The sequence below is a fragment of the Methanoculleus sediminis genome (assembly GCF_001017125.1).
Classification (GTDB): Archaea; Halobacteriota; Methanomicrobia; order Methanomicrobiales; family Methanoculleaceae; genus Methanoculleus; species Methanoculleus sediminis.
Window position 1 is genome coordinate 25,801 of sequence record NZ_JXOJ01000002.1, and the last position, 57,211, is coordinate 83,011.

Annotated in this window: 53 protein-coding genes and 1 tRNA gene (1 of these 54 cut by a window edge); 24 read left to right on the forward strand and 30 right to left on the reverse strand. The window is 63.5% G+C overall.

The features are described from left to right. Positions 1-225 precede the first annotated feature (225 nt). The 6 genes from SZ63_RS02915 to SZ63_RS02940 form a co-directional block, all read right to left on the reverse strand. On the reverse strand, positions 226-1,638 hold the full coding sequence (locus SZ63_RS02915) for an MATE family efflux transporter (protein ID WP_048180936.1): 1,413 nt from the start codon (positions 1,636-1,638) through the stop codon (positions 226-228). 343 nt (positions 1,639-1,981) lie between these two features. Then, complete coding sequence (locus SZ63_RS02920) at positions 1,982-2,269, reverse strand: ATP cone domain-containing protein (RefSeq protein WP_241481229.1); 288 nt, start codon at positions 2,267-2,269, stop codon at positions 1,982-1,984. A 42-nt stretch (positions 2,270-2,311) separates the two neighbouring features. Then, the gene (locus tag SZ63_RS02925; RefSeq protein ID WP_048180938.1) at positions 2,312-3,001 is read right to left on the reverse strand and encodes a ribonuclease III domain-containing protein; all 690 of its coding nucleotides are present in this window, start codon (positions 2,999-3,001) and stop codon (positions 2,312-2,314) included. Positions 3,002-3,012: 11 nt separating this feature from the next. Then, complete coding sequence (locus SZ63_RS02930) at positions 3,013-4,110, reverse strand: geranylgeranyl reductase family protein (RefSeq protein WP_048180941.1); 1,098 nt, start codon at positions 4,108-4,110, stop codon at positions 3,013-3,015. A 43-nt stretch (positions 4,111-4,153) separates the two neighbouring features. Further along, positions 4,154-4,396 carry a DUF3006 domain-containing protein gene (locus tag SZ63_RS02935; protein ID WP_048180947.1) on the reverse strand — a complete coding sequence of 81 codons (243 nt, stop codon included), beginning with the start codon at positions 4,394-4,396 and terminating at the stop codon, positions 4,154-4,156. A 2-nt stretch (positions 4,397-4,398) separates the two neighbouring features. Next, positions 4,399-5,664 (reverse strand): MBL fold metallo-hydrolase, encoded by a 1,266-nt coding sequence (locus tag SZ63_RS02940; protein ID WP_048180950.1) that lies wholly within the window; start codon positions 5,662-5,664, stop codon positions 4,399-4,401. A 176-nt stretch (positions 5,665-5,840) separates the two neighbouring features. Here SZ63_RS02940 and SZ63_RS02945 point away from each other — a divergent pair, with 176 nt between their 5' ends. From SZ63_RS02945 to uvsE, 8 genes are all read left to right on the forward strand, one after another. Continuing rightward, a complete protein-coding gene (locus SZ63_RS02945; RefSeq protein ID WP_048183469.1) occupies positions 5,841-6,665 on the forward strand; it encodes a helix-turn-helix transcriptional regulator in 825 nt (274 codons plus the stop codon). A 271-nt stretch (positions 6,666-6,936) separates the two neighbouring features. Beyond that, positions 6,937-7,848 (forward strand): UbiA family prenyltransferase, encoded by a 912-nt coding sequence (locus tag SZ63_RS02950; RefSeq protein WP_082122629.1) that lies wholly within the window; start codon positions 6,937-6,939, stop codon positions 7,846-7,848. A 620-nt stretch (positions 7,849-8,468) separates the two neighbouring features. Beyond that, a complete protein-coding gene (locus tag SZ63_RS02960) occupies positions 8,469-9,365 on the forward strand; it encodes a hypothetical protein (RefSeq protein ID WP_048180959.1) in 897 nt (298 codons plus the stop codon). Positions 9,366-9,427: 62 nt separating this feature from the next. After that, positions 9,428-10,891 carry a thioredoxin-like domain-containing protein gene (locus SZ63_RS02965; protein ID WP_048180963.1) on the forward strand — a complete coding sequence of 488 codons (1,464 nt, stop codon included), beginning with the start codon at positions 9,428-9,430 and terminating at the stop codon, positions 10,889-10,891. A 97-nt stretch (positions 10,892-10,988) separates the two neighbouring features. Further along, complete coding sequence (locus tag SZ63_RS02970) at positions 10,989-11,594, forward strand: fasciclin domain-containing protein (RefSeq protein WP_048180966.1); 606 nt, start codon at positions 10,989-10,991, stop codon at positions 11,592-11,594. Positions 11,595-11,872: 278 nt separating this feature from the next. Beyond that, positions 11,873-15,652, forward strand: coding sequence for a bifunctional RecB family nuclease/DEAD/DEAH box helicase (locus SZ63_RS02975; RefSeq protein WP_048180968.1), 3,780 nt, complete (start codon positions 11,873-11,875; stop codon positions 15,650-15,652). Between the two features lie 462 nt (positions 15,653-16,114). Beyond that, positions 16,115-16,999: an HhH-GPD family protein gene (locus SZ63_RS02980; protein WP_082122630.1), complete on the forward strand. Its 885-nt coding sequence runs from the start codon at positions 16,115-16,117 to the stop codon at positions 16,997-16,999. Positions 17,000-17,033: 34 nt separating this feature from the next. Continuing rightward, the gene (gene uvsE / locus SZ63_RS02985; protein ID WP_048180970.1) at positions 17,034-17,939 is read left to right on the forward strand and encodes a UV DNA damage repair endonuclease UvsE; all 906 of its coding nucleotides are present in this window, start codon (positions 17,034-17,036) and stop codon (positions 17,937-17,939) included. Positions 17,940-17,944: 5 nt separating this feature from the next. Here the strand turns inward: uvsE and SZ63_RS02990 are convergent, their stop codons facing one another. The 8 genes from SZ63_RS02990 to SZ63_RS03025 form a co-directional block, all read right to left on the reverse strand. Next, complete coding sequence (locus SZ63_RS02990; RefSeq protein WP_048180972.1) at positions 17,945-18,370, reverse strand: fasciclin domain-containing protein; 426 nt, start codon at positions 18,368-18,370, stop codon at positions 17,945-17,947. A 53-nt stretch (positions 18,371-18,423) separates the two neighbouring features. Further along, complete coding sequence (locus SZ63_RS02995) at positions 18,424-18,855, reverse strand: fasciclin domain-containing protein (protein ID WP_048180976.1); 432 nt, start codon at positions 18,853-18,855, stop codon at positions 18,424-18,426. A gap of 140 nt (positions 18,856-18,995) precedes the next feature. Then, positions 18,996-19,424 carry a fasciclin domain-containing protein gene (locus SZ63_RS03000; protein WP_048180979.1) on the reverse strand — a complete coding sequence of 143 codons (429 nt, stop codon included), beginning with the start codon at positions 19,422-19,424 and terminating at the stop codon, positions 18,996-18,998. A gap of 162 nt (positions 19,425-19,586) precedes the next feature. Then, positions 19,587-20,033, reverse strand: a complete 447-nt coding sequence (locus tag SZ63_RS03005; protein ID WP_048180983.1) for a fasciclin domain-containing protein — start codon at positions 20,031-20,033, stop codon at positions 19,587-19,589. Between the two features lie 123 nt (positions 20,034-20,156). After that, positions 20,157-20,726, reverse strand: coding sequence for a DUF447 domain-containing protein (locus SZ63_RS03010; RefSeq protein ID WP_052959048.1), 570 nt, complete (start codon positions 20,724-20,726; stop codon positions 20,157-20,159). Then, positions 20,714-21,538 carry a triphosphoribosyl-dephospho-CoA synthase gene (locus SZ63_RS03015; protein ID WP_048180989.1) on the reverse strand — a complete coding sequence of 275 codons (825 nt, stop codon included), beginning with the start codon at positions 21,536-21,538 and terminating at the stop codon, positions 20,714-20,716. The genes SZ63_RS03010 and SZ63_RS03015 overlap by 13 nt, the downstream gene beginning before the upstream one ends. Beyond that, a complete protein-coding gene (locus SZ63_RS03020) occupies positions 21,507-22,646 on the reverse strand; it encodes a methanogenesis marker 9 domain-containing protein (RefSeq protein ID WP_048180992.1) in 1,140 nt (379 codons plus the stop codon). Before SZ63_RS03020 ends, SZ63_RS03015 begins: the two co-directional genes overlap by 32 nt. Further along, a complete protein-coding gene (locus SZ63_RS03025; protein WP_048180995.1) occupies positions 22,643-23,140 on the reverse strand; it encodes a PDDEXK family nuclease in 498 nt (165 codons plus the stop codon). The genes SZ63_RS03020 and SZ63_RS03025 overlap by 4 nt, the downstream gene beginning before the upstream one ends. Before the next feature lie 75 nt (positions 23,141-23,215). On the opposite strand from SZ63_RS03025, the gene cfbA reads away from it, so the two are divergent. The 6 genes from cfbA (at position 23,216) to SZ63_RS03055 (ending at position 28,657) form a co-directional block, all read left to right on the forward strand. After that, the gene (gene cfbA / locus SZ63_RS03030) at positions 23,216-23,623 is read left to right on the forward strand and encodes a sirohydrochlorin nickelochelatase (RefSeq protein WP_048180999.1); all 408 of its coding nucleotides are present in this window, start codon (positions 23,216-23,218) and stop codon (positions 23,621-23,623) included. Between the two features lie 5 nt (positions 23,624-23,628). Continuing rightward, positions 23,629-24,786, forward strand: a complete 1,158-nt coding sequence (cfbE, locus tag SZ63_RS03035) for a coenzyme F430 synthase (RefSeq protein WP_048181002.1) — start codon at positions 23,629-23,631, stop codon at positions 24,784-24,786. 2 nt (positions 24,787-24,788) lie between these two features. Next, positions 24,789-25,853, forward strand: coding sequence for a Ni-sirohydrochlorin a,c-diamide reductive cyclase catalytic subunit (gene cfbD, locus SZ63_RS03040; RefSeq protein ID WP_048183475.1), 1,065 nt, complete (start codon positions 24,789-24,791; stop codon positions 25,851-25,853). Next, the gene (gene cfbB / locus SZ63_RS03045) at positions 25,850-27,214 is read left to right on the forward strand and encodes a Ni-sirohydrochlorin a,c-diamide synthase (protein WP_048181015.1); all 1,365 of its coding nucleotides are present in this window, start codon (positions 25,850-25,852) and stop codon (positions 27,212-27,214) included. The genes cfbD and cfbB overlap by 4 nt, the downstream gene beginning before the upstream one ends. 403 nt (positions 27,215-27,617) lie before the next feature. Further along, positions 27,618-28,487 carry a branched-chain-amino-acid transaminase gene (ilvE, locus tag SZ63_RS03050; protein ID WP_048181018.1) on the forward strand — a complete coding sequence of 290 codons (870 nt, stop codon included), beginning with the start codon at positions 27,618-27,620 and terminating at the stop codon, positions 28,485-28,487. Between the two features lie 97 nt (positions 28,488-28,584). Beyond that, positions 28,585-28,657, forward strand: a tRNA-Glu gene (locus tag SZ63_RS03055). 687 nt (positions 28,658-29,344) lie between these two features. Here the strand turns inward: SZ63_RS03055 and SZ63_RS03065 are convergent. From SZ63_RS03065 to SZ63_RS03090, 6 genes are all read right to left on the reverse strand, one after another. Then, on the reverse strand, positions 29,345-30,244 hold the full coding sequence (locus SZ63_RS03065) for an HdeD family acid-resistance protein (RefSeq protein ID WP_048181027.1): 900 nt from the start codon (positions 30,242-30,244) through the stop codon (positions 29,345-29,347). Between the two features lie 97 nt (positions 30,245-30,341). Further along, on the reverse strand, positions 30,342-30,656 hold the full coding sequence (locus SZ63_RS03070) for a hypothetical protein (protein WP_048181032.1): 315 nt from the start codon (positions 30,654-30,656) through the stop codon (positions 30,342-30,344). A 112-nt stretch (positions 30,657-30,768) separates the two neighbouring features. Then, entirely contained in the window at positions 30,769-31,308 is a 540-nt protein-coding gene (locus tag SZ63_RS03075; RefSeq protein WP_048181038.1) for an LURP-one-related/scramblase family protein, read from the reverse strand. Between the two features lie 73 nt (positions 31,309-31,381). Beyond that, on the reverse strand, positions 31,382-31,801 hold the full coding sequence (locus SZ63_RS03080; protein ID WP_082122691.1) for a hypothetical protein: 420 nt from the start codon (positions 31,799-31,801) through the stop codon (positions 31,382-31,384). A gap of 215 nt (positions 31,802-32,016) precedes the next feature. After that, the gene (locus SZ63_RS03085) at positions 32,017-32,568 is read right to left on the reverse strand and encodes an HdeD family acid-resistance protein (protein WP_052959049.1); all 552 of its coding nucleotides are present in this window, start codon (positions 32,566-32,568) and stop codon (positions 32,017-32,019) included. Between the two features lie 176 nt (positions 32,569-32,744). Further along, entirely contained in the window at positions 32,745-35,510 is a 2,766-nt protein-coding gene (locus SZ63_RS03090) for an MGH1-like glycoside hydrolase domain-containing protein (RefSeq protein WP_048181050.1), read from the reverse strand. 275 nt (positions 35,511-35,785) lie between these two features. On the opposite strand from SZ63_RS03090, the gene SZ63_RS03095 reads away from it, so the two are divergent. Next, complete coding sequence (locus tag SZ63_RS03095) at positions 35,786-37,267, forward strand: MFS transporter (RefSeq protein WP_048181054.1); 1,482 nt, start codon at positions 35,786-35,788, stop codon at positions 37,265-37,267. 15 nt (positions 37,268-37,282) lie between these two features. Here SZ63_RS03095 and SZ63_RS03100 read toward each other — a convergent pair whose 3' ends face one another. Both SZ63_RS03100 and SZ63_RS03105 read right to left on the reverse strand, forming a co-directional pair. Next, positions 37,283-38,665 carry a sugar porter family MFS transporter gene (locus SZ63_RS03100; protein ID WP_048181057.1) on the reverse strand — a complete coding sequence of 461 codons (1,383 nt, stop codon included), beginning with the start codon at positions 38,663-38,665 and terminating at the stop codon, positions 37,283-37,285. A gap of 303 nt (positions 38,666-38,968) precedes the next feature. Beyond that, positions 38,969-39,400: a phosphate-starvation-inducible PsiE family protein gene (locus SZ63_RS03105; protein ID WP_048181060.1), complete on the reverse strand. Its 432-nt coding sequence runs from the start codon at positions 39,398-39,400 to the stop codon at positions 38,969-38,971. Between the two features lie 248 nt (positions 39,401-39,648). Between SZ63_RS03105 and SZ63_RS03110 the strand changes: the two genes are divergently transcribed. From SZ63_RS03110 to SZ63_RS03125, 4 genes are all read left to right on the forward strand, one after another. Then, positions 39,649-40,188, forward strand: coding sequence for a small multi-drug export protein (locus SZ63_RS03110; protein WP_156168345.1), 540 nt, complete (start codon positions 39,649-39,651; stop codon positions 40,186-40,188). Positions 40,189-40,341: 153 nt separating this feature from the next. Next, positions 40,342-40,791, forward strand: coding sequence for a DUF6325 family protein (locus SZ63_RS03115; RefSeq protein WP_048181065.1), 450 nt, complete (start codon positions 40,342-40,344; stop codon positions 40,789-40,791). Further along, entirely contained in the window at positions 40,788-41,069 is a 282-nt protein-coding gene (locus SZ63_RS03120) for an SHOCT domain-containing protein (protein WP_048181068.1), read from the forward strand. Before SZ63_RS03115 ends, SZ63_RS03120 begins: the two co-directional genes overlap by 4 nt. Before the next feature lie 250 nt (positions 41,070-41,319). Then, entirely contained in the window at positions 41,320-42,576 is a 1,257-nt protein-coding gene (locus tag SZ63_RS03125) for a hypothetical protein (protein WP_048181071.1), read from the forward strand. Positions 42,577-43,455: 879 nt separating this feature from the next. Here the strand turns inward: SZ63_RS03125 and SZ63_RS03130 are convergent. The 6 genes from SZ63_RS03130 to SZ63_RS03155 form a co-directional block, all read right to left on the reverse strand. Further along, positions 43,456-44,565, reverse strand: coding sequence for a LolA family protein (locus SZ63_RS03130; protein WP_048181074.1), 1,110 nt, complete (start codon positions 44,563-44,565; stop codon positions 43,456-43,458). Next, the gene (locus tag SZ63_RS03135; protein ID WP_048181077.1) at positions 44,562-45,104 is read right to left on the reverse strand and encodes a hypothetical protein; all 543 of its coding nucleotides are present in this window, start codon (positions 45,102-45,104) and stop codon (positions 44,562-44,564) included. Before SZ63_RS03135 ends, SZ63_RS03130 begins: the two co-directional genes overlap by 4 nt. Further along, entirely contained in the window at positions 45,101-46,723 is a 1,623-nt protein-coding gene (locus SZ63_RS12345; protein WP_052959050.1) for a PQQ-binding-like beta-propeller repeat protein, read from the reverse strand. Before SZ63_RS12345 ends, SZ63_RS03135 begins: the two co-directional genes overlap by 4 nt. Before the next feature lie 249 nt (positions 46,724-46,972). Continuing rightward, entirely contained in the window at positions 46,973-47,725 is a 753-nt protein-coding gene (locus SZ63_RS03145) for a carboxypeptidase regulatory-like domain-containing protein (protein WP_082122631.1), read from the reverse strand. A 37-nt stretch (positions 47,726-47,762) separates the two neighbouring features. Next, entirely contained in the window at positions 47,763-48,518 is a 756-nt protein-coding gene (locus tag SZ63_RS03150) for a hypothetical protein (protein ID WP_048181083.1), read from the reverse strand. Continuing rightward, the gene (locus tag SZ63_RS03155) at positions 48,515-50,098 is read right to left on the reverse strand and encodes a GumC domain-containing protein (protein WP_048181086.1); all 1,584 of its coding nucleotides are present in this window, start codon (positions 50,096-50,098) and stop codon (positions 48,515-48,517) included. The genes SZ63_RS03150 and SZ63_RS03155 overlap by 4 nt, the downstream gene beginning before the upstream one ends. Before the next feature lie 138 nt (positions 50,099-50,236). On the opposite strand from SZ63_RS03155, the gene SZ63_RS03160 reads away from it, so the two are divergent. The 3 genes from SZ63_RS03160 (at position 50,237) to SZ63_RS03170 (ending at position 52,513) form a co-directional block, all read left to right on the forward strand. Further along, complete coding sequence (locus SZ63_RS03160; protein WP_048181089.1) at positions 50,237-50,980, forward strand: winged helix-turn-helix transcriptional regulator; 744 nt, start codon at positions 50,237-50,239, stop codon at positions 50,978-50,980. A gap of 198 nt (positions 50,981-51,178) precedes the next feature. Further along, a complete protein-coding gene (locus SZ63_RS03165; protein ID WP_048181092.1) occupies positions 51,179-51,733 on the forward strand; it encodes a GNAT family N-acetyltransferase in 555 nt (184 codons plus the stop codon). 102 nt (positions 51,734-51,835) lie between these two features. Further along, positions 51,836-52,513: an Hsp20/alpha crystallin family protein gene (locus SZ63_RS03170; protein ID WP_048181095.1), complete on the forward strand. Its 678-nt coding sequence runs from the start codon at positions 51,836-51,838 to the stop codon at positions 52,511-52,513. Between the two features lie 5 nt (positions 52,514-52,518). On the opposite strand, the gene SZ63_RS03175 is transcribed toward SZ63_RS03170, so the two are convergent. Next, positions 52,519-53,241 (reverse strand): uracil-DNA glycosylase family protein, encoded by a 723-nt coding sequence (locus SZ63_RS03175; protein WP_048181098.1) that lies wholly within the window; start codon positions 53,239-53,241, stop codon positions 52,519-52,521. A 94-nt stretch (positions 53,242-53,335) separates the two neighbouring features. Between SZ63_RS03175 and SZ63_RS03180 the strand changes: the two genes are divergently transcribed. Continuing rightward, complete coding sequence (locus SZ63_RS03180; RefSeq protein ID WP_048181101.1) at positions 53,336-54,919, forward strand: DEAD/DEAH box helicase; 1,584 nt, start codon at positions 53,336-53,338, stop codon at positions 54,917-54,919. Positions 54,920-55,533: 614 nt separating this feature from the next. Here SZ63_RS03180 and SZ63_RS03190 read toward each other — a convergent pair. Next, positions 55,534-56,793 (reverse strand): glycosyltransferase, encoded by a 1,260-nt coding sequence (locus SZ63_RS03190; protein WP_048181107.1) that lies wholly within the window; start codon positions 56,791-56,793, stop codon positions 55,534-55,536. Between the two features lie 317 nt (positions 56,794-57,110). Between SZ63_RS03190 and SZ63_RS03195 the strand changes: the two genes are divergently transcribed. Next, on the forward strand, positions 57,111-57,211 hold the 5' end (the start) of the coding sequence (locus SZ63_RS03195) for an FkbM family methyltransferase (RefSeq protein WP_048181109.1). It continues 541 nt past the right edge of the window; the window shows 101 of its 642 coding nt (coding positions 1-101); the start codon lies at positions 57,111-57,113; its stop codon lies off the right edge, out of view.

Below are 57,211 nucleotides of genomic sequence, written 5' to 3' on the forward strand. Positions count from 1 at the left end.
AGCTCCGTTCCTACCGAACGTCGGGCTTCGCACCTGCGGTGCTCAAGCTCCGTTCCTACCGAACGTCGGGCTTCGCACCTGCGGTGCTCGAACTCCTTTCCCTTCGGGAAAGTCGTCCTTCGCGTCTTCGCGTCCTTCGCGTGAGACTGTATTACTATCAACAATCGATATCGCACGCGAAGCCGCGAAGATCGGTAGATGGGTTAGTATTGCACCATGGATCCCTCACGCCGCCGTCGCTCCGGCCTGCCTGATCAGGAGCCCTGCCGAGTACCGGCGCGCCCAGGCATACCCGAGCGCCGCGCCGATCGCGTTCCCTGCGGCAACCCCCCACCAGATGCCGGAGAGGCCGAGCCCGAGACCGGCTGCGAATATCCAGGCGAAGAGGATGGATAGGACGACGTTCTGCAGAACCGTGATCGTGAGAGATCGTGCGCCAAGCCCCGTCCCCTGGAAGAACGATGCCGAGAAGAGCCCGAACCCGACCATGGGGTAGACGAGACTCATGACCCGGAGGTAGGTCGTCAGCTCGGGAGCGATCCCGGCGGCGTCGCCGGCCGTGAAGACTGCGGCAATCCGGGGGGCGAAGATAAACGTGGCCGCGGCAAGCCCGAGACCGATCCCGAGACCGAGCCGTGCGGCGAACCGGAGTGCGGTCTCCATCCGTGCGTACGCCCGTGCCCCGTAGGTGGCGCCGGTGACCGCAACCACCGCCGAGGATATGGCAAGGATCGGCGTCAGGCCGATGCTCACGACCCGCCACCCGACCGAGTATACGGCGACGCCGTCGGTGCTCGCTATGAGGACGATGACGCCGTTCAAGATCAGGGCCATCAGGGCGAGCGCCAGTTGCTCGGCCGCGGCGGGGAGACCGACCTGCAGGACGTCCCGTGCGACTGCAGCGTCCGGGGAGAACTCCCGGAAACGGAGCGAGATGTAGGTGTCTCTCTTCACGAAGAGCCAGTAGACCATCGGGACGGCGGCGACTACCTCCGCGAGGATGGTCGCCCAGGCTGCGCCGGCGATCCCCATGTCGAGCCCGTAGATCAGGATCGGGTCGAGAACTATGTTCGCCACCGCTCCCGCCGCCATGGCGTACATCGTCCGCTTTGCATCTCCTTCGCCGTGCATGAGCGCGTAGGCGACCTCGCCGAAGAGGAGGGCGAACGTCCCGAGGAAGAGGATTCGCGCATACTCGGTGGCAGGACCGACGGCATCGCCCGCTCCCATAAGGACGAAGATGTCATGGGCAAAGAGGAAGAGCGGGATGGTGACGGCGACGGCGAGCACGGTCATCAGGAGGAGGGTGTGCATCGCAACGCTGCTCGCGCCGGCCCTGTCGCGGGCCCCGATCGTCCGCGCGAGCGCCGCTTCTCCGCCGGTCCCGAGCCCGCTCGCTAACCCGATGGTTATTATGAAGAGCGGGAATGCGAACCCGACGGCGGCAAGAGCGTCTGCACCGAGACCCGCGACCCAGAACGCGTCGACGACGTTGTAGAGGGTCATGAGGGTCATCGCGATCATCATCGGCAGGGAGAGCCGGAGGATCGCGGTCTTCGGATCGGCGAGGAGTATCTTTGTTCCTTCTGTTTGGTTACTACTTGAGGGTGTATCTTCTTCTGAGTCACTTGTCGGCATACATATCGCCTGCTGGCGTGCCCGCGCCGCGGGCTCCCGGAGAAAAGGGGAACCTCATATACTGCGGATTGGGCATCGTGCCAATCTCTGGATTCCGATTGCCGAATGCACCGGGAGAACGTGACAGAATAGAAAGCGGCCGATTAATAGCCGCCCCAATTCTCCGATTTCCTGGCGCCATAGAGCAATACAAGACAAATATGGGCGCGGATTAGTAGATATACCTTCGCACCCGGCGGATCGAAACGGGCTGTCGACCGTTCGTTTTCGGCGGCTACGCCCCCGGTCGAGGGGTATCCGGACAGCCGGGCTGACGAACACCGCGGGATCTCGATGGAAAAAATCAGCGGGCAGGCTGCCCCACGGCCGCCACGCCGCGTTTCTTGACGGCGCGGTCGTACATGAGCCAGTTCTCCTCCCACTCCGGGTTCCGGTCATGGAGCTGCTCAAGCACCCGGCGCCGGATCTCGCCGGAAGGCATTCCGTCGTAGGCGATCCGTTCGACGGCTTCGCCGATCGCCCTTGCCTCCTCCGGCGGCGCTCCCGATTTCAGCGCGCTCACGGTCACTTTCTCCCGCACGAACGGTTCTCTCCTGCCGTCGGCCTTGACAACATCGACCAGTTCAACCACCTCACGGGGGCGGGGGGAGTCCGGGGATCATAACCTTTCCGGTTACCGCCGCCACGGGGCAGGCGGCTTGAGAAGTTCCGTCGCGGATGCAACTCCTTTCAGCCCTTCCTTGAGGAAGAGAATCCCGAAGACCGATTCGACCAGCGTCCCCTTTGCATGGCCGATCTTCCGTGCGCTCCTCGGGGTGTCCGGGTCGAAATGAATCCGGTGCTCGTAGAGCCCCCAGCGATCGCAGAGCAGAGCAAGGTTCGAGTTCCGGTCGTACGCCTTCCGGTTCCGGGTCAGGACTCCCGCTTTCGCGATATCGGGATCCCAGATTGCCGGAAGAAGACCGATCTTCAAAGCGGCGTCACCGATCCACGCGAGCGCTCCCGCCACTTCGGAGAGCCCCGCGAGTTCCCGCAGATTCGCATCGGTGAGGGTGCACCAGCACTTGCTCCGGGCGTGCTCCGCTATCTCGTCGAAGAGGTTGCGGGTGCTCGGGCGGAACATGGCGATGACGAACTGCTCGCGATCCCCGAGCGAGTAGCCGAGGTCCGCCTCGACCTCCGGCTGCACCGTCCCCGAGATCACGGCCGTCTTCGTAAGAACGGTCTCGATGTCCCGGACCCAGCGCCGGAACTTCGCGGCGTCTCCCATAGAGAGCGCCGGGGCCTCCCGCACGAGGTCGTCCCTGAGCGTTGTGAGCCGTCCCTCGATCCCCGGCAGGTTCCACGTAAGCCAGCGGTGCATCCCACTGCCCGTTACTCCCGCGCGTCATGAGCCTTTCGGAGACCGCCGTGAATGATGACGTCTGCAATGCCGCGACCGCCGAGGAGCCGCATCGTCCGCTCGAGGAGGAAGTCCGAGCCGAGCACCCGGTCGGCCAACCTCTTTGTCCTTGCGGCGGCGAGAAGTTCCCGGCCTATCGCCGAACGCCACTCCCGCTCGTAGGCCGCGAGGGGCTCGCCGCGGAGCAGGTGGTCTGCCGCCGCAAGCCCGGCAAGCCGCCCGCAGATCATGGCGGTCGCGATGCCTCCCCCGTTGGACGCGACGACCTGGCCCGCGGCGTCACCTGCGGCGAGGACGTTTCCGCGGACCGTCTCCCTTATCGGGCCGGAGACGGGCACGAACCCGGCCTGGACGTCGCGGGCGGAAAAACCGTTGCTCGCGAGAAATGCTCTCAGGAGAACCGGAACCGGGGTGCCTCTCATCTGCACGCCGAGCCCGACGTTTGCGCACCCCCGTTTCGGGAAGACCCACGCGTAGCCTCCCGGGGCGATACGGTTCCCGAAGAAGAACCGGAGGCGGTCGCCGAACTCCCCGTCGACCCGGCAGGTTATGGCAGGGGCGAGGACGGCGCTCCGCTCCATCCCGGCCGAGCGGCAGACCGGGGAGAGCGGGCCGTCCGCGGCGACGACGACGCGAGCCTCGACCTCGCCCCGGCCGGTCGTCACCCGGCCGCCTTCCCGGCCGAGGAACTTCGTATCCGGCGAGAGCACGGCACCCGCACGGACGGCCGCATCCGCGAGGTGCCGGTCGAATGCGTCCCTATCGACGGTGTAGCCGGGGAGCTCGAACCCGTACTCCCGGCCGCCGGGAGAGACGGCGACGGCGCCCCGGATCTCCCGCCGGACCAGCCCGGGGTCGACGGGGAAGAGTTCGTCGAGGCCGGAGGCGTTCGGGAGCACGCTCGCGAGGATCTCCGGAGCCGCGTTGAACTCCCCGCAGCAGACGGGGACGCCGATCTCCTTGCGTTTATCGATCAGGAGGACGTCAAGCCCCGTCTCTGCCGCGTAGCGTGCGGCGGTGCTGCCTGCGGGCCCCGCACCGACGACGATCACGTCGCACCGGTTCTGCATCGGTGCTCTCGTAAGGAGGGATAGAGGATAAAAGAGTGTGAAGTTACTCTGCGCTTCGCTTCCGCAGCCGCTCGATCCTCTCGGCCACCCGCCGCCTCGCCTCCTCCGTCTCCGCGACGTCCCGGCGGATCGCGACTTGCAGGATATCGCCCTCCCGGGCACCGGACGGAAGGAGGGAACGGGGGAGCGTGAGCCGGACCGACTCGTCCTCGCGGAGGAGAAGGACGGCGAGCCCCTCCTCGACGCGGTCGAGGCTCATCCGGAAGACCGACTCATCTTCCGCCATGGTCACCGCTCCACGGTGCTGACGACGGTACCGTTCGCGTCGGCAAGCGTGGCGAGGTCGCCGTCGTTGTTCCAGACCGCACTCCCCCGGCCCCAGTAGAGGTCGGTCGCGGTATCGTTGCCCGCCCCGGAGTGGACGGTGACGTCGGCGCCCGGATCGAGCGTGAAGACCGGGAAGGTGTAGGTGTTGCGCGTCCCCTCGTCGGTGATCGTCCAGCCGGTGAGGTTGACCGCCGTCTCGTCCGCGTTCGCGACGGCGATCCACTCGTCCTGGAGATCGAGGTCGCTGATGTACACGCCGGAAGACGGGGCGGGCGTCGTCGTCGCCGTCGGGGTCGCCGTTGCGGCCGCGGTCGTTGCCCCGGCCGTCACGGTGGCGGGAGGTGCACCGCCGGCGGCAACGGTGAGCGCCGTGCCGTCGGTGGCGACGATGACGGTCCCGTCAAGGTCGGTCCGGTAGATGCGCGAGCCGGTCGCCTCGAGGCGTTCGACCGCCTCCTCGTGGGGGTGGCCGTAGTCGTTCCCCTCGCCGACCTCGATGACGCTGATCGCGGGGCTGACCGCGGAGAGGAATTCTGCCGAGGATGCGTACCGGCTCGCGTGGTGGCCGACCTTCAGGACGTCGGCGTCGAGGTCGAGCCCGGCCGCCGTCATGCTCTCCTCCGCCGGGTTACCGGCATCGCCCGTGAAGAGGTACGAGATCTCCCCATACGTCACCTTCAGGACGACGGAGTCCTCGTTCACGTCGCCGAGCGGCTCTGCGCCCGGGTTCAGGATCAGGACCTCAAGGTCGGGATCGAGGGCAACCGTCTGCCCGCGCTCCGCCGCGGCGTAGGGTATCCCCAGGTCTTCGACCAGGGCAAGCAGGTTCTCGTAGGTCGCGGTCGGGTGCGGCTGCGCGGCATCGACGAACCGGCCGACCGGGTAGGCGGAGATGACGTCGGCAAGGCCGCCGATGTGGTCGGAGTGCGCATGGGTCGCCACGACCACGTCGAGCGTCTCGACGTTCCTCTCATCGAGGTATGCAATGACGCGCTCCCCCATCCCGCGCTCGCCGGCATCGATGAGCATGGTCTTGTCGCGGAACTCGATCAGGATCGAATCGCCCTGCCCGACGTCGATGAAATGGACGACGAGATCACCGGAGAGATCGGATCCGATCTCCGGCTGCGGCCCGGAGGAAGCAGAACAGCCTGCCGTGACGAGGCAGGCGACGATGCATGCACAGAGTGCTGTGCAGATCAGGTATCGTGCAGGTATGGACGACATGCTTCTTCTACACAAGTAGAGGGTGCCAGGCTATAAGTGTGATGAGGTCGGGCATCGGCACCGTACCGGGCATGCGGCCGCCCGGCCGGCAGAAGGGAGCGAGTGGCGGGTGGCAGAAGCGCGCAGGAATGGAAAGGATGATATGCGTCGACCGTCACCCCTTATCAGTAAGGACGATGAAGGAAGTATCACCCCTCGAGATCTATAACGAGTACCACGACGACGTTCAGGCAATCTTCCGGTCGAGACTGCTGACGCAGGTGATGATCGCACTCGGCAGCGGGAGCAAACCGCTCTCGACCCTTCGCGACATCACAGGGAGTTCGTCGCAGGCGCTTATACCGAAGATCCGGTACCTCGAGGGACTGCATTACGTCGAATCGATACGGGGCGACTATGCCCTCACCCCCATGGGCAGACTCGTCGAACCGAAGATCGAGCGGGTGGTTATGCTCATGGGAGTGCTCCAGCGGCACAGGGACTTCTGGATTGAACACGATATCCAGGGCATACCCCCGGCATTCCTGGATGAACTTGAACACCTGTACAATATAGAGATAGTAAAGGATGTTGAGGAGAACATCTTCGCCGTATACACGGTCTTTCAATCCATACTCAGGAAAGCATCCTGGATCCACGGCGTATCATCGATTATGAGCCCGGTTCATGTAGATGCGATTAAAGAAGCGGCTATAGGCAGCACAGCAATCGAACTCGTCGTCTCCGAAGAAATCGCCCGGGGACTGGTCTCCGGGCCATACGACACGGTGCTGGAAACCCTGAAGAGATGCAAAAAATTCAGAATTTACGTCTCTCCTTCGCCTATCCGCCTCGGGATGACAGTAACGGACGGATATCTCTCGTTGGGCCTGTACAGGCGCGATACCGACAAATATGATACCACTACCGATCTCATCAGCACCGACGCTGCGGCGGTCTCCTGGGGCGAAAGACTCTTTCAGCACTATAAAGCAGACGCCAGACCGCTGAAACTGCCCTGACAACCTCTTTTTCCGGGACCCAATCGCCGCCCGGTTCCCGACAGGACGCCCGGCAAAACGCCGTTCCACGGCCCCGGGAATATACTGTCGTTCAGAGTCCGGAGCATCTTCTCTTCGCGTTCGTTGAGTGAAACGGAGAGGGGGGGGCGAATGCACCGCTCCGGCCTGCTCAGTTCTTTGCCGAAATAGCGTGTTTAAATACCGGGATGCATCGAAGTGATGAATCTTCGTCGGAGTAATAAATATTCACCCGTTCTCTGAAAACCACTCCATGTTCGGATTTGCAAATAACACCAACCTGATCCAGCCAACCCGACAGATCGTCGTCCAACTTTTCGTGTACAGTTCCCTGTATCTATCTATAGCAGGAGCAGCGATGGTGTATATCTCGTGCCTCCTGCACGGCCTCCCCTTCGACCCGGTTGCGGCGGCAATACTGATGCTCGTCGTATTCGCCGTCTACAACCTCAACCGCAAGACCGACGAGGACGAGGACGCCATAAATCACACGGAACGGTATGCTTTCACGAAGGAATACGAGGTCGTCCTCTTCCGTTCCGCAGTCGGCGCTTACGTCATTGCCCTCTGCCTCTCCGGGATTCAGGGCCTCGGCAGCCTCTTCGTCACGACCGTGCCCCTGGTCGCCGGGATCGTTTATAGTGTACCGCTTTTCCCGGCCAGGTTCGGGTTCCGGCGATTAAAAGAGGTGCCTTTAATGAAGAGCCTTGTAGTGGCGTTATCCTGGGCTTTCCCCCCGGCTCTCCTGCCGGTCTGTCATGCCGGCCTTCCTGCGAGTGCCGCCACCGGCATCGTCGGCATTTTCTTCTTTTTCCTTGTCTTCATCAACACTGTGGTCTTCGACATACGGGATGTGGAGGGGGACCTGGCATCGGGCGTCAAAACGCTCCCGACGATCATCGGCCCCAAAAGAACGCTCCTTCTTCTAACGGCGATCAACGTAACCGTCGGAGGCGTGCTGGTGCTTGCCGCCGGGCTCCTGCCGGGTTTCCATCCGGTACTGCTGCTGGCTGCGGGCATAGGCTACGTCCAGGGGTACCTTCTGTGCTTCCATCAACTTGTGAAGGAAAAACTCCTTTTTGAACTGCTTGCCGACGGACAGTTCATTCTGCTGGGAGTAACTCTTTACCTGCTCACCCTCGCAGTGCCGTGTCCCCCGATCTGATCCGGGATGCCCTCCCGGACCCGGGTGCCGTCTGTACCGGTCCGGCGCTCTCAATCCCCCGTTTTGAGTCCCGGGAGGCATAGGGTTGCAAAATGCCCACACATCGCACATGCGGGAGCCGTCCTCCGGGCCCCTGATGTTTCATCTACCAGATGAATATTCATCGACGCAATAAATGTCTGGCAGCCGGAGAGCATCTTAGGGTACGACATGAGATCTCCCTGCGGCAGCAATTCGCTGAAGAGTAATCCCGATGCTCAATACCCCGAGGCACAGGAGCGGGAGGTGCATACGCTGCACGATGCAGAAACGGGAGGCATCCTGCTGCAGAAGGAGAGGAAGCCGCAACGATGGGGATGCGCTTCATGCATGTATTACGACCCCGGATGCGCCTACTGCACCTACATCCACGCGCCCGTGGAGATACTGTTCGTCTGTCCGCAGGTTCTCGACAGGCGCGGGTAGCCCCGGGGACCTGTACAGTAAGGTTACGCCGTTCATCAGGCGGCATCTCGAGAGCCCTTCGCCGCCGCCGGGGCTCCGGCTCCCGGCGGAGGAAAAAGAGGAGGGGATCGAGATCCCCAACGTTTTTGTGATCCGCCGGGTATAGCCAGACCGTCATGCCGGGTGCGGACTACATCTACCCGAACGTCACCGAAGTAGCCCAGCGGGGCGGACTCCTCGAACGCTGGCACCTCGCAGAACCCCTCGGGTGCGCGTATATCGAGATCCCCGGCGATTTCATCAAGAACAAGACGGAGGTGGAGCGAACGGGGCAGGAGATAGGGTCGATCCTCACCCGATCGTCCGTCGAACTCCTCTATGAACAGGATACCGCCCTTCCGGGCAACCTCAGGTACCTCCTGCACACCGAACCTGCCATCCCCCGGAGAGACCGGCACGGCAGGCAGGCGACGGCAAACCTGCGGTGGCGCGATCCCGGCTGGGTGGCCGGTTTCGGGGATATGCTCCTCGAGATCGAGGACTTCCTGGGTATCCCCCCGGAGATCATCGAGATTCACCCCGGCGACCGGAGGAACACCCACGCCGATATCGTCATGGGGATGCATGCCCTGATCGCCGCCCACTGGAACGCCTTCGGAACGGAACCGCTGGTGCTGCTCGAGCACCACAAGGACCAGAGCATCTCCACGGGGAGCCAGATACGGTCGTTCTGGGCGATACTCAAGGATATCCACCCCGAGATCGCCGGGCTGGCCGGGATAGCACTCGATCCCTGGCACCTCCACGCCGCAACGAGTGAGGACTTCCCCGAATCGCTTGGCGAGATTCCGTTCGATTCCCTGCAGGCGTTTCATATCCATAGCGACCTCCGGCCTCCGTCGCCGGGAGACAGGGTACCCTGGCCGCAGGTCTTCAGGGTGATCGGCAGCGTCTCAAAGACGCCCCGCATCAAACCCGTGGTCTACCAGAAGAGCAGGGTTCCCGCGGCAATTGCCTTCTGCAAAGAGATGCTCGCCGCGCCGCGGGCGGCGTATGCCGGGCCGCCGGCGTGACGGTGCGGCCCGGCCCCGATCCTCGCCAACATTCATAACCTCCAAATGCCACAGGGTGTCGCATGGCACCGATAGCCGCGCCTGATTTCCCCACCGATCTCGAGTGGCTCAACACCGACCATCCCCTCTCCGTCCGCGATCTCTCGGGCAGGATAGTGCTGCTCTCGTTTGCGACGTTCACCTGTTCGAACTGCATGCGGCTGGCACCGGAGATCCGGCGGCTCGAGGAGAAGCATCCCGGGCTGGTGGTCGTCGAAGTGCATTACCCCGGGTTCGAATCCGCCGCAGTCGGCGGGAACTTCCGGGAGGCCGTGCGCCGCGCCGGGCTGGAGCACCCTGTCGCCATCGACCGCAATCGCCTGCTCTGGCAGGCCTTCGGGATCCGGGAGTGGCCGACCTTCGTCCTCATCGACCCGGGAGGGAACGTGGTCGGGAAGACCGCCGCCGAAGGGCTTTACGGGAGGCTCAACCCGAAGATCGACCGGATGACGACGGAGTTCGGGCAGCGGGGCATGCTCGAGAGAGGACGGCTGTCGCCGGGAACCGCTCCGGAGACGGCACGGGAGACGAGCCTGCATCGTCCCGGCAAAGTCGCGGCGGACAACGTCGGGATGCGCCTCTTTATAAGCGATACCGGTCATCACCGGATCGTCGTCGCCGACTCCGACGGAAATATCCTGGAGACGCTCGGCTCCGGGGCTGCCGGAAACACCGACGGATCGTTCGATGAGGCCGCATTCTACCTGCCGGAGGGACTTATATTCGACGAAGAGGCGGGCGTCCTCTACGTTGCGGATACCGGGAACCACACGATCCGCCGTGTCTCCTTTACCGAGCGGGAGGTCGCGACGATCGCCGGGACAGGGCTTGCCGCGCCGTCATCCGGCGAAGGCGGACCGGGCACCGGAACCGCGCTGAACGCGCCGCGGGATCTCGCGCTGCTGGGCGGCCACCTCTACATCGCGATGGCAGGGGCAAACCAGATCTGGCGAATGGATCTCGCCACCCACGAGGTGGAGCCGTATGCCGGTTCCGGCCGGGAGGGGCTGGTCGACGGGCCGCTGGAGAAGGCCGCCTTCGCCGGCCCTACCGGCATCGTCACCGACGGCGAGGCGCTCTTTGTCGCCGACAGCGGGGCTTCGGCGATCCGCCGCATCAAGCGAGGAATGGTCGAGACCCGTATCGGGCACTCCCCCGACGATTTCGGCGATCTCGACACCATCGCCCGGATGGCGCGCATCCACCGGGCGACGGGCATCGCTTACAGGGACGGGTCGCTCTACATCGCCGACACCGGCAACCACAAGATCAAGCAGTTCGACCTGGAGACCGGGTGGGTTCTCACCCGGGCCGGAAACGGCGGCCGCGGCTACCGGGACGGGCTGTCGGGAGAAGCAAGGCTGAACGAGCCGGGCGGTCTGGCCGACTTCAGGGGACTCTGGTATATCGCCGATACCGGCAACCATACCGTCAGGGTCTACGATCCCGCCCGGCACGTCGTCTCGACCCTGACGCTCTGGAAATAGGGGTAACCGTGACCCGATCGGCGGGTACCCGAGACCAGTACTTTATGTAGGGGCAACAAGAGAGGAGGGGCGGAACATACAGTCTCCAGGGGGAACCATGCGAACGAATTGCGCGCTGTTCATAACAGTTCTGGCTATCGGGGCGGCGGTTCTCATCTGCGGCTGCACGGGCCTGCCGGGAGGCGACGGCCAGAACCGGACGAACGGAACACCTTCCGAAACGCCGGTCGGCGGGAGTCTGACGGCCGACGAGGTGCTGGCCCGGGACGGCAACTTCTCGGCGTTCCTCCACGCGCTCGATGCCGCCGGACTCAAGGGGACGCTCGCCGGGCCGGGTCCCTACACCGTCTTTGCGCCGACGGACGAGGCATTTAGCCGGGTTCCGGAGACCATGATGGATGAACTCTTCGACGACCCGAAGGGCAACCTCGCGGAGACCCTGCTCTACCACATGGCTCCGGGGAGGTATACGTCGGCCGAAATCACCGCAAACGACACCGTTCCATCCATCCAGGGCAATCCGATCGGCGTCGCCGCCGGCGGCGAGAGCGTGACGGTGGACGGTGCACGGGTGATCCGGGCAGATATTCCGGCCGCGAACGGCGTCATCCACGCCATCGATGCGGTCATGATCCCGCCGGACGTGACCCTGTCGCCGACGAACGAGACCGCCGAAAACGTGACGGCGAACGCGACCGGGTGAGGGCAGGGTGATCACCCTCTTCACGAGGGTGCGACAAGGCGTATGCATTATGCATACGTTAGTATACACAATGTGCTCGTACCTGGAGGCTTGTTCCTTCAAAGGCGCGGGCGCATTCCCGGAACCACCCCGGGAAACATCGGGCGGGACAAGCGGTCGAGGTCGATCCGTCGCGAACCTCCATTGTAGCGGATCGTCAAAGAAACCACGAATAACAACTGTTTTCCCACGACCGCACAAACAGAGAATCGCAAAAAGAGTCATCCCAGAGTCCGCCCATGCCACGCTTCAACCTCAGCCCGTCGCTCATCGGCCGGTTCTTCTACCACGACTGCGAACGCCATCTCCGCTACCACGCGACCCCGGAGCAGGAGCGTGCCGGAGCCGGCATCCCGGCGGCCGCGATCGATACGAGCCCGGTGACGCGAGCCCTCCTTGATGCCGGCATCCGGTGGGAGGAGGAGGTGATCCGGACAAAACTCGCGGGCAGGGTGCGGCTCCCGGACGGGGCGGGGCCGATCTCCGGGCGGTCGTTCTCCATCGAGGAGAGTTTCAACCTCCTCCCCCTGCTCTCCCCGGGCGAGGCAATCTACCAGACGACCATCCCCGTCTCGATCCACTTCCTGCAGATCTACGGTCTCGACCCCGAGGCGCACCGGTTCTCTCCCTGCCGTCCGGATCTCGTCAGGGTCGATGAAGAAGGACGCCTGCAGGTTATCGACATCAAGGCAAGCGAAGAACTCAGCGTCAGTCACCGGATCCAGGCGACGCTGTATGTCCTGATCCTCGAGCACGCCCTGGACCTGCTCGGGCTCAAACTCCCGGTCGACCGGAACCGGGCGGGGATCTGGCTCTACGGGGAGGATGAGCCGCAACCCTTCGATCTACACCTCAACATACGGGTGATCGAGGACTTCTTCCGCCACCGCCTTCCGGGCATCCTCACCGCCCCGCCGGGGGACGTGCCCTGGCACCTCACCTCGCGGTGCGAGTCCTGCGAGTTCTACCCCCACTGCCGCGCCGAGGCAGAGGCCTCCTCCTCGGTCTCGCAGATCCCCGGGCTCTCGCCCATCGGTCGGCGCTACCTGCGGGAGGCCCCGTGGGACGGCGGGCTCTCGATCAACGCGCTCTCCGACCTCGCCGCGTTCCTCCGCGACCCGGAGAGCGATCGCTGCCTCGACAACTGCGGGTCGCTCGCCGGCCAGGGCGACCGCCTGCGCTCGACCGTCCGGGCGCTCACGACGGGAGAGATCATTCCGCTCGCCGCGGCCTCGCTCGCACTCCCTGTCTACGAGGATATCACCTTCATGCTGACGCTCCAGAAGGATCCCGTATCCGGCCGGATATACGCCCTCGGGTTCCGGCGGAGCAGGGGCAAAGCCGTCTACGGGACGCCCTCGCACGAAGCAATCTTCGTCGCGGCGAACCCCGGCGACTGCACCAGGGTGCGCCGGGAGTTCGTCCGGGCACTCGCCGCGGAACTCGAGGCCGTCGACGGGTACAACCGGGGCCGCGACTGGGCCGAACAGGAGTCGGTGCAGACCTACGTCTACGACACCTACGAGGAGGAACTTTTCACCCGGCTGCTCGAAGAGGCGCTCGACGACCCCGTGAGCGCACAGGACGCTCTCAGGCTGCGGTTCTACTACCAGGATTCCGGCATCGCTCTCGGGTCGATCCACCCGAGCGCGTCCGTCCCCTTCCCGATCGTCGTTCTTGCAAGGGAGATCCGGCGGCTGCTCGCGCTTCCCGTCCCGTTCACGCTCCGCCTGCCCGAAGTTCTCGCGGCAATCCCCTCCTCCCGGTTCGCGTACCGGCTTGATGCGGGTTCCCTCTTCTGGAACGAGCACGGCAACGCCATGAAGAGCGACGCCATCATCATGGCGTGGCACGGAAAACGGCCGGAGGCTGCAGACTGGGTCCGGCAGGAGGTCTCGCGCCGCCTGCTCGCCGCGGGGAGCGTCCTCGACGGGCTTCGCGAACGGACGAAGGATAGGCTCGTACGGTGGGCGGAGAAGTTCCGGTTCCCGGGCTCGTGGGAGGCCGCGACGCCGGAGATATCGCGCCTCCTCTTCATCGCGGAGTACGAGTCGACCATGGGTGTGCGCCGGGTGCAGGAACTGCGGAGCGGGCCGCGGGAGGCAAGGGTCCGGGACGGCGTCAGCATCCCCCTCAAGAAGAGCGAGGGGAATTTCTGGAGGGTGCTCGCTCCCCTGGATCTCGCGCTCTTCGAGCAGTCGCGGGCGTTCAGTCACCTCCTCGTGCCGGACGGCGAGGCGGGCGATGAGGCGGAGCGGGCGTTCGACGACCTTCGCTACCGGAGCAGCCCGAACCCCGGGAACAGCGGGGTCTGCTTTGCGAGGGTCCGCGACACCATCGTCGACCGGACGGCCGGGGAGGTCAGGGGGCTCGTGCTGGAGGTGACCTACCCCCGGGACCACGCACCTTTTGCCGAGGGTGATCTCGCGATGCTGCATCCCCGGTTCACGGACTTCACCGTATCGCGCTACGTCGACCGTCTCCTCGCTCTCGACGGGCAGCCGGAGAACGCTTTCATCCGCCTCCTCCGCGACCCGCGGGGGTTCGCCGCGCCGATCCCCGAGCCCGGAGAGGTCGCCGCCGACGCCGGGCGACTCGCCCGCGATGCCGGGTTCACGAAAAGCCAGAACAGGGCATTTTCTCACGTGACGGAGAACCGCCTGACCCTGGTCTGGGGGCCGCCCGGCACCGGGAAGACGCATTTCCTCGCGACGGCGATCCTCGCGCTCGTCAGAGCCCGGCGGGCGCACGGGGAGCGGATCCGGGTGGGGGTTGCGGCGTTCACCCACGCGGCCGTCGAGAACCTTCTCGTCAAGGTCCAGGGCTCGGTCGACGCGTTCGGCCTTGCCGCCGGTCTTCCGATCTACAAAGTGGGGGATCTCCGGACACCCGGCGCAGAGCGGAGCCTCGAGGTGCTGCCCCACGACCGGGCCGGGACCGTCGTCGGCTACCCGGCTCTCCTCCTCGGCGGGACGGTGCATGGTTTCGCAAAACTCGAGAAATCCCTCCCGTCCCTCGATCTCCTGATCGTCGACGAAGCGTCGCAGATGCGGGCGGCGGAACTCGCGATGGTGCTCCCGATGCTGGGGGAGGACGGACGGCTCGTCCTCGCGGGGGACGACCTCCAGCTCCCGCCGGTCGTCCAGGGGGCGTATCCGGCACCGGTTGACGGTCTCCCCGGGCTCGAGGACTCCGTCTTCGCCTACCTCCGGCACCGCGACGATCCCGGCCGCCCCGTCTACACCTGCCAGCTCCAGGAGAACTGGCGGATGAACCGCACCCTCTCGGAGTTCCCGGCGGAGACGCTCTACGGCGCCGGGTATGCTCCCGCGACCGACGCGATTGCAGCGCAGCAACTCGCCCTCGCCCCCGGTTCGGCGGGGGAGGAGTGGATGGAGTGGATCCTCGATCCGGCATACCCGCTCGTGCTCTGCGTCCTCGAGGGCGTCCGGACGACGGTGGAGAACCGGGTCGAGGCGGCGCTGGTCGCCCGGCTGGCCGGGGCGCTCCGGGAGAGGGTCGTCGACCCCGGATCGGGAGAACGGTATCCGGCGACGGAAGACGGCGATTACCGCTTCTGGCGGCACGGGCTCTTCATCGTCAGCCCGCACCACGCACAGATAGGCGCCATCAAAAACAGTCTCGCCAGCATGCGGGCCTGGAAGTATCCGCCGTTCGTGGATACCGTCGACAAGATGCAGGGGCAGGAGGCGGAGGCGGTCGTCGTCAGTTACGGCGTGAGCGACGTCGAGACCGCTCTTGCCGAGGCCGAGTTCATCTACAGCAGGAACCGCCTGAACGTCTCGCTGACCCGGAGCCGGGCGAAGTGCGCGGTCTTCCTGCCACGGCCGCTCTTAGAACCGCCGCTTGAACTGGTGCAGAACGAGAAGGCGGCGGCGGGGCTCCGGCACATGCTCGACCTCCAGGAGTTCTGCAGGGCGCACGGCGATACGCGGACATTCGACCTCGACGGCGAGGAGGGCGTCCGGCTCACGGTGATGCGGGCGCGGGTGGAGTGAAGGGGGGGGGAGCGGAGACGGAAGCGATTGCGCTCTATTTTTAGAACGTCGTTGACCGCACCAGACAGTACCCCACTCCTGCTCAATAGCCAGTAGATCTTCGAGATAGCTAGAACTCGTGCACGGCTTTCCACTGGATATCGCGACTGGGGGTGGGGCTGACGGGGAGGGGGGAGCATCTCCCCTCCCCTGTCTCCAACGCCCATCTCAGGTGCTTTGGATCGGGTTAAGTTACTCTTCCCTTTCACCCCCACCCCGCCCGCGCTTCGCGCTCCTCCCCCGCCCCGAGGGGCGGGGGCAGTGCGTGGCGATACCGGATGGAAAGCCGTGTATGGGTTTGCCACAGACTCACAACGTCCGGGAGCACGCCTGTATCTTGCCGGATCTTGATTCTCATCGAGTTTGAGGACACCTGCCCCCGGGTGCCCAACCTATTTGCCCCCGCCAGACAGATGATATACCGTGATCGGCAGCCTCGACCCCGAACAGAACGAGCGCGAACGCCGGCTCCTCGACGCTATCCGGGCAGAGGGGGCGATCCCGGAGACCATCCGCCTCTTCCGGGATCTCATCCTCTCGTACTACCGGGCCCACGGCCGCGACCTCCCCTGGCGGCACACCACCGACCCCTACCGGATCCTGGTCTCCGAGATCATGCTCCAGCAGACGCAGGTCGAGCGGGTCGCCGTGAAGTACCGCGAGTTCCTCGACCGGTTCCCCGACTTCGAGAGCCTTGCCCGTGCGCCGAAGAGCGAGGTGCTCCTCGCCTGGCAGGGCATGGGCTACAACCGCCGGGCGATCGCGCTCCAGGAGACCGCACGGTGTGTCGTGGATGAGCACGGCGGCGATCTTCCCGCCGACGTCGAGACGCTCGCGACCTTCCCCGGGATCGGGAACGCGACCGCGGCGGCGATTGTTGCGTACGCGTTCAACATGCCGGTCGTCTACATCGAGACGAACATCCGGCGGATCTTCATCCACTTCTTCTTCCAGGACCGGGAGGACGTCCGGGACGACGAGATTCTCCCGCTCGTGGAGAGGAGCCTCTACCGCGAGAACCCGCGGGAGTGGTATAGCGCGATGATGGATTACGGCACGGTCTTGAAGAAACGGACGGCAAACCCGAACCGGAGGAGCGCATCCTACTCCCGGCAGAGCCGGTTCGAGGGATCCGACCGGCAGATCAGGGGGCGAATCCTCGCGCTCGTCCTCGAGGAGGGAGCGGTCACGGAGAAGGAGGTGATCCTCCGGCTCTGCGAAGAGCCCGGACGGGTGAAGCGGATTCTCGGGGACCTCGCACGGGAGGGGTTCGTCGCCGAGAGCGACGGTGCGTACACCTGCAGGTAAGGTTGATGCCTGTCCGGGATCACCCGTGAGAGCCATGAAGATCGGCTACCCGTGCATCAACCGGAGCATCGGCTGCTCCTCGGGCCGCACGTTCCGGCTCTCCTCCTACTCCGGCGAGCGGCTCGAGGAGACCGTCCGGGAGAACCTCCGCTGTCTCGCAGAGATCCTCCGCTTTAATCTCAAAGAGTGCATCCTCTTCTTCCGGATCGGCTCCGGCCTCGTGCCGTTCGCGTCGCACCCGGTCTGCACCGCCCCGTGGGAGGAGACCTTCGCGGAGACGTTTCGCGAGATCGGCCGGTTCGTCCGCGAGCACGATATGCGAGTCTCCATGCATCCCGACCAGTTCGTCGTCATCAACGCGAAAGACCCCGGTATCGTTGATAAGAGCGTCGCGGAACTCCGCTACCACGCTGCCGTCCTCGACGCCATGCGCCTCGATGAGACCGCGAAAGTCCAGATCCACGTCGGCGGGGTCTACGGCGAAAAGAAGGCGAGCATGGAGCGGTTCGCGAGGGTATATTCCCGTCTCGACGAGAGCATCCTCCGCCGGCTGGTCGTCGAGAACGACGACTCGCGTTACACTCTGGCCGACTGTCTCCGCACCCACGAGGAGACCGGCATCCCGGTGCTCTTCGACGTCTTCCACCACACTGTCAATCCCTCCGGCGCCGGGGTGGCCGAAGCGGTCGAACTGGCCGGGGCGACCTGGCAGTCTCGCGACGGCATCCCGATGATCGATTACAGCACCCCGATGCCCGGCGGGCGGAAGGGCCAGCACGCGGAGAGCCTTGATGCTGCCGACTTCGAGCGGTTCCTCGCCGAGACCGTGCCGTCCGACATGGACATCATGCTCGAGATCAAGGATAAGGAGAAGAGCGCTCTTGCCGCCGTCGGGATCGCCCGCCGGGACGGGCGGTTCCGCCTGCCGCGAGAGCGGTAGCCCGGTCAGGGGGTGACGATCTCCAGCGTCGGCGGGACGAGCGCCGACGCTATCGCGTGGCAGATCCCGTTCGTGCAGAACGCGTCTGCCTCGACGATAGGGACACTGTTGACGGTGATTCCCCGATCGGACGAGCGTATGACAAGATCCGTCCCGAGGCTCGACCTGACCGCCGCGATGCTCCGGAGATCCTCCGAGGTCAACTGTCCCGGCACGACGTGGTAACTCGCGATGAGGAGGAGTTTGTCCGCGTCCTGCCGGATCTCGTCCATCCGATCCGTGGGAACCCTTGAGAACGCCTCGTCCGTCGGGACAAAGACCGTGAACGGCCCTCTCTCGCGGAGCATCGGTTCCATGCCGGCAATCCGGACCAGATCGAGAAACACGCTGAGGTTCTCGGAGTCCTCCAGGGTTTCGATGATACTCTTCATTCTGCTCACTCCACGCGCACCACTAACCGTACCGGATTATTTATACGTTCCGGCTACCCGTGTGCGGCGATAGCCCTTGCAACGGGCGGGAGGAGCAGGGCGGAGACCGCGTGGCAGATCCCGTTGGTGCACCACGCATCGGATTCCACGACCGCCACGTCGTTGACCAGCACCCCCTCCGGCGCAACCTCCACGGTCAGGTCATCGCCCTGGAGCGACCGGAGCGTCCGTATGCCGAGCAGATCGATCATGGAATGTACTCCGGGGACGATATGGTAGTTCAGGGTCTCGCCGAGCCGGTCGGCGTTCCGGCGAATCGCCTCGAGTTCTGACCGGGGGAGATCCCGGAACGCATCGTCGTCCGGGACGAAGAGCGTATACGGCCCTTCGGTGCTCAACCGCTCCTCCATGCCGGCCACCCATGCGAGGTCAAGAAACACGTCGAACGATCCCGATTCACGCAGAGTCGCGAGGATACTCTTCATGCGAACCAACTCCCGGCGGGAGATGGAGGGGCATGAGTATATAAAATTACGTGTGGTTCCGCACGGCTTCGGGAGGCAGCACGGGGCCGGTTTCCGGCATCGCCCCGTTCCCGTCGCCAGAGATGCAGCCGGGCCCGAACCTACCTCTTCACCCGCGCCTCGACCGCCCGCGGCAGGAGAACCCTGTCGATGACATGGTAGATGCCGTTCGTGCACTCGACGTCGGGCTGGATAACGCCGGCATCGTTCAGCCGTATCGCGGAAGGGGGGCCCGCGATATCCAGGTGATCCCCCTGCAGCGTCCTGATCGCCTCCATCCGTGAGAGCTCGTGCGTGGTGAGTTTGCCCTGGATCACGTGATACATGATCATCTCCGTGAGCCGATCCCGGTCGGCCGTGATAGCATCCAGCACCTCCCGGGAAAAATTGGAGTACGCCTCATTCGTCGGGAACAGTGCCGTATACTCTCCCCCACCCCGGAGCGTCTCCGCCATCCCTCCGGTCTGCAGCATCGCAACGGAGGTGCTCAACCGGTCGTCTTCCCGGGCCGTCTCAAAGATACTCTTCATGGGTAACTCCCAGGATCATCTGGCTAAATATATATAATTACGGCAATGGTTGCGCGGGCCCGGGGAGAGGGCGTCAGGCGTGAGGAGCGCCGTATCCTGCCGCCGTCTTCTGCCGGGAAAAAGAAAAGGGTTTCCGGCCGGACGAGGCACTCCGGCCCGGGTTCAAACGTTCGTCGACAGGTAGGCCTGTTCGGCCTGCGCAAGCGTCGCAAAGGGAACGCTGTCGAGGGCATGGATGATGCCGTTCTCCACCTCGATGTCTCCCTCAAGCACGACGGCCTCGTCCACCTGCGTGCCCCGGTCGGTATTCCTGACCATGATGGTATTCCCTTCGACGGTCTGCACGACGTTCTTTGAGAGGAGCGATTCAAGCGTGCATTTATGATTGCCGATCGTGAAGAAGTCGATCAGGTGCGAGAGCATCTGCTTGTCGTTCAAGATCATCGACCGGTTCGGCTCGGGGATCGCATCCCATGCCGAGTCGACCGGAGCAAAGAACGTCATCGGCCCTTCGCCCTGCAGCATCTCCTCTTCACCGACGGTCCGGATGATCTCGACGAGCCGGCCGAACCTGCTGTCGTTCTGCAACATATCAAAGATCTTCACCATATCAGGTACCTCCCTGTAGGGCGGTTCGTGGTATGTTCTCATATATAGGGATTATTATATGCAGAAAAATATAGTGGCACAGAGATACGCGCCTCCCGCGAAGACCGGGCAGCAAAAAGGCCGTCACTCGCGAAGCCGGTCGGCGATATACCCCTCGAGGAGTTCGAGCGCCTCCCACTCCCGGGCGCCGCCGCACTTCCGGGCGAGAGCGGTGTGGTGCTCGATCAGCCGCCCGAGCCATGGGTCGCGGTTCCTGACGTAGCGGGTGGCATGGACGGTGGCGTCCACGATGCTCGCAAAGCCCCGGTTCACCGGGTGCAGCCGGAGATCCAGCACCTCCTCTTTTAAGGGGCTGAGCCGCACGACGATCGACTCGTCGCCCGAGCGCTCCACGTCGGCGGCAAACGCGGCCCAGGCCTCCGCGTCGCGAAGGCGGAAGACGGCCGTCCCGTCGATCACTTCGGAGACGAAGGCGTCCATTGGAAGGTCGTCGAACGCGGTTTTGACGTAGATCACGGGATCGAAGACGAAGTTCGCCACCACCCGGTGGTCCCGGGCGATGTTTTTGGCGGTGTGGCTTCCCCGGAACAGAACCATGTGCAGGGAGCCGTTCCGGTTGATGATCCCCATGGGAGCGGCGTTGTGGTCGGTGGTCGCGATCACCTCGTTGATCCCCTCGGTCAGCAGTCCCACTGCCATCCCTCCCCGAGCGCCACGTATATCCCGGCGATGGTGATGTCGGCGATCGAGCCCGGGTTGATCCCGGCGGAGACGCACTCGGCATCGAAGGCGGCAAGGTCGCGCCTCCCGTCGATCACCTCCGCCGCAGACCGCATCGTCTCCTCCGCTGTCTCCATCCCGTGCTTCTTCGCGATGAAGGTGTCCGGCACCGACGCGAGGAGGTCGAGGAACGCTGCGGCGATCGACGCCCTGCCGCACCCGTGCGCATGAAGCAGGTCGGCGCACCGGCGGGTCAGGGCAAATCCGTTCGTCCACTCCGCTGCGACCATGTCCCGGGGCGCCGAGTAGGCCATGATGTCGGCAAGCGTCATCCCCCGCTCCCGGATGGCGGCGACCGAGGCCGGGTCGTTCACGTCCAGGTCGTCGCTCTCCGCCATCCGGACGCTCGTGAGGCCGAACGCCGCGTAGAACTCGACTGCGTCCTCGACGTCGGTTGCGGCGACGATCCGCCGCGCCCCGTCGATATCTCCCCCGAGGACGAGGGGGATGAGGAGGATGAACGCTCCGAAATGGGTATTTCCCCCGGAATGGCCGTTCGTGCGCATGACCGCCTCCCGGATAAGGTTCCCGACACGGCCGCCGGTCTTCTCGGCCGCATCGAAGACAGGACGGGCGAGGAACGCCGAGGCAAGGAAATGCTCGAGACGGGTGTCCGGATAGTCGTGGCACCTGTCCACGTTCCCGGGTTTCGGGTAGGCGCAGACCTCCAGCATCATCGCCATCTGCGCACGTTCAGCTCGATTCATCGGCAGGTTCTTCTTCATCGAATATCCTGTGCATGATCTTTTCAGCGAGGTGGTGCTTGCACCGCATGTACTCCCGCGCAGAGAGGCCCTTCTTCTCAAGCGTCATGTTGCGGAACATGCAGGGAGAACTGATCTTGCAGCACCAGGCGAGGCTCCCGAAACAGGTGCTCTTCCCGTCTTCGAGCGGGGTTCCCTTCACCGCCTCCTGTTTGAACTTCAGGTAGTCGTCGCGGGAGAGGCCGACCTTATCGAGGGCCGGGAGGAGCGGGCAGGCCTTCACCGGCATGCAGCAGAAAGTGAGCGCCCTGATATCGCCGCCGCGGCAGAGCTGCTTCGGGGCGTTGTACCAGCCGCCCTCTTCTGCCGACCGGGTGATGGCGGCATCGAGGCCCGCGAGCGTCCAGGTGTCGGACTGCCGGGCAAGCGAGACGAGGTCCGCCCCGTGGGAGAAGGCGTCCATCGCTTTTTCGAAGGTGGTGATGGAGTTGTTCGCGATCAGCGTCAAAGGGGAGGCGTTGCGGATCTGGCGGACCTTGTTGTGCCCGAAGTCCATCAGGTCGACGTGGAGGATATCCGCCCCCGCCTTCCAGACGGTGCGGGCGAGAACTGCGTCGTCGGCGGCGACACCGGCCCGGATCTTCACCGAGACGGTCACGTCCTCGGCCTTCAGCGCCCGGACGATCTCGACGAGTTTCGCCGGGTGCCGGAGGAGATGCTCGCCGCATCCGGCCTCAAGCATCGCCGGCTGCCTGCAGTGGGCGTCGATCTCGTAGACCACGGCGTCCTCGAACGCCCGGGCGACCCCGGCGTAGGAGGCGGGCGTGCTCCCGCGGAGGTTGAGGCCCGTAACGACGTCGCTCTGTTTCAGGGCTTCAACCTCGCGGCCCAGCGCTTCGATGGGGTCGTCGTACAAAAACTCTTTGCGACCCTCCTCTGCCATCCGCCGGCTTGCCTCGAGGGTGGGGGCGTCGATCGAGTAGCCCCCGATGAACGCTGCCCCGACATGGTCGGCCCGCTCAAGAACGTATGCCGCATCCACGATCCCGGCCATGGATGCTATTGCCACCGGTGTTTTCACGATCCGATCGTTTATGAGGAGCTCAAAACGATCATATGCTTCCATCATACTTCTCCATCAGTTGGCAGTGAGAGAGGATATTGATTTGTGTCGAGTCCCGGCAGATCGTACTCCTCACCGGAGCGGTCGAGCGTACAGCAGAGCCGGAAATCGTCTATCGAGATGCCCGGGACGTTCCCGTAGTAGCCGAGCACCGTGTCCCAGGGCATGAGGTATGCCTCCTTCGCCCTCCCCGCACCGAACCGGAACTCCACGGCAAGGAACCCCCGGCGGCCGGTCTTCCTGATGAAGTCGGTGATCGCGTCGACCTGGTGGACGTTGTTTTTGTCGGAGTGAAAGTGCTGGGAGAAGTAAATCTTCTTGCCCGATATCGACTTGCACTCGATGGCCAGATAGTAGCGGGGGTCGAGGGAGTCCACGAGGACGTCGACGTACTGGGTATTGAATTTGCTCTGCTTGAGCCGGTAGGCGAACCCGTGGATCTGCCGGTGCGTGAAGAATCGGTTGATGCAATACGTGATCTCCCGTTCGAAGTTTGCCATCAGATAAGTTTTGGATCGGGGCCTTAAAAACAATCGGTAATTATTTTAATATAGCATCGTAGTACCTTGTAACATATGGCTATGAAAGGCATGTTACTGGTCGGACACGGGAGCAAACTCCCCTACAATAAGGAACTCATCGAGACCACCGCAAAACTCATCGCCGAAAAGACGGATGATTACATCGTCAAGCCCGGATTCATGAGCCTCAACACCCCGACGGTGGAGGAGCAGCTCGAGGCGTTCCGGGACGAGAATATCGAGATGCTGGTCGTCGTCCCGCTCTTCCTCGCAAAAGGCGTCCACATCAACCAGGACATCCCCGAGATCCTCGGCCTCCCGAAAGGAGAGCGGCGCGGCACGTTCCAGCTGAACGGGAAGGCGGTGCCGCTCGTCTACGCCAACCCCATCGGCAGCGACCCGCTCCTTGCCGAACTGATGCTGAAGAACGCGTCCGACGCGATCGCCGAACTGAAACCCTGAACAATATGCGAATCCTGGTGCTGGATACCATCCACGGCGGGGCGGAACTCGCCGGGGCGCTCCGTGGTGCCGGCCACCAGGTGGACGAGGTGGACGTCTACCGGGGGCAGGCCGGCATCTCCATCGAGGAGGCGCTCGTCCGCACCTACGATCTCGTCACCGCACCGGTCCACCTCGATCCCGATCACCCGCTTCTCCGGCGGCACGGCCCCGCTGTCTCGCACCACGAGGCGGTGAAGAGGATTCTCGACAGCGGCCGGCTCCCGCACCCCTTCGTCGAGATCACCGGGACGCGGGGAAAGACCACGACCGCCCACGCCCTCGCAACGCTCCTGCCGGGCCCGGGCGTCCTGCACACCTCGACCGGGACCTACCGCTACCCGGAGCGGGAACTGCTCTGGAAGAAGAGCATCACGCCGGCCTCCCTTATCCCGGCGGCGCTCGAGGCGGTACGGATCGGCGGCTGGCTGGTCGCCGAAGAGTCGCTCGGGGTCACCGCCGCCGGGGACGTGGCGGTGCTGACCTCGCCGGAGGACTACCCGGTCGCGGCGGGGAAGAAGCGCGCGGTCGCGGAGAAGTGCCGGCTGCTCTCCCGGGCGAAGACGGTCGTGCTCCCGCCGGGGATCGATCTGCCGGGAGCGGTCGCGGTCGACGGGGTGGTGTCCTTCGAGGGGCAGACCTGCCGGTACGCCGGGAACGGGATCGCCGGATCGTTTGAAAACCCGCTCTGCACCCTTCCGGGCTACCGGACGCCGCTTTCACTCGCGGCCGCGACCGTCTGCGTGCTCGGGATCGATCCTTCTCCCCTCGGGCGGTTTACCGCCCTTCCCGGCCGGATGGCGGCCCGGTGGGAGGGGGATATCCTGATCGTCGACAACGCGAACAGCGGGACGAACATGGCGACCACCGTTGAAGCCGCGCGCTACGCGAGGGAACTCTCCGGCGGCGCACCCCTGACCCTGGTCATCGGCGAGGAGGCCAGGGCGATCTGCGAGGGGTTCTCAAGAAATGAGGTCCTGCGGACGGTATCGACCGTCGCTCCTGCGGAGACGATCTACGTGGGGGAGGGGCATCCCGCGGCGACGCTTGAATCGGGGCTCGATGCCGCCAGAAAGATCACCCCGGAGGGCGCGATCGTCCTCGCGGTAAAGACGTGGAGATGAGTATGGACTACATTCAACCAAGACCGAGTTCTATCGTCGCGGCGCTGTATACCGCCCGCGACCTGGGGGTGGACGTGGCGATCCTCCACGGCCCGTCGGGCTGCTCGTTCAAGCACGCCCGTCTCCTCGAAGAGGACGGCATGCGGGTGCTGACGACCTCGCTTGCCGACAACGAGTTCATCTTCGGCGGGCACGATCCGCTGATGCGGGTGCTCCGCTACGCAGAGGAGACGTTCTCGCCCCGCCGGATGGCGGTCGTCGGGACGTGTGTCTCGATGATCATCGGGGAAGACCTCCAGTCCGCGATCCACGATGCGGGGGTAGAGACCCCGGCGATCGCCGTGGATATCCACGCCGGATTCCGCGAGAACATCGACGGGGTGATTGCGACGCTCGAGCCCGCCGCTGCCGCGGGCTGGATCAGCGCCGACGAACTTGAGCGCCAGCGATTCCTTTTAGCGAAGGCAAACGAGGTGGAGCGGCTGCGGGGAGCGGCTTCACGGACCTACATCGAGCCCTCCCGCGGCGACCTCAAGCACGTCGCGGCGGAACGCCTCGTCGAACTCGCCGACTCGGGCGCGAGGGGGGTCGCAGTCATGAACGCGAAGAAAGAGACCGCCTACATGTTCGCCGACGAGCTGATCGCGCTCCACGACGCCTGCCCGGAGGCCGCCGTCACCTACGTCGCGAACCTCGAAGGCCGCGGCCTCCCGAAGGTCGGGGAGGACGCCGCCCGGATCCTCGCCGGGATGCGGGAGCGCGGGGTCGACCCCGAACTCCTCGGGGCGCTCGACGAGTACGGGGCAAACGGCCCCGCGATCGGGGAGCGGATCCGGGAGATTGCACCGGATTTCGCCCTGATGGTCGGGGTTCCGCACGCCGTCCCGCCGGAGTACACGGAAGGCATCGAGGTCTTCTCGGTCACGAACGGCCCCCGGCAGGTGGCGCCGCTCCGGGAGATGGGGCACCGGCACATCATGGTCGAGATCGACCTGCACCCCAAGACCCTCGGCGTCCGGGATATCGTCGCAAGCGAGTTCGGGGAAGTCCTGCGGAGCATGCGATGAAGTCCTTCCTCGTCGCCGGCGACCGCTCCGGGAGCGGGAAGACGAGCATCACTCTCGCACTCTCGGCCCTCCTCTCGGCCGACCGGACAGTCCAGACGTTCAAGGTGGGGATGGACTACATCGATCCCTCCTACCTTGCCGGGGTGACCGGGCGGCCCTGCCGGAACCTGGACGGCTACGTGATGAGCCCGGACGAGGTCCGGGCGGTCTTTGCCCACGGCTGCCGGGGGGCGGATGTCGCGGTCGTCGAGGGGGTGCGGGGGCTCTTTGAGGGCGCGGAGGCGCTCACCGACCTCGGGAGCACGGCCGCGATCGCGAAACAGCTCGACCTCCCCGTGATACTCGTCATCAACGCCCGGAGCATCACCCGGAGCGCGGCGGCGATCGTGAAAGGTTTCCAGGCCTTCGACCCGGACGTCGATATCCGGGGGGCCATCCTGAACAACGTCACCGGGACCCGCCACCGGGAGAAGGCCGTCCGTGCAATCGAGCACTACTGCGGTATCCCGGTCGTGGGGGTCATCCCCCGGACGGAGGAGATGGAACTTGCGATGCGCCACCTCGGCCTCGTCCCCTACCGGGAAGGGCAGGAGCACGGTGAGTTCCTCACCCGGATCGAGACGGTGAAGCGGATGATCGCCGATCACGTCGATGCGGGCGCCCTGCTCTCCCTCGCCCGGGAATCCGAGCCGCCGGCGGTGGAGAGTGGCGTGTACCCGGCCCGCGACCCGGACGTCCGGATCGGCGTCGCGCTCGACGAGGCGTTCAACTTCTACTACGCGGATCTCTTCGACGTGCTGGCGTCGTGCGGGGCCGAGACGGTTCCGTTCTCCCCGATCCACGATCGATTGCCCGAGGCCGACGGCTACGTCCTCGGCGGCGGCTACCCGGAACTCTTCGGCGCGGAACTCGAGGCGAACGCCGCGATGCGGGAGGGTCTCAGGGAGGTCTCGCGGAACGGCACGCCCATCTACGCGGAGTGCGGTGGGCTCATCTACCTCACCGACCGGATGGTGCTCGCCCCGGGGTTCGCGGGTCCGGGAGAGGAGACCTACGAACTTGCCGGCGTCTTTTCCGGAGAGACCCGGATGCCGGCCCGCCGGATGCTCGGCTACGTGGTGGGGACGAGCGCCGCGACGAGCCCCGTGGGCGAGGCGGCGTTCCGCGGCCACGAGTTCCACTACAGCAGTGTCCGCCTCGCGCCGGAGACGCGCTACGCCTACCGGCTGACCCGCGGGAGCGGGATCCGGGACGGCTGCGACGGTGCGGTCCGGGACCGGACGATCGGGAGCTACACCCACCTCCACCCGGTGGCAAGCAGGGGGATGCTCGCGCACTTCGTGGACTGCTGCCGGGTCTGATGGGCCGCAGGCGATATTTTTTGAGACTTCGCATTCTTCGTGGCTCGCACCTTCGGTGCTCATGCTCGCTTCGCTCGCACAACGCGTGAGTTTTTCGGTACAGAGGGGCAGTACAGCCTCACGCGAAGAGCGCGAAGCCGCGAAGTGCGACCTCCCCCGCGGGGAGGGAGCATGAGCACCGTCAGGTGCGAAGGGGAGTTGCTCTACCCATCTACCGATCTTCGCGTCCTTCGCGGCTTCGCGTGAACTAGCGGGTGCGGATAGCGATGCAGTAGTCGCACGCGAAATGCAACGTTCCATAGTAACCGAGTTCAAGGGACATCACGCCTCCGGCCATCACGGTCGTCGCCGGACGGTGCACGAAACGCAAAACATACAAGCAAATCGATACTACACTACCCCCATGATAATTTACCTTGACGGCAGATTCGTCCCGGAGGAGGAGGCAAAGGTCTCGGTCTTCGACCACGGGCTCCTCTACGGCGACGGCGTTTTCGAGGGGATACGGGCCTACAACGGCAGGGTCTTCCGTCTCGACGAGCACATCGCACGGCTCTACGACTCGGCGAAGGCGATCGATCTGGCCGTCCCGATCACGAGGGAGGAGATGGCCGAGGCGATCAAGGAGACGCTCCGGAAGAACAACCTGCGGGACGCCTACATCCGCCCGATCGTGACGAGAGGCAAGGGCGACCTCGGCCTCGACCCCCGGAAGTGCGCGAAGCCGACCGTCATCGTCATCGCCATCACCTGGGGCGCGATGTACGGCGACCTCTACGAGAAGGGCCTGCGGGCCGTCTGCGTCTCGGTCCGCCGCACCCCGCCGGAGTCGATGCCGCCGAACGTGAAGAGCCTGAACTACTTGAATAACATCCTCGCGAAGATCGAGGCGAACTACCGTGGCGTCGACGAGGCGATCTTCTTCGACACCAAGGGCTACATCGCCGAGGGCTCGGGGGACAACATCTTCGTCGTCAAGGACGGCGCCATCATCACCCCGCCGACCCTGAACAACCTGCGCGGCATCACCCGGGCGGTCGTCCTCGAGATCGCGGAGTCGATGGGCATCACCCTCCTCGAGCGGAACCTCGGCTACTTCGACCTCTACACCGCCGACGAGGTCTTCGTCACCGGAACCGCGGCGGAAGTCGGCCCGATCCGCGAGATCGACGGCCGCGTCATCGGGAACGGCAAGCCCGGCCCCGTCACCCGGCAGCTGATGGCGGCCTTCAAGACCGTCACCCAGAAGGAAGGAAGCCCGATCGACGGGTAAGGAGAACCGGGTTGCCGGGCGGGCGGCCTCGATTCCCCCGACATAACTTTTTTATCCGCTCACGCCCAAGTTGTATAGCACTTCGGTGTGTAGATTCGCTGCTATAGTGTAGGGGCCAATCATGTCGGCCTTTCACGCCGACGACTGGGGTTCAAATCCCCATAGCAGCATACTTGTTTTGACGAGATGATAACTCAAAATCAATGTTTGATATCCTCTCAAGTAGCGATGAACCTGGCCAGAACCGCCCCCGCCAGCCGGGCAGCGCTCCCCTCCGTCATGGGTACATTACCCTGTTCTTCCTCTGAGTGTCCTGTTTCGGATGGCTCTCGTTGCTTCCCGGGGTTTGCATGTCTTTAAAGCATTTCTCCGGGACGTTATCTTCGGTTGCTCTATACCTCTCCCCAAGATTCCCGGTTCTGCAACACCTCGCGATGTCCGGGGACAGCGAACCGGCTAACCTGATACAATCCGTCTCGATGGAACTGGAACGACTCACCGCTCTCATGGACCATGGAATAAAAGACCATCAGGACGTCATGCTTCTTGTCCAGAATGGACTTATGGACTGCATCGCAGGGAGCGCCGGAAACGTGTGCAAGGGACTGATTGCCGAAAAGGAATACGAATGGGATTTCGAATACTATACACAAATAGATACCACCTTCAAACCGGCGATCAACTTCTGTTATCGGTGTATTGAAAAGCGATGGGACCTATTATAACGAACCCATCAGGGATGATATGAGGGGCGTTGACGAGGCCAAGGCCCGCCGCGTAGCGGGTCTTCAAACCTCCAGTTACCGATGCTATCGACTGATGGAACAGGACGGCCCCCCGACCGGAGAAGGCAATCTTTAAGCAAAACCCTCCTCTTCCATCAGCCGGGCGGCGTTCCTCAACCCGTACGCGTCAAGAACCAGAAACGCACCCGCCATGAGCACGATCCCGGCGAGCAGGAAGACGAGGAGATCGACCAGCCCCTCAGGCAGGGTCACGGCGAGAACCCCGAGAACCAGCGAACTCACGCCCAGCCCGAGCGTGTACCAGAAGCCGTTCGGTAAATTCCCCCGCTCCCGGACCACCCGGAGCAGCGTGACGGCGGCGCTGGAAAAGAACCAGATCATGAGAACCAGCAGAATGAGGACGAGATACAGTTCCCAGAAGGCAAATAGAACGATCCCTGCAACAGCCACGAGGCTCCCCCGGACGACGTCCCTGTCTGCATGCTCCTGCCTCCTCCTCTGCCGGATGCCCTTGGCGATCGTGAGAAGACCGAGAAAAAGGACAAGTGAGGGCAGGATCACGGCAAAGAAGGATGTAACGTCATAGAACGCCAGGATGAGAAGGACCGTGGCCAGCGCCCACAGGAGCGCTCCAAAGCCCATCCGGAGCCTCCAGCTCGTATACTGGTCCTCAAGGCGCTGCAGAGGGTCTTTTTGTGTTGCGTCTTTCGCCGTTACGAGGATGGTCTCCATAGTCTCGTAAACCATGAGAACCAGGGGGGCGTCGTCGATCAGGTGCATGAGAGGGTTCCTCTCCGGATCGTACCGGTCCATGTGAACGCGGTACTCCGAGCCCGTCTCGTGGGCATGGTACTGCCCTCTCCGGTAACTTGCAATGGTCCCGGGGCTCGGCACGTTGATGGCCGACCGTTTCCAGGCCGGCTCGAGCGGCTCGGTCACCAGGGCTTTCGGAACGATGACCTGAAAGACCCCCTGGTGCAGTGCATCGAGATACGACTCAAGCGTGCCCAACCTCTGCCCTCCTCAGTCTCCCTGCAAAACCGACGTCTGCAAATAACCTTATTTCTGGAGATAATGATATAAAAACAGGGGTGAGCCTTCGAACGCCTCAACGGGAGGTCGGTGCCGCCGGAGGAGGGGGAGCCGCCCTCTTCCTGTAATTGAGCTGCCTCGCCGCCGGTGTCAGGATCTGTTCCGGCGTCATGTACGCGTATCCCTGGATGAGCCGTGCGATGATGCCGGTCCAGCCGATCTGGTGGCTCGCGCCCAACCCTGCGCCGTCGTCGCTGTGGTCCTCTCTCACCGTTCCCCACTGCCGTTCGCTCAGGTAGGGCCCCCACCGCCGCCAGGGCACGCCCTGCTCATAGACCTCCCTGAGCCGCTCTCCTTCCTCCGTCGCGGGGGCAACATCATCAGGTGACATGCGGCGGGTAGACGGAAAAGAGGCGGATATACTTTTCGACGGGTCTGCAGGACCGGTCCGGGGCGGGAAGACCCCCTCCCGCCGCCTTCGGAACCTGCGTCATGAGTGCCTGTTAATCGTGGGACATCTGGTCGATCGCAGCAGTAACGGTGAGGACGAGCGCGTCATCGTGGCCCGGCTCAACCTCCACGCCGTAGGTATCCCGGATCCGGAACCACTTCTTTGAGACCTCGGCAACCCGCTCCCGCCGCCCGGCCTCGATCCGGTACTCGTGGTCGAGGATGTTCCCCTGCACCTCCCAGTCCTCACCTCCGGGGATACTGACCGTCCACCGGTCCCGGAGCGGCGCGATCAGCGCCTTCTTGATCGTCGCCGCCGTGCCGCCGGCACCCCGCTCGATCTCCATGGTATCTTTGATCCGGAGCATCCGCTCCTGGATCTTGTAGAGATCCTGCCCCTCCCTGCTCTGGATGATCAGGGTGTTCCTGACGCGGAGCGCTTTTCCATCCACCTTAAACGCCCGCTCTCCCGCCGCGTCCTCAATCCAGTAGTCGTCTCCGATAGAGACGAGCTTCTCGCGCATCCTGTAACGGTGTGCGCCGCCGGCCTCTTCGCGCCCTCGCAGGCCGCCTTCCGCTCTCCTTCGCATCATGGATCTCATCTTCCTTTCTAACATCACCTGTCTTCTCTTCACGTCCCCTGCTGCACCCCGGCTCTCACGGCACTCACTGCCCCGTGCAGTTCAGGTCTGCGTAAAGGTTCCGCTGTTCGTCCCGGACGGCCTGGATCTGCGGACGGATGGTCTGGATGGCCTCAACGACGGTCAGATCGTCAGGAAGGCTCTGCACAGCCTGATCGAGGTCTTCATACGCCGCGTTGAGCTCGTCAACCCGGACGTTGGCAAGCTGGCCAGCGGACTCCCTGACACTCTCCATAGCGGACCGGACCTGGTCCCGCCCATCCCGGATATCTCCAACAGAAGATCTCAGGCTGGTATTCTCCATACTCTCAAGCGCTGCCCCGAGCTCTTCGAGATCCTGGCAGAGCTGCGCCTCCGCGTCCTCTTCAGACGGCTGGACGCATCCGGCACCGGCACAGGCCAGAACGAGGGCCAGCGCGATGAACAGTACTCCCGGTTTCTTCATACCCATCTCCCGGGCAGGATGACTGCCCGGGGTCGAATGATAATAGTGGTCATATAAAATTATCCCAATGCGTTGCGACGAACCGGGGGCTGCACAACGACGTTCCCGCACGCCCTCAGCCAGGAGAAAACAGCAGCAGGATACGCTCTTTTGCGGGCAAAGGGAGGGGAGGTCGTGCCTGCATACCCGGAGCACTCTCCGGCCCCTCTCCCCGGTCACCCCGGCAGCCGGAACGACACGACGATGGCCGCGATGCCGCCGACGATAGCAAGCCCCGCAAGGAGCAGCACCAGGCCGACAGCGGCGACGAGCGGGTTTGCGATCAGGATCAGCCCGAAAATGATGCTCAAGATGCCGAGGATCCCCGTACCCCACCCGGCACCGGAGAAGCCCTGGACCATATAAACCGCCCCGATGATCAGCCCCTCCACGCCGATGATGATGGCAAAGACGGTCGGAATAAGAATTGCACTGTAGAGGGGGTAGGCGAGCACGAGGACTCCTGCAACGACACCGAGGATCCCGACCAGCAGTTTCCAGCCCCGGCCGGTTCTATCCGTAAAGAGGCTGATCAGCACGACGATACCGTTGAACAACCAGTATAAGCCGAGGAACGTGACGAGGAGCGTTAGCGTCGGGATGGGATAAATGAAGAAGAGAACGCCAAAGATGACCGCGATAACGCCGAGCAGCAGCACGAGCCAGCGTGACGGAGCCATAGCAGCGCCGGACTCATAGGTGCCGGCACCGAACTGCGTGTTAACCATAACAACACCATGCGGAGGGCTCGCTAACACCATATATAGGTATCTCCACCATCCCGGAACCCCGGTTTTGCCGGGGGCTGACCGTTGCGAGGGGCAGGTTTTGCAGGAGAAATTTGCATCACAGACCGTGCATGCACGGTCTGCGGCACCTCCCGGGCAGGCCGTAACCGTCCTCACTACCTGGCAGCAGGCCCCTCTACCGGTGGGGGAGGAGAACCCTCCTTCCTGTAGACGAGCTTTCGCGCTTCCTCTCCGAGTACCTGTTCGGGGTTCATGTACCCGAACAACTGGATGATCCGGGCAACGAGCCCCGTCCACCCGGTCTGGTGGCTGGCGCCGATCCCCGCCCCGTTGTCGCCGTGGAAGTACTCGTAGAAGAGGAGGTAGTCGCGCCAGTTGGGGTCGTCCTGGAACTTCGGGGCGTAGCCGAAAACCGGGCGGCGGCCGCTCTCATCGAGGAGGAATACCCTGGTCAGGCGTCGTGCAATCTCCTCGCTCACCTGGTAGAGGTTCATCCGGTTCCCCGACCCGGTCGGGCATTCTACCGTGAAATCATTCCCGTAATACGCATAGAGGTTTAACAGCGCCCGGATCAGCATGACATTCATCGGGAACCATATCGGCCCCCTCCAGTTGGAATTCCCGCCGAACATACCCGTATCGGAATCCGCCGGCAGGTACTGCACCCTGTGCTCCTGCCCGTCCTGGTAAAAGGCGTAGGGGTTGTTCAGATGTGCGCGGGAAAGGGACCGGATCCCGTAGTCGCCCAGGAACTCGTTCTCGTCCAGCATTCGTGAGAGAACCCTCTGGAGCCTCTCCTCGGTGAGCAACGAAAGATGGAGCCGTCCTCCGACGCCGGGCCGGCCGATGCTGGAGACGGTGGACGCCATACGCGTATGGTACCGGTTGAACCATTGAGCCCGCTCTATGAAATCCGGCATCTGCTCGATCATTTCTCTGGTGAAGACCGTGCTTGCAGCGAGAGGCAGCAGCCCCACCAGGGACCGCACCTTGAGGCGGGTTGCGCTCCCGTCGGGCAGGCGGAGGAGGTCGTAGTAGAAACCGTCCTCTTCGTCCCACATGCCCTCCTGGTGCTCTCCGATGCTGTTCATCGCCGATGCGATCCAGACAAAGTGTTCGTAGAATTTGGTCGCCATCTCTTCGTAGACCGGATCGTGAACGGCGAGCTCGGCGGCAATATCCAGCATGGTCTGGGCGAAGAGGGCCATCCATGCCGTCCCGTCGGCCTGCTCCAGGTATCCCCCCGTGGGCAGAGGCGCGCTGCGGTCGAAGACCCCGATGTTGTCGAGTCCCAGGAACCCGCCCTCGAAGACGTTCTGGCCGGTGCGGTCCTTGCGGTTCACCCACCAGGTGAAGTTCATCAGCAGTTTCTGAAACATCCTCTCCAGGAACCGCACGTCCCCCGTGCCCAGGAGTTCCTTTTCCGTGCGGTATATGAACAGAGCAGCCCAGGCGTGCACGGGAGGGTTGACGTCGCTAAAATTCCACTCATAGGCCGGGATCTGGCCGTTCGGGTGCAAGTAGCGCTCGCGCAGCATCAGGTCGAGCTGGTTTTTGGCAAAGTCCGGGTCCACCATGGCAAGGGCAACGGTATGGAACGCCAGGTCCCATGCCGCATACCAGGGGTACTCCCACTTGTCGGGCATGGATATGATGTCGGCGTTCACCATGTGGAACCACGAGGTGTTCCGGATGGAGATCTGCCGGCCTGCAGCGGCATCCGAGCCGTGCTCCCGGAGCCAGCGGTCGACCTCGTAGAGGTAGTACTGCTTCGTCCAGAGCATCCCCGCGAGCGCCTGCCGCATCACGTTCGCCGCATCCGGGCCGACCGACGGGGGGGTGATGTTGTCGTAGAAGGCGTCCGCCTCCTGCTTTCGCTCTGCGAGCACGTCCTCAAATGGGTTCCCGAAAGGTGCCTCCTCCCCGGAGGGCGGGGTCTGGTTCAGCCGCAGCCGTATCCTCTGCACTTCCCCCGGACCGAGGGTCAGCCGGTAATGCGCAGAAGCCCTGGTCCCGGAACCTTCCGGGTTCACGGCATCGGTGCGCCCCTCGACGATGTAGTTGTTGATGCCGTCTTTGACGAACGGCGAGGCGTTCGGGGTGCCGAAGAGGCGCTCGGTATTGGTCTCGTTCTCGGTGAAGAGCAGGTCTGGGGCGCCTTCGCAGGAGAGGTAACGCTGCCCGAGAACCGGATGGCCGGCCGCGATCACGCTGGTTCCCGGTGGGCCCTCCGTCTTCTGGAGGGTCGGTTTCTCTGCACCCCCTCCGGGCACCCAGGTGTTGCGGAACCAGAGGGTAGGCAGCACGTGGAGGGATGCCTCGCCCGGGCCGCGGTTATGCACGGTGATCTGCACCAGTATGTCCTCCGGAGACGCCTTCGCATACTCCACGAAGACATCGAAGTAGCGGTCGTCGGCAAAGATACCGGTATCGATGAGCTCGTACTCCAGGTCATACCGGTTGCGCTGCCGGTTCGTCTCTACAAGGTCGTTGTACGGGAACGCCGCCTGCGGGTACCTGTAGAGGTACTTCATGTAGGAATGCGTCGGGGTGTTGTCGAGGTAGTAGTAATACTCCTTCACGTCCTCCCCGTGGTTCCCCTCGCCGTTGTTCAGGCCGAAGAGCCGTTCTTTGATGATGGGATCGGCACCGTTCCAGAAGGCGAGCGCAAAACAGAGGTGCTGCGCATCGTCGGAGATGCCGGCAATCCCGTCTTCCCCCCACCGGTAGGCGCGGGACCGTGCCTGATCGTGCGTGAAGTAGGCCCAGGAATTGCCGTCATCCCCGTAATCCTCCCTCACCGTCCCCCACTGCCGTTCGCTCAGGTAGGGCCCCCACCGCCGCCAGGGGATACCGCCGTCGCGGATCTCGAGCAGCCGTTGCCCCTCCGACGTACCGGGCACAAACGTTGCAGGTGTCATGCGCGAGCCAGACCATCCCGAACATAATATATTTTTCGAGGAATTAAATTCCGGGTTGCCCCAACGGCACTATGCAGCGTTTGATCTCTCGCTCCCGTGAGAACAGGGGCACACGTTGACCGGTATGGCAAACGGACAGGGGGATACTCTTGCCGCTGCCGCCAACCCGGCTCTCCGTTCTCCCATACGAAAAGTACACCGCCTGGCAAAATGCCGGGCAAGTACATTAATATACACCGGGTCCGTCTGACGCATTCGATTCGAGGGCTGATATAATGGAGAACGAACCAGGTCCGGCTCCCCGGACGTCGACGGCAACCCCGCAGGGCGTGCTCCTGCCGCTTGCGCTGGCCCAGTTCATCTGCAGCTACGCTGCCTCGAACATGAACGTGGCAATCAGCAACATCGCCACCGACCTGGGGACGACGGTCAGCGGCGTCCAGACGACCATCGCCGTCTTTACGCTCACCATGGCAGCCCTGATGATCCCCGGCAGCAAACTGACGGATATCCTGGGCCGCACGTTCCTCTTCAGGCGGGGCCTCCTGGTTTACGGCGTGGGGGCGCTGATAGCGGCAGCGGCGCCGGGGCTCGGGGTCCTGATCCTCGGCTACTCGCTCCTGGAAGGCATCGGGACCGCGCTGCTGATCCCGCCGGTGTATATCCTCGCAACGGTCTTCTCCCCCGACCTCACCTCGCGCGCCCGCGCCTTCGGCGCGATCAGTGCGGCGGGCGGCATCGGGGCGGCGGCGGGTCCGCTGGTCGGGGGGATCATCACCACGGCGATCAGCTGGCGGGCAGCCTTCGTCGTGCAGGCTATCGTGGTCGGCATAGTCATCATCCAGAGCCGGAAGATCGTCGATCCCGGCGTGCAGGGCCCAAAACCCAGATTGGATATCGTCGGAACCGTCCTCTCGGCGGCGGGACTCTTCTTCGTGGTGGTCGGCATCCTGCAGGCCTCGACGTACGGCTGGTTTACGGCCAGCCAGGACTTTGTCATCGGCAGCACGGTCGTGATCCCGGAGGGCGGCATCTCGCCGGTATGGGTCTTCGTGCTCATCGGATTGCTTTTACTGGCCTGGTTCTTCTGGCACATCCGGTCCATGGAGCGGGCGGGCAAAGAGCCCCTGCTCTCCACCAGGCTGTTTCAGAACCGCACATCCAACCTCGGCCTCGTCACGCAGAACATCCAGTGGCTGGTCCTGTTAGGCCTCTCCTTCGTGGTCTCCGTCTACGTGCAGACGGTGCGGGGCTACAACGCAGTCGAGACCGGCCTGATCCTTACGCCGGCCACGATCGGCATCCTGCTCTCCTCGATGGCCGCGGGAAGGCTGGCGCGGAGGCGTTCCCAGGCAACGCTGATCCGGCGGGGCTTCATCGTGACGGTTGTCGGCGTGTTCCTCCTGCTGCTGCTGGTCCGGGAGACATCCAACGTCTTTACCTTCGTGCCGGGCCTCTTTCTGGTCGGCGTGGGCGTCGGGGTCATGCTGACATCCTCGGTCACCGTCGTCCAGTCCGCCTTCCCCGAAGAGGATCAGGGGGAGATATCGGGCCTCTCCCGCAGCGTCTCGAACCTGGGCTCCTCGCTCGGCGTGGCCATCGCAGGAACCGTCATCGTATCGAGCCTTGCTGAGGGAAATATGGGCTACGCCCTCGCCCTGGTTGTCCTGGTGTTCTTTGCGATGATCGGCCTTGCAGCCGCGTTCATGCTGCCCGCGACACCGGTGCCCCCGGAGCCCGGTCCCGGCCCTGCCTGATCGGCGGGCCTCCCGCTACCCACCCGGGCGCCCGCGGGACCGGAAGTACGCCTCGATCTGCTCAAGAGACAGCCCTTTCGTCTCCGGCACGAGTTTGAAGACGAAGAGCCACGCGAACAGGGCAACCAGGGCATAGAGGAGGAAGACCCCCGACTCCCCGATGAGGTCCACCAGCGAGAGGAACGTCGCTGCAATGATGAAGTTCGCGGCCCAGTTCGTGACCGTCGCGAGGCTCATGGCCAGTCCCCGTACGCTGAGAGGATAGATCTCGGCGATGATCAGCCAGAAGATCGGGCCGAGGCCCAGCGCAAAAGCGGCGACGTAGATGATGAGGCTCACCGCAGTGACCTGCCCCAGCGAGACGGCCGCCCCTCCGGCGCCGCCGCTCTCGAGGGCAAACCCGACCCCCAGGATCAGCATGGCGATGCCCATGCCGGCAAGGCTCCAGAGGAGGAGCGGCCGGCGCCCCGCCCGGTCGACGAGCCGGATGGCGACCAGGGTCACCAGGACGTTCACGACGCCGATCCCGACCGTCGCGGCGATCGAGGCGGTCGCCTCCGCAAGACCGGCAAACTGGAAGATGGTCGGGGCGTAGTAGATGACGGTGTTGATCCCGGTCGCCTGCTGGAGGACCGCAAGGCCGACACCCAGGAGCAGCGGGAGCCGGACAGCAGGCGCAACCAGGTCCGACCACGTCCCCGCCCCTTCCGTCCGCACGCTCCTCTCAATCTGCCCGAGCTCGTCCGAGACGTCGGCGGTGCCGCGGATCTTTTTGAGGACTCTTCCGGCATCGGCGGGACGGTTCATGAACACCAGCCACCGGGGGCTCCGGGGCATCAGGAACATGCCGACCAGAAGGACCGTGCCCGGGATCACTCCCGCGAGAAACATCGCCCGCCAGTCGCCGGCCGCCGCAAAATAGTAGTTCACGCCGTAGGCGATCAGGATGCCGACCGTTATCAGGAGCTGGTTGAGCGACACGAGGGCGCCCCGGATGTTTTCCGGCGCAATCTCGGAGATGTAGAGGGGCGCGACGAACGATGCGACGCCGATAGCGATCCCGATCAGGATCCTGCCGACGATGAATATAGAGAAGATGGGGGAGAGAACCACCACGAACGTACCCGCGATGAAGATCAGCGATGCGGCCAGGATGGAACTGCGGCGCCCCACCCTGTCCGAGAAAGGCCCCCCGAAGAGCGCCCCGACGATCGCGCCCATCAGCACGGAGCTCACCGCCACCTCGCTCATAACACTCGTAAGGCTGAACTCCTCGTTGATGAAGAGGATCGCCCCGGAGATGACGCCGGTATCGAATCCGAAGAGAACCCCGGCGACGGCGGCAACGGCGGCGACGACGAGGACAAAACCCGTGATCCGGCCGGGTTCAGGCGCCATAGAGATCCTCCATCCTGCTCCGGATCCGCGGTCGGCCATACATGCGGGATATGCGAGATCTCTGCTGGACCCGAGCTGGAGGGCCGGGACGAAAGGAGCGTAAAGCCGGGTCGCGGAGAGGGAAGAGGGCGAACCCCGCCGCAGGGGCGAAGGGAATTCCGCAAAATAAGGATGCTCCGTCATCGGAGACTGCCGGAGATCGCATCGCATCCAGTTGCAACTCAGGTACTTAAATCTGCGCCACCCCATAGGGGGCTGCGTCCCGCAAGGCCGGAGACGGCAGGACCTCCGTCCCGGCGGAGATCACGGCTCTTCCCGCCGCCCGGAGAGGAAAGAACGCGACCTTCCTGCCAGGCGTATAAGGTAGTAACCGCCAGAGAGAGCAATGACGACCAGCGCGATACCGATGAGCTCGCCTGCAGTCGACGTATTGAGGAGGATGACTTTCCTTGCGATGGCGATGATCGCGACGAGGAGGATGACCTCGACATGGAACTCTCCCCTGTCCAGGTATGCTTTTATCGTCTCCAGAAGTTCCAGGCCGATGAGAACCAGCAGGAAGTATCCGAGAAGGTCGAAGAGCTCGTCGCTGTCCAGCCGATAAACGGACTCCTCGAACAGCCCTGTGAAGACCACCCATCCCAATTCAACGAGGGTGAAGAACAGCAGCACAATCAGGAATATAATGAGCACGATATAGGTAAAATGCTCAAACCGCTCAACAAAACGGCGCATACGTAGAGTATCATACAGGTCCGCATAAATAGGTGCCGGAAATGCCGCTGTTTTATGCTCAGGAGGATATCCAGGCACTTCCCGCCGCCAGCGGCACAGGATGGGCTTCGTGCTCCCGGACACATGCGGAGACGGCATGCTCCGAGGCAAGGTTCAGCAAGGTTCATATACCACAGTGCGCATCCCATGGCACGCCGGAATTACAGGAACTCCGGGGCTCGTCCCTTTCCCGGCGTCCGGGTGGAACGATGGATCGATCTAAAGTGATTGACGGAATCCGGAGGGGATTTCGGGCCATCGCCATCGCGTTCGTCGTCGCCACCCTGATTCCCTTGCTCCTCGGGCTTGCCCTATCCGTTCCGACCGGGAGAGTGCTCGGTCTGATCGCCTCCACCCTCCTCCTTCAGGCGAACGCCGCTTTCGTCGGCCTCTCGCTCGGCCTGAATCCCGTGTTCGTCCTCGCCGTCATGACTGCCGTGGAGCTCGGGGTGGTCCTCGCCATCTACGAGATCCTGGACGTGTTTGCCGAGCAGTCGGAGAGAGTCAAGCGTTTCACGGAGAGCACGGAAGCAAAGATGGAGAGGTATCCGATCCTGCACAGGTACGGCGCAGTCACGCTCATCGTCCTCCCCGCGCTCCCGGTGATCGGGCTCTACTCCAGCGTCGTCATCGGGTGGCTTCTGCGCTGGAACAAACTCCAGTCAATCTTCTTCGTCACGCTGGGATGGATTCTCGTCACCACCTTTCTCCTGCTCGTGGCGCTCGGGTTCGTCCGGGTGGTCATTTAATGCGGATGAAGGCTTCCGAAGCGATGAAAAACCCGGTGATATCCCGGCTCCGCCATCTCAAGAACGGTTCAACGACCGGGATGAATGTACCCGGGTGCCGTGCAATGGATCGGATTATATAGTCAGACCGGCATCCTGCCCGGGAGGTGCTCTATGTCCCTTGGTCCGGTGGAATACATGGTCATCGAATTCCCGGGAAACCAGTTCAAAGGCGAGATTATCCCGGCGTTGCGCGAGGTGGTCGATAAAGGCGTCATCCGCATCATCGACCTCGTCTTCGTGAGGAAAGACGAACAGGGCAACGTCAGCGTGATGGAACTCAAGGAGCTCCAGAAGGATGCGGCGGACGCGTTCGCCCCGCTCGCACGGGAGGCGAGCACGCTCTTCGCCGAAGAGGATGTAGCGAAGGTCAGCGATATCGTGGAGAACAACAGCTCCGTGGCGCTACTCCTCTTCGAGCACGTCTGGGCGACGAGGTTCCGCGACGCCGTTCTCGCCGCCGATGGGAGGTTGATCGCGGGCGAGCGCATCCCAAAAGAGTTGGTGGATGCCGCGCTGGCATGGAAACCCGAAGAGCAGGAAGCACTGGAGGTGGCACCATGAGAGGTGGCAGACCCGGCCTTATCGGCACCGTGGCCCGTACCGCGGTGGTCGCGGGAACAGCCACCGTGACCACTCGCGCCGTCGATAAGAAGATGCAGGAGAGGGAGATGAGGAAGGCGGGGCAGGCGCAGCAGGCGGCACCCCCCGCTCCGGCCCGCACAGGCATAACCCAGGAGGAGAAGATGGCCCAGCTCAGGGAACTCGCGGAGCTGAAGCAGATGGGGGCCCTGTCGGAGGAGGAGTTCCAGCGGGAGAAGGAGAAGATCCTTGCGCAGTAGGGTAGGCAACTTCACTTTTTTTTGGCAGGGAAACCACGCCACGCCTCGCCGATCACTCCCGTAACGGCGGGGATGAGCGCATCATCATGCCCGGCTCCACTTCCGCCCCGAAGACATCCTGAATACGGACCGTTTCCCGGAGTCCTCTGCAATCTGCTCCGGCACAGCCCGGGGGTTGACAATCCGGAAAAGGCCACTCGTCAGTTCGAAAAACAGGATTTTATTAGCAATCATAATGAATTCATAACTAATGGGACTGCCGTACAGGGACAAATCCGAAGGAGATAAAAGGGACGAAATCCCGGAGATGTCTCCGGATGAATTTTTTCAAAATGTTATGCAGTCCCGGGCGGAAGCGGAAGCGATCATCAGCACGGCAGAAGATGATTTAAGGCGCCTTAACGAGATGAAATGGAGCCTTAGGTATACGCCTTTCATCCTTGCAGCCGCGATAACAATTAATCTCGGACTTCTGTTCATACTGACCTGGCAGTACTACCTGTACTGGATCATGGCATCGTTCATATTCCTGATGGTGAATCCCTTTCTCATCATGCTCCCGACCGATGTGGACGATTTGAAGTCGTACATAGGCTACGTCAGGGACCTGAAGAACCGCGAGAGGAGGGACCAAAAAGAGGTTAAGTCCGGCGAAGCCTCCCGAATGAGCGAGATTGCCGACAAGACGGAGACACTCATAGGGCTCTCAAGGCAGAGAAGATACCTATACGAGCTCGCCTGGAATCTCTTCTTCATGAACTGTCAGCCGCTCGCCCCGGGTTTTCTTGTCCTTTTTGCCCTCTCCTCGGTATTTGCGTTTGCAGGATGGGCAATTAACGGTGAGTTCGAGTCGTTCTCCTCTATTATCGTCATAGTTCAGTCCGTTGCAATCATTGTATTCTACGCTGCGATTGTCCATGTACAGCCGTATTCACGCGGCTTTTTCACGGGAATGCTTGGTGCGCATTCCCGGTTCAAGGAAAAATACGAGGAGGCCTGGAGTCAGGGGCTGAAGTATGCACTCACTGCAGTCGTGCTGATAACCATCACCGGGATAATTTTCATTGCGGCAATTCTTCTCCCCGGATTCACGTATGGTAGTTTCAGGTCTGCCGAAGCCGACATTCATATCAGGGCCGGAACGTTTGCCTTCGTTTTCCTGACGCAGATGATAGTTGTAAGGCATCTCCAGGGCAAATACAGCAGGAAACTCGTACAATCTCTCCTGGCATCGAAGATTGAGGCGGTTCAAAAGGAGGTGCTGCCCGCTATCTCAAACCTCGAATCGGCATCGCTGAACGATGGCGTGATTCTCCGGATGACAAACGGCCTGAAGAAGGTCGATCTCGATATCATCCGGCACAGGATGTTGAAGATCGATTATCGATCGATCTTTGGGTATTTCCCGGTATGCCTGATTAATCCAGATATCGGTGCTATAATGAGCATTTCAGAGAAGGCGGATAGAGATCTCAAGAAGGTTAAAACAGGCGAGACGGCAGGGTGAATATCCGCGAAATCAGGAACGGCTATCCCGAATTCCTGAGGACAGCCCGTACCTGGACGAACGCCTGCGGAATGCATGAAAATAAGTGATCGGCCGCCGGCCAACCCTGCATTTTTGATTGAAATGACGCTGCTTCCGCTGTCGACAAACTGGCGTTCATCGAAACGCTTTCGACATTCGCATACAGCGTGCCTGCGCATTCCATATCACACCAATGAATCCCGGCGGACCTGTAAAACCCCGAATTCACGGAAAGAGCCGGTGCCGTCTGATCCGCCGGAAAAGGAGCGAGAGGCCTTCACCCCGCACCGGCATCGATCGTCGCGTCGATCGCCGCTCCCGGGGGGAACCATGGGAAAGACGGTCTCCTCCCACTCGATCCTGAAATCGACAGGGTAGGGGACGGCAGGTTCAAGTGCGTCCCTCGTGTCCCCGGCGGCGTCGACCGCAGAGAACACGGACCGGTCCCGCCGCCGAGGCGTCGCGGTTTCCAGAGGTGCCGCCATAGGTTTTGACAAAACGCCATCAGACCCCAATAACCGACCAATTTTACTATTTATCTCAAAAAAAGGCGTTTCCGCCAGAATGGTAAATGAAAAAGATTATTATTAGGTAGGTCGAAGTGTTGTTGGCCTGTGGGTACGGTGTTCTCTGTTAGACTGGGTAACGTCCATTAACATTCTCATCGCGGTCCTTCAGGCGATCGTTGCAAACTTACCTGATAACAATATCAGATCATGTCTCATTCCATCACAGAACTGGTGTCCAATTACTGATTCGGTTCAATCCACAACGTTACCCCTTTTTTAAACCGCAAGCACGTAACAGCCGCGCCAGGACTGATCGCTGCCCGCGATCGGGAGGAAGCGGCCGCCGGGATCATGCCGGAACCGGCACGATCCTGCACCCCACCGATTCCGCCACCCGTACGAGTTCTTCTTTGCCGAGCATGCCTGCCGTGAGCAGGCAGGAGTATTCCCCGGCACGCCACTTGAGGTGATCCCTTCCATCGGCAGAGACGTAATCGGCCTCCCGGCCACCGGCGAGGTGCACTGCATCAGGCGTGCCGGGGAGGAGCCCTTCCTCCCGGTACGGGTCGTGCAGCCGCTGCTCGAACTTCAGTTCATCGCTGCCGTCCGTGAACCGGAGTATAGTGTAGGCGCCGGGAAGATGCGCCCCGTCGGCGAAGCCGTACCCCTCCGGGAGATAGGACGGCATCTCCACACCCGAGTGTCGGGCGTCTTCGATGCTCCAGAGAAAGAGCGGCGTGATCGCAGCCGTCGGCATCGGCCGGACCTCGATGCCTGCCGGTGGATCGAAGATGAAGAGGTCGTCCGGGAGCCCGGTGTTCGCCGATGGATCGGTATATTCGGCGGAGAGGATCAGGTCCCCCTCTTTCCCGTATAACTCCATGCCAAGGAGAAGCCAGGTCCCGGCGTCGATCCGTGCCCGGAAAGAGTGAACCGCCTCCCGGTAGCGGGTGGGCGCCTCAAAGAGTTTTGAACCGCCCGCAACCTCAAGGATATAGGCGGTGCGGCCGCCGATTGATTCACTGCCCCGGTATGAGGCGTTCTGCTCCTCAAGCGACTTCGCGACCGTCTCCGCATAGCCCCGGACTTCCTCCGCCCAGCCGGGGTAGGGCGGTTCAGAGATGGAAGCGGCTATATACGGTCCGGCGACCGTCAGCGCCGTCCGGGTTGCCGGGTCGTAGCGCCACTTCCGGGTGCCGTTCGAGACGACGACGGTTCCCGCGAGGTCTGCGGGTTTCAGGAACTCCAGCCGGTAGTTCCCGGGGTCTTTCTGGAGCAGCCTGACGGTGACGTTCTCGGAACCGGCCGCTACCGCTACGGTGGCGGAGAAGTCCGCCGCCTGCTCCTGTGCCGCGACGAACCGGGCGGCGATCTCGTCCGCCGGCGGCGGGTCCGCGGCGGTGCCGAGGCACCCGGCCGTGAAGGCGAGGGCGAGGAGAGCGAGTGCTAAATGCTTCATTTACAGGCCGCCCCCGTCACGATGAAGAGCAGCCCGACGAGCGGCATGAGGAGAAGAGTATACAGGACCATTGCAACCGCCATGAAACCCGGTACAGGTGTCCCGGGAACAAGAGTGCAGAACGCGTTAGCGGCCAGGATGAGAGACAGGACGCTGACAAGGGCGGAGATAGCGATCGGCATCATTACCCTGCTCCGGCAGTCATCCGGGAAAGAGTAGAAGAACAATGCTGCCGCCGGAGGAAGCAGGAATAGGAATACATGGTTCCCGATATCGGGAACCGTCACGACCCACCTGGTGATTCCCGTCCAGAGCGCAAGAGCGGTGCAGACGGCCGCGAACGGGATGCCCCAGAACCACCGGGGCGACTCGTGCCGCATCGCCCGCAGGAACTGAACCGACCCGGCGAGCGAGACGAGCGAGAGCAGGATGATCACACTCCCGGAACCGATGGAGCCATGGGATGCGAGCGTCACCGGCATGACTGCCCAGAGGAAGAAGAAGACCGCGCTCGCGGCGATGAGCGGGGCGAGTTTCATCCCCGCCTCACCCCCCGGCGCAGGAGCGCGATACCGCAGGCGGCCGTCGCCGCGAGCGCCCCGAACCCCGGAGCGCGGGCGGGCGCCGTCCACCCGTTCTCCCCGAACGACCGGGTCGTCCCGGCAAGGATATAGCCGCCGTCGGCCGTCGCAGCAAGGGCCGAGATATCGTCGGTCGCATCGCCGCCGAAGGAACGGGCAGCGGTGACGTTACCCCTATGGTCCACGAGCACCAGCCACCCGTCGTGCGGCCCCCCGGCGTAGACCGTGCCGGCAACTGCATACTGCCCCGGCGACGGTGCAACCGCCGACGTGACAAGGAGGGCGCCGCCGGGAACCTCCGGCGTCACGGTCCAGGCGATATCCCCGGCTCCGCCGACCTTGATGAGGCAGGGGCCGGGGAGATCGCTTCCGGGGCGGAACGCCCCGCCGGCGACAAGGTAACCGACGGCACCTCCGCCGGGCACCACGAGAAGAGTCGCGCCGGTGCCGCCGTCCATCCCATCAAGCGTCTTCGTCCAGAGAACCTCCCCCGTCGGATCGGTCTTGAACAGTCGGATGGGCGCGGCGGTCCCGGAACGTGCCGCTTCCCAGGGGTTCCTCACCGCGACAAGGTAGCCCCCGTCGACCTGGGTCGATATGACGTTGTCCACAATCCCGGAGTCGTTGCCGCCGATGGTTCGGTTCCACTCCTCTCTCCCATCGCGATCGACCCTGACCAGCCATGCATCATCGGTCCCGGCATTCCTATTCCCACCGAGGATGAACCCGCCATCAGCAGCCAGATCGACCGTCGTGAAGAGTCCGTCCCCCGGGAACGTCCGGCTCCAGACCTCTCCGCCGTCCGGCGCGACCTTGAAGAGCCAGGCGCTCCGCGTATCCTTCTCCGGCGTCCAGCCGGTGCTCCCGGCGACGACGTAGTTTCCATCACCGGTCGCGACCACAGCACGCACGGTATCCCAGTCCGGCCCGCCGTAGGTCTTCCTCCAGACCTCGTTGCCGTCGGCATCCGTTTTGATCAGCAGGGCGTCCCGGAACCCCGTGTTCGCGGCGATCAGGTATCCCCCGTCGCCCGCCTGGAGCACCGACGCGACGTCCGCACTATCCCCGCCGGGGTAGGTCCGGTTCCAGACCTCGCTCCCCTGCCCGTCCGTTTTGACCAGCCAGATGGAGAGGTCGTACCAGGTTGCCTGCGTGCCCGTGGGCGGGGTGGCGAACTCCTCCGCCATCGCCCGGGTAATCTCCGCAAGCCGGGCGTTCTCCTCGTCGGTCAGGACCGGGTTCTCCCCCGCCGCCGGGGCGAACGCGATCCGGGTCACCGCACCATCAATCTCGTGCACCACCGGATATTTCCGCCAGATCTCACGGAGAGACTCATTTAATGCCTCCTTCTCTTCAGCGGAGCGGGGGGAGCGGTCGATGTAGCCGAGCAGGTTCTCCCGCTCGTCATCGGTTCCGACGAGCATGACGTAGTAGGGCGATGCCTGTTTCACCGCATCGTCGATCTCAAGCCGGTCGACGGGGGCCTCCACCGGGCTCTCGGCCGGGCGGGGGGTTTCGGCAGCCGCCGCCGGGAGGATGAGCAGGCAGAGGATGAGGATAACGCGAAGATACTTCATCGGATCAACTCCGGCCTCCCGATTTCGCCAAACATCGGTCCGGCACGTCTGCCGGCAGAACGGAAGGCCTATTAATGAGCGGGGGGGGAGGGCGTTATATATCTTTTCTGTGCGGATCATCTACCCTGCAGAGCAACGGTCGGACTTCGAATCTGTGCCGGGCCTCGTAGCGGCGCCACGGGAAACCCGTCTCCGAAAGCCCCGCCGCAACGACTGCCAGAGCAGTCGCGCCGAAGAGGTGTGCGCGGTTCACCTCTCCCGCCCCCGCGCCGCTCGAACGGCGAGCAGCCCTCCCGCGAGCGCAAGGATGCCCATCCCGGCGGAGAACCCGGGCGCGGTCCGGGCCTGCGGCGGCTCCGGCTCCAGTTCCAGGTCGAGCCGATTGGTGATGTTTTCGAAGGAGACATCCCGGTGCAGGGGGAGGTAGCCCTCCTTCTCGACCGATATGTTCTGGGCGTAACCGAACGCGTTCTCGATCAGGTAGCCGCCGTCGCCGGCGGTCCCGGTCGTCACACGGTGCGGCCCCCAGGCAAGCGGAAGGCCGGACTTAACCGTCACGGTTGCGCCGGAGACCGGACGGCCGTCGGTGTCCCTCACCGTCCCGATCACGTAGATCCACGGCGGCGGCGGGACGTCGACGTTGACGTAAACGTGCAGCACTGCTTCAGAGGTCTTCCCCAGGTTGTCGATCAGGGTCACGGTGATCGTCTCGTTGCCCTCCGCGACCGGGACGGTGCAGGCAAACTCGGTCGCGTTCCCGCACGAGACCCTCCCGGCGCTGCTTTCGACCACGATCTCCCGTATCCCGTTCGAGGCCCCGGCCCTGCCGGCGACTTCGACACGGGGCGGGACGAGATCGCTCCATACCGTCTCGTACTGCTTCGGCAAGGTGACGGAGAGGAACGTCGAGGTCTCGACCGTCGTATCCCCGGCCGTCGCCGGGGCTATAGCCGCAGAAAACAGCACGAGAACACCAAAGATCATCAGAAGGGTTCGTCTCATTGTCCGGCTCCTTAAAAGAGCGGTTGGGAGGGATCGTTTATACCCTTTCTGTGCCGAGCGTCTCCGCGTATGCAGCCCTCTCCGCCAGGGCGATCTCCCGGGGAGGAAAGACGACCAGCGCCCGGGGGTCCTCGTCGATGCGGATTGCCGAACGCTCCGGGTCTTCTGGCTCGCCGTTCGGCATGATGGCCACCGGCTCCGGGATCGGGTAGATCTCGACGGTGTGCCAGACCTCCGGGGTGGCAAAGGAGATGAACTCCAGCGGCCGGAGCGTGCCGTCGAGGACGGCGTAGATATTTTTGTAGGTGTCGTCGTAGGTCCGGTTCTGCTCGTGGTAAAAGACCGCGAGGTTCATCCCCCTCTCCCCGTACGAGATCTCGTCGAACGGAATGCTGTCGACGGCGGAGAGGACTTCAAGCGGGTGCGCGTGGGGAGGCCGGTAATCGAGCCGCTGGGACGAGAGATAGGCGCTCCCGTTTCTGATAACGAAAGCGGAGTGGACCCAGGGCTCTCCTGCCATATCGGCGAAGAAGTGAAACCGTATCACGGTGAACGATCCGTTCGGATCGAAACTCATATCGAGCCTCGCCCCCGTCGCCGTCTCGTTATCGAACGGGATCTCGCTCTCCATCGCCTCCCAGATCTCGATGAGCGGGGGGTTGTACTGTTCCACCGGGAGAACCGGGACGGTCTCGTAGTGTATCGTCTCGTAGCCGGGCGGGACGTAGGAGGCACGCCAGAGGACGAAGATCACCACGACGGCGATGCCGAGGATAAGCCACCGGTCTCTCATGCGTTCGTGCTCCCGGCAATGAGGTAGCCGCCGTCCACCGTGCCGATGCCCCGGAACGAGTAGAGGTCGATCGGCTGCTCCTGCCGCCGGACCTCATTGCCCGCAATGTCCCGGCCGACGAGCGTGACGCCCGCACCGGCGGCGGTGACCGAGAGGGAACCATTCTCCGACGCGACCACGACGCCGCCGGCGTCATCGACGGTCCGGTAATCCGTCATATTGCCGTTCTCGTCGAGCGTAAAGAGGTAGCCGCGGTCGACCCGTTCGACACCGCCCCAGAAGTTCTCGGGGAAGGTCGTCGATCGGTAGAGGACGGCGAACCGTCCCGGCGCCGTCTCCCGGACACCCAGGAGTTCGTCGAGCCCGTCGCTTCCGAAATCCCGGCTCCAGAGGACGGTGCCGTCCTCATCCAGGCGGACGGCCTGCAGGTAGGTCTCGAAGCGATCCCCGACGAAGACCTCTTGCCCCTCGGCAAAGACAAGGACGCCACCATCCGGCGCCGGATAGATCGGGTGGTAGTCGATACCGCCTGCGGCATCGAGCGTGGTCTGCCAGAGCCGGGTGCCGTTCTCGCTGAAGCAGGCGACCTTATCCTCCCACGCCGCGACGTACCGACCGTCCTGGGCGATCAGGGAGACCGGCATCATTCCCCGGCTCTCGTCGACGAACGATCGCTCCCAGACCGCCTCGCCCCCGGCACCGACCCGGACGAGCCCGGGGGTCTCCGTGGCTACCAGGAACCCGCCGCCGGGCGCCGGGACGAGCGCGGTCACGCGCCCATATCCGGCTTCGGCGATCACCCGACCGCGGGAATCCCCGCGGTCGCCGTAGGCGAGGATATACGCCGTGCTCCCTTCCCGGCCGTAGTCCGTGACCGCGAGAGCGTAGCCGTCCGGGAGTTCGGCGAGGACGTCGGGCCGGTCGTGGGCACCGAAATCCGCCCGCGCCTCCCACTCGATCTCGCCTGCCGCGGAGACCTTGAGGACCAGGACGTCGGTCTCCGGTGCGGGCGCACCGCCGGAGTAGGGCGCAGGGGGGATGACGCCTGCGGCGATTCCGGCCGTCGCAAGGAGCGGCGGGGCGACGATGAACGCGACGGCGACCACCACGAGCGGGAGAAGGTCGCGGTACGGCCGCTCCGGATCGAGGAACGACGCGACCAGCCCCCCGGTCCCGGCGACGAGCATCGCGCCGCCGACGAGGAGGAGAACCTGCCCCGGGGCTGCGACGAGCGACCGGACGAGGTAGACGGGATCGCCCAGGAACAGCAGCGTCCGGGCGGCGATTCCGGCGACCGCACCTGCGAGAACGGCGAAGAGGAGCCGGGTGCGGCGCGAGGCGGTGCCGTTCGCGTATGCCGAAAGGAACCCCGCGAAGAAGAGGACGAGCAGGATCGAGACGAACGTCTGCGTGATCCCCACCCCCAGGAAACCCTGGTTGTAGGCCGACGGGTCGCTCCAGCAGCGCGAGAGCGCCTCCACCACCCCGAGGAAGGCCGCCCCGGCAAGGAGCCCGATGCCGATCGAGACGGCGGCGATCCGTCGCCGCTGCACCGGCGCAGGCGGCTGCTCCTCCATCATAGTGGGAGGTGGGACGCGAGATTATATACGGTTTCTGTGCCGGCCGTCTACCTATCAGCCCCGGTTTCCCCGTATCCGGACGGTGACGGGCGTCGACAAAGCGCAAAGGTCAAGAGCCCGCACCTCGATTCCTGTAGCATGCGACGCCGGACGGCTGCCATACTCCTGATCATCCTTCTCGCCGCTCTTACAGCCCCTGCGGCCGCCACCGGGTACACGGTCAGCCCTGCCAACCACATACCCGACGGCCCGCCACAGGAACTGACGCCCCTCGAGTGGTGGCAGGTCCCTCCCCAGGTGCTGATAGCCGGCCTGTTCATCGGAACCTCCCCCGAACTCCTGGTCGTCGTCAACGTCCTGTTCCTCTTAAACGTCTGGCTCTTCTTCGGCTACCGCCGGATTGCGAAACGTGCCGCACTCGAACATGAGACCCGGACGGCGATCTACGACCACATTCGCGCTCACCCGGGCATCCGTCTCGGCACCCTCGCCGGGGACCTCGGGGTAAACCGCGGCACCCTGAGGTACCACCTCGGGAAACTGCAGGAGTTCGGGATGATCACCGCCGCCGCAGTCGAAGGCCGGACGGGCTACTTCGAGAACCGGCAGAAGTATTCTGTTCTCGAAGAGAAGGTGCTCATCCACCTCAAAAACCCGAACACGCGGGAGATCCTCGCCATCCTGTTGGCGGGGGGCGGGGCGTCGCGGCGGGAACTTGCCGAACGGCTCGGGATCACCGCCTCGTCGGTCTCGTGGCACCTGCGGCGCCTGAAGAACGACGGGATCGTCTTCCAGGAGAAGGAGAGAGGAGACGCCCGGTACTCCCTGTCGGAGGATCTGACGGCTTTTGTCGGGGAGCGGGCGGGTTGCCGGGAGGCATGAAGGAACGGGCAGTGTCTGAAGGTGTAGAGGGAACTGCTTTTCCTGGTGGGCGGGATATCGAAAAGATCTTACAAGTTAGGCCCCGGCATACAATTTTTCCGCAACTCGCCATCCCTCCGCAAACCGGGAACCACAACAGGTAATACCCATCCACCGAAACCAGCCATATTCAGGCTTTACCCACCCGGAGTAACCACGATGAACCCCCACCGCATTCATGCCGAACGCCTCGACCTGATCCCCGCCTCGCTCGAGATCCTCGAGGCCGACCGGAACGACCGACAAAAACTCGCCCGCCTCCTCTCCGCCGCCGTCCCGGGTTCATGGCCGCCGCCGCTGCTCGACGATGCGACGCTCTCCGAGTTCGTCCGGATGGCGGCGGAGAACGCCGATCCCTGCTTCATTACCTGGTACTGGGTGCTCGACGACCCGGCGGAGGGCGAACGGGTTCTCGTCGGCACCGGCGGGCTTGCCTCGTCGCCGCTTCCCGGCACGGTCTTCATCGGCTACTCGGTGCTCGAGGAGTTCCAGCGCCGCGGATATGCGACCGAGGCGGTCCGGCATATCGTCGCCGCGGCCTTCGCTCTCCCCGGTGTCCGGCGGATCATGGCGACGACCTACCCGGACCTCGCCGCATCCATCCGGGTGCTCGAAAAGAACGGGTTTGTCTACGCGGGCGAGGGGCCCGGCGGCAAGGGGTTCGAAGAAGGAATCGTCGCCTACGTGCTGGAGAAGCCCGGCGCTTCTCGATGAGGAGAGAGAGGGCGTAGCCGCCGCCCCGCACAGGAACCTATATGAAGTGCTCGCACCCTGTGTGCCTGCCGATACCGAAGAGTGAGGCAGGAAGTTGGAACCATGGCATGGAGAAGACCGTCGCGCGAGATCTGGGGCGAATTCGACCAGATGATAGGGGATATGCAGAAACAGTTTTCCGAGGTGATGGAGCGGCTCTCGGGAGCCGCACAGCAGGTGCCCATGCTCGGGGGAACCGGAACGGTGGTCGACGTTCTGGAGCACGAGGCGGACGTCGTGGTCGTTGCCGACCTCCCCGGCGTCGCGAGGGAGGGGATATCCGTCCGGCTCCTTGATGCGAGGACACTCAGGATCACCGCCCGGAGGGAGGAGGCGAAGGAGGAGAGGCAGGCGGGGTACCACGTCCGGGAGCGGAGGTTCGGCGCGATCTCCCGGACGGTCTCCCTTCCCACCGACGTCCGCGACGAGGGGGCGACCGCCACGTTCAAGAACGGCGTCCTCGAGGTGCGGCTGAAGAAGGTGGCCGAGACCCGCGGAAAAGAGATCTCGGTGAGTGAAGAGGCCGCCGAGCAGCACAGAGAGCAGGTGGAGGAAGAATACCGGGAGGCACGGGAGAAGATGGAGCCGTCCGGCTACCTGCGCTCCCGGGACGTGATGGAAGCGGCTGAGGGGATCGAACTCGAGGAGCGGGGGACCCCCGAGGAGCAGGAGACGGCCGCGAAACTCCGCGAGCAGAAGGAGCGGCTCTACGAGGAGGGGAAGAAGAAACTCGAGGAGTAACCCGATCATCCCGCGAGATCCCGGAGGATCTCGAACCCCGACTCGATCGAGGCCAGGTACCGCCGGTTGCGCCCGCCCGGGTAGGGCAGGCAGAGAAGCCGGCTCTCCTCGAAGATCGCCTCCCGGGAGAGCCCTGTTATCGTCCCGGCGCCACGGAGAGCGCTCGCATAGGGCTCGATATGACGGAGGCCCAAAAGAGCCGTGTTCCCGAGGGCGACGACGTAATCGGGTGCGAGGGCGGCGACCTCCGGGGCGAGCGTCTCGCAGGCGCTCATCCGGATGAGATCGGCCGGGATGGCCGGCCTGCGGTTCTTCCGGAAGACGCACCGGACCGTATCGACGAGGAAGAGCCCCTTCGCGGCGAAGAGGTCCAGATTCTCCCGGCGCGAGCTGCCGTCGAGCCCGAGCAGACGAAACAGGTTCTCCGCGAGCCCGCGGGAGAGGGGCGCGGCGCCGGGACGGCACGGCGCGTCGTAGCGATCGTTCCAGAAGTAGGGATAGCCGGGGCTCCGGCAATCGGCCGGTTCCGCGATCTCGTGCCGCCCGGCGGCCCAGGGCGGCGATTCGGCGACAAAGAGCACCTTCACGCGGCCGGGTCTCCGGGACGCGGCGTCGCAGGCGTCGTGGGGCAGGAGCCCGGGCAGAAGAATGCCGCACAGATCGGGGCGACCGAGCGCGTAGCGGCGGTAGGCCTCCCGCATCGCCGGTGGAGAATGCCGGATATCCATCACTGCAGGTTCGCCGCGAAGACGGATATCTCTGCGGGTGGATCCGGCGTGAGATGCGACATATAATGAGGTCTCAGAACCAAGAAGTGGAAGAATGGAGAAGAATATTACCTTCCAGGAACTCAATATCTCGCCAAAGACACTCCGCGCAATAGAAGATATGGGTTTTGAAGAGCCCACGCCCATCCAGATCAGCACCATACCGGCGATACTCGACGGACGCGACGTGACCGGCCAGGCACAGACCGGAACGGGGAAGACGGCGGCGTTCGGCGTCCCGGCGATCGAGCGCGTCGACACCGACAGCCGGGAGACGCAGATTCTCGTCCTCTCCCCCACCCGGGAACTCGCCATCCAGACCGCCGAAGAGTTTGCCCGCCTCGCGAAACACCACCGGGGGATCAACATCCTCCCGATCTACGGCGGCCAGCCGATCGACCGGCAGTTCCGGGCGCTGGAACGCGGCGTCCAGATCGTCGTCGGGACACCCGGCCGGGTGCTCGACCACCTCGACCGCGGGACGCTCTCGTTCGGCGCGGTGAAACTCGTCGTCCTCGACGAGGCCGACCAGATGCTGGACATGGGCTTTCGCGAGGATATCGAGAAGATCCTCGACGAAACCCCGCGTGACCGCCAGACGATCCTCTTCTCGGCCACCCTCCCCAAACCCATCCTGGAGATCTCGAAGAAGTTCCAGAAGAACCCCGAGTTCATCTCGGTCGCACGCCGGGAAGTGACCGTCCCGCAGATCGAGCAGCTCTACCTCGAGGTGCGTAACCGCGACAAACTCGAGGTCCTCACCCGGCTGCTCGACATGTACGATCCCGACCTGACCCTGATCTTCTCGAACACCAAGAAGGGTGTCGACGACCTGACCACGCACCTCCAGGCCCGCGGCTACTTCGCCGAGGGCCTCCACGGGGACATGAAGCAGACCCTGCGCGACCGGGTGATGGCGAAGTTCCGGGCGGGGTCGATCGACATCCTGGTCGCGACAGACGTCGCCGCACGGGGCATCGACGTCGAGGACGTCGACCTGGTCATCAATTACGACGTCCCGCAGGATATCGAGTACTACATCCACCGCATCGGCAGGACGGCGCGGGCCGGACGCACCGGGCGGGCCGTCACGTTCGTGGGCCCGAAGGAGTACTTCAAACTCCGGACGATCCAGAACTACACGAAGATCAAGATCGCCCGGATCCCCCTCCCGACGCAGGGGGACGTCGAGGAGAGCCGGACGCGCAAACTCATCGACCGGGTGCATCAGACCATCGAAGATGGCAATCTTGACCAATACGCGAACCTCGTCGAGCGGATCATCGCCGAGGATTACACCTCGCTCGAGGTCGCCGCCGCCCTCCTGAAGCTGGAACTCGGCGCGGCCGGCCAGGGCCAGCCGCAGGATATCGGGCCCGCCCGGGGGCTGGCTCTCCTCAGAATCCCCGTCGGAAGAGAACACCAGATCAGGCCGAAGGATATCGTCGGAGCGCTCGCGGGCGAGACCGGGATTCCCGGCAGCGCCATCGGCGCGATCAACATCTACGACACCTACTCCACCGTCGACGTGCCCCTTGACGCCGCCGAGCGGGTCATCGAAGGGATGAAAGGAAAGACTATCGCACGGGCCCGTCTGACCCGACCGATCGAGATCGTCGAGGCGCCCGGCGGGCGGTAAGTCGCCGGCGGCATGTGAAGCCGGAATCTCGAAAAAAACCATTTTATCGGGCAGGCGCAACACGCCGGGATGCTTGAGGCGCACCGGAAGACCTGCAGAGCAGAACAGTCATCGACCAGAAACGTTTTTCCCGAAGCCGGAGCATCGTCCGGTTTGAACCGGCGGGATCACCGCATGGCAACCCGGAGGTGCGGGGGGATTCTCCGGGGTAGCGGCACCGATCCCGTCCGGGGAAAAAGGTTATATATGCTGGCGCGTATTCTACACCGTCTGGGGGGTGGTGGCGTCAATAGGTACGGTACAATCTCTTATCTTCCGGAGTCTCATCGCCATCGAAAAATCGAGGATTATCTGCCCTAAGACCCGCATATTAGTAAATAGCATATTTGCAAGATGGTGTGCTGCAAACTCCTGCCCGGGTTCGGCCGGCCATCTCTGCCACCTGCCCTGCATCAGGGGCGCGACGGGGCAATCCGACCCGAAGCCCCCTCCTCCGGAAAAACCGGATCCCCGGAAAATTCCACATGAATCTGCCGGATGGGAGCGGCCGTGAAACCGCTTTCACGGCCCACCCACCCGGAGGTGTATCGGGAGTTGTATACCTTTTTTTGCGGTCAGGTATTCTGAACGCCGATTTCCGTATTCAGCATGTCCAGATAGTCGGAGAGGAGGCGGGTGATCAGGAAGTTCTGCCGGACGTGCTCCTTGCCGGCCCGGCCGAGCCGCTTCCCGAGGTCAGGGTTCTCGAGGACCTGCCGGATCCTCCAGGCAAACCCATCGGTATCGGTCGGGTCGAGGAGGAACCCGGTCTCGCCGTCCTCGATCTGGAGCGGTATGCCCCCGACCCGGGACGCGATGACCGGCCGCCCCTTCCAGAGCCCTTCGGTGACGGTCAGGCCGAACCCTTCGCGGAGCGACTTCTGAAGGATGACACACGAGACCCGCTGCAGGGCGTTGACCAGCAGGTGGTCTTCGGCGGTGATCAGGATGACGTCGCCGGCCTCGATGAACTCCCGGGCCTTCTCCTCGACGCGACGGTAGATCGCCCAGCCTTCGGGATCGTCGGGAGCCATGCTCCCGCAGAGCACCAGCCGGCAGTCGACGTGCTCGCGCACCCGGGCAAAGACATCGACGACGCCTTCGGGGTCTTTCCACTTGTCGAACCGCGAGATCTGGGTGATCAGCGGTTTGTCGATCGGCACACCGTACTTCTCGAGAAGGCCTGCGATCTCCGCGTCCGTGAGATCGCGGTTCTTCTCCGAGAGGGGATCGATCGCCGGACGGCAGATCCACTGCTCCATCGGCATGCCCGCCCGGCGGTACTCCTCGTGCGAGATGACCATCCGGTCGTAATCAAGAACGTAGTCCTTGAGGAACTCCCAGAGATCCACGTCCGGGTTCGAGAGATCGACGTGGCACCGCCAGACCCAGGGCTGGGTCTTTCTGTAGAACCGTATCAGGGGCAGGGGCTGCGGGTCGTGGATGACCACAAGATCGTGGTCGATCTCCATCTGCCCGGAGAAGCATTCGTTCGTCCGGAGATAAAGCCCCTTCTCCTCGTCCGAGAACGATATCGCCTGTCCCTGCAGAGCGTTGTGGAAGTTCTTGGTGATGGTGAAGAAGTCCCCCTCGCCGTTTAAGATATTCCACTGCGTCCTGATCCCGACGTCGTTCATGAGCGGCACGAGCGAGAGGATCATCTCCGCTACGCCGCCGCTCTGGTATGTCGAGTTCACGTGAAGGACCCGCTTCCCCCGGAGGGCCACCGCCTTGCGGTAGATCCCGGAGATGACATCGTCGCCGACGATGGGCCGGTGGTCCTCGAGCGTCCGGCCGTTGTCGCAGATGCAGGTTATTCCGTCCATATAGGCCATCGCAAATCTCCCCCTCAAAGGCAGTACAGAGACTTACTGCACACAGCATCTGTACCCTCGAATTAATAAATATATGCATGTAAAAATAATTTATTTCAAGCCAGATTTTAACCATAAGGGGAATTATAGGGGCAAAATATGAATTTGCGTGATGCAAAGCGATGACAAACATGACGAAAAAAGTTAATAAGGTGAAAAATTTCGGGGCCCCGGGACGATGCGGATTTGAAGAGCCCGAGGGCGGGGTGAAGCGGCGCGCCACCGGAAAAGAAGAAGAAACGCCCATATAGAGAGGATTCCCAATCTGATACGGTGCGATGTATCGAAAAAACGTCGGGAAAACCGGCATCGAACCCGGGCACACGCCCCTCTTTACCACCTCCGACGGCGTAACCTTCAGGAGGATGCCGCACGGAGC

Bases quoted from the DNA above. Each gene is read 5' to 3' on its own strand.
- SZ63_RS02945 (WP_048183469.1), top strand. From the start codon at position 5,841: ATGAAGGAAGTATCACCCCTCGAGATCTATAACGAGTACCACGACGAC.
- SZ63_RS03105 (WP_048181060.1), bottom strand. From the start codon at position 39,400: ATGCGCCGTTTTGTTGAGCGGTTTGAGCATTTTACCTATATCGTGCTC.
- SZ63_RS03120 (WP_048181068.1), top strand. From the start codon at position 40,788: ATGAGAGGTGGCAGACCCGGCCTTATCGGCACCGTGGCCCGTACCGCG.
- SZ63_RS03160 (WP_048181089.1), top strand. From the start codon at position 50,237: ATGCGACGCCGGACGGCTGCCATACTCCTGATCATCCTTCTCGCCGCT.
- SZ63_RS02970 (WP_048180966.1), top strand. From the start codon at position 10,989: ATGCGAACGAATTGCGCGCTGTTCATAACAGTTCTGGCTATCGGGGCG.
- SZ63_RS03100 (WP_048181057.1), bottom strand. From the start codon at position 38,665: ATGGCGCCTGAACCCGGCCGGATCACGGGTTTTGTCCTCGTCGTCGCC.
- SZ63_RS03080 (WP_082122691.1), bottom strand. From the start codon at position 31,801: ATGAAGAAACCGGGAGTACTGTTCATCGCGCTGGCCCTCGTTCTGGCC.
- SZ63_RS03170 (WP_048181095.1), top strand. From the start codon at position 51,836: ATGGCATGGAGAAGACCGTCGCGCGAGATCTGGGGCGAATTCGACCAG.
- SZ63_RS03015 (WP_048180989.1), bottom strand. From the start codon at position 21,538: ATGAAGAAGAACCTGCCGATGAATCGAGCTGAACGTGCGCAGATGGCG.
- ilvE (WP_048181018.1), top strand. From the start codon at position 27,618: ATGATAATTTACCTTGACGGCAGATTCGTCCCGGAGGAGGAGGCAAAG.
- cfbA (WP_048180999.1), top strand. From the start codon at position 23,216: ATGGCTATGAAAGGCATGTTACTGGTCGGACACGGGAGCAAACTCCCC.
- SZ63_RS02965 (WP_048180963.1), top strand. From the start codon at position 9,428: ATGGCACCGATAGCCGCGCCTGATTTCCCCACCGATCTCGAGTGGCTC.
- SZ63_RS03095 (WP_048181054.1), top strand. From the start codon at position 35,786: ATGGAGAACGAACCAGGTCCGGCTCCCCGGACGTCGACGGCAACCCCG.
- SZ63_RS02915 (WP_048180936.1), bottom strand. From the start codon at position 1,638: ATGCCGACAAGTGACTCAGAAGAAGATACACCCTCAAGTAGTAACCAA.
- SZ63_RS02975 (WP_048180968.1), top strand. From the start codon at position 11,873: ATGCCACGCTTCAACCTCAGCCCGTCGCTCATCGGCCGGTTCTTCTAC.
- SZ63_RS03175 (WP_048181098.1), bottom strand. From the start codon at position 53,241: ATGGATATCCGGCATTCTCCACCGGCGATGCGGGAGGCCTACCGCCGC.
- cfbD (WP_048183475.1), top strand. From the start codon at position 24,789: ATGGACTACATTCAACCAAGACCGAGTTCTATCGTCGCGGCGCTGTAT.
- SZ63_RS02950 (WP_082122629.1), top strand. From the start codon at position 6,937: ATGTTCGGATTTGCAAATAACACCAACCTGATCCAGCCAACCCGACAG.
- cfbE (WP_048181002.1), top strand. From the start codon at position 23,629: ATGCGAATCCTGGTGCTGGATACCATCCACGGCGGGGCGGAACTCGCC.
- SZ63_RS03110 (WP_156168345.1), top strand. From the start codon at position 39,649: ATGGATCGATCTAAAGTGATTGACGGAATCCGGAGGGGATTTCGGGCC.
- SZ63_RS02960 (WP_048180959.1), top strand. From the start codon at position 8,469: ATGCCGGGTGCGGACTACATCTACCCGAACGTCACCGAAGTAGCCCAG.
- SZ63_RS03165 (WP_048181092.1), top strand. From the start codon at position 51,179: ATGAACCCCCACCGCATTCATGCCGAACGCCTCGACCTGATCCCCGCC.
- SZ63_RS03020 (WP_048180992.1), bottom strand. From the start codon at position 22,646: ATGATGGAAGCATATGATCGTTTTGAGCTCCTCATAAACGATCGGATC.
- SZ63_RS03180 (WP_048181101.1), top strand. From the start codon at position 53,336: ATGGAGAAGAATATTACCTTCCAGGAACTCAATATCTCGCCAAAGACA.
- SZ63_RS03025 (WP_048180995.1), bottom strand. From the start codon at position 23,140: ATGGCAAACTTCGAACGGGAGATCACGTATTGCATCAACCGATTCTTC.
- SZ63_RS03130 (WP_048181074.1), bottom strand. From the start codon at position 44,565: ATGAAGCATTTAGCACTCGCTCTCCTCGCCCTCGCCTTCACGGCCGGG.
- SZ63_RS03115 (WP_048181065.1), top strand. From the start codon at position 40,342: ATGTCCCTTGGTCCGGTGGAATACATGGTCATCGAATTCCCGGGAAAC.
- SZ63_RS03190 (WP_048181107.1), bottom strand. From the start codon at position 56,793: ATGGCCTATATGGACGGAATAACCTGCATCTGCGACAACGGCCGGACG.
- SZ63_RS03090 (WP_048181050.1), bottom strand. From the start codon at position 35,510: ATGACACCTGCAACGTTTGTGCCCGGTACGTCGGAGGGGCAACGGCTG.
- SZ63_RS03150 (WP_048181083.1), bottom strand. From the start codon at position 48,518: ATGAGAGACCGGTGGCTTATCCTCGGCATCGCCGTCGTGGTGATCTTC.
- SZ63_RS03000 (WP_048180979.1), bottom strand. From the start codon at position 19,424: ATGAAGAGTATCTTTGAGACGGCCCGGGAAGACGACCGGTTGAGCACC.
- SZ63_RS03145 (WP_082122631.1), bottom strand. From the start codon at position 47,725: ATGAGACGAACCCTTCTGATGATCTTTGGTGTTCTCGTGCTGTTTTCT.
- SZ63_RS02940 (WP_048180950.1), bottom strand. From the start codon at position 5,664: ATGTCGTCCATACCTGCACGATACCTGATCTGCACAGCACTCTGTGCA.
- SZ63_RS02990 (WP_048180972.1), bottom strand. From the start codon at position 18,370: ATGAAGAGTATCATCGAAACCCTGGAGGACTCCGAGAACCTCAGCGTG.
- SZ63_RS03075 (WP_048181038.1), bottom strand. From the start codon at position 31,308: ATGATGCGAAGGAGAGCGGAAGGCGGCCTGCGAGGGCGCGAAGAGGCC.
- SZ63_RS03085 (WP_052959049.1), bottom strand. From the start codon at position 32,568: ATGGTTAACACGCAGTTCGGTGCCGGCACCTATGAGTCCGGCGCTGCT.
- SZ63_RS03135 (WP_048181077.1), bottom strand. From the start codon at position 45,104: ATGAAACTCGCCCCGCTCATCGCCGCGAGCGCGGTCTTCTTCTTCCTC.
- SZ63_RS12345 (WP_052959050.1), bottom strand. From the start codon at position 46,723: ATGAAGTATCTTCGCGTTATCCTCATCCTCTGCCTGCTCATCCTCCCG.
- SZ63_RS03070 (WP_048181032.1), bottom strand. From the start codon at position 30,656: ATGTCACCTGATGATGTTGCCCCCGCGACGGAGGAAGGAGAGCGGCTC.
- SZ63_RS03125 (WP_048181071.1), top strand. From the start codon at position 41,320: ATGGGACTGCCGTACAGGGACAAATCCGAAGGAGATAAAAGGGACGAA.
- SZ63_RS02930 (WP_048180941.1), bottom strand. From the start codon at position 4,110: ATGCAGAACCGGTGCGACGTGATCGTCGTCGGTGCGGGGCCCGCAGGC.
- SZ63_RS02935 (WP_048180947.1), bottom strand. From the start codon at position 4,396: ATGGCGGAAGATGAGTCGGTCTTCCGGATGAGCCTCGACCGCGTCGAG.
- cfbB (WP_048181015.1), top strand. From the start codon at position 25,850: ATGAAGTCCTTCCTCGTCGCCGGCGACCGCTCCGGGAGCGGGAAGACG.
- SZ63_RS02925 (WP_048180938.1), bottom strand. From the start codon at position 3,001: ATGCACCGCTGGCTTACGTGGAACCTGCCGGGGATCGAGGGACGGCTC.
- SZ63_RS02995 (WP_048180976.1), bottom strand. From the start codon at position 18,855: ATGAAGAGTATCCTCGCGACTCTGCGTGAATCGGGATCGTTCGACGTG.
- SZ63_RS03005 (WP_048180983.1), bottom strand. From the start codon at position 20,033: ATGGTGAAGATCTTTGATATGTTGCAGAACGACAGCAGGTTCGGCCGG.
- uvsE (WP_048180970.1), top strand. From the start codon at position 17,034: ATGAAGATCGGCTACCCGTGCATCAACCGGAGCATCGGCTGCTCCTCG.
- SZ63_RS03155 (WP_048181086.1), bottom strand. From the start codon at position 50,098: ATGATGGAGGAGCAGCCGCCTGCGCCGGTGCAGCGGCGACGGATCGCC.